The 56,966-nt window shown below is 73.3% G+C and carries 45 protein-coding genes and 3 pseudogenes (1 of these 48 running past the window's edge); 27 read left to right on the top strand and 21 right to left on the bottom strand.

The features are described 5' to 3' along the window. Positions 1 to 750, bottom strand: partial view of a type I methionyl aminopeptidase gene (map, locus tag ACZ4U1_RS24960; RefSeq protein ID WP_467906070.1) — the 5' portion only. The gene continues 27 nt to the left of window position 1, outside the view; only the first 750 of its 777 coding nucleotides appear in the window; it begins with the start codon at positions 748 to 750; its stop codon lies off the left edge, out of view. A gap of 74 nt (positions 751 to 824) precedes the next feature. Here map and ACZ4U1_RS24955 point away from each other — a divergent pair, with 74 nt between their 5' ends. The 9 genes from ACZ4U1_RS24955 to ACZ4U1_RS24915 all read left to right on the top strand — a co-directional run bounded on the left by ACZ4U1_RS24955 (position 825) and on the right by ACZ4U1_RS24915 (position 12,271). Next, positions 825 to 1,076, top strand: coding sequence for a helix-turn-helix domain-containing protein (locus ACZ4U1_RS24955; RefSeq protein ID WP_356155733.1), 252 nt, complete (start codon positions 825 to 827; stop codon positions 1,074 to 1,076). 150 nt (positions 1,077 to 1,226) lie between these two features. Then, complete coding sequence (locus ACZ4U1_RS24950; protein ID WP_467906068.1) at positions 1,227 to 3,260, top strand: hypothetical protein; 2,034 nt, start codon at positions 1,227 to 1,229, stop codon at positions 3,258 to 3,260. A 205-nt stretch (positions 3,261 to 3,465) separates the two neighbouring features. Then, positions 3,466 to 4,308, top strand: a complete 843-nt coding sequence (locus tag ACZ4U1_RS24945) for a nitrilase-related carbon-nitrogen hydrolase (RefSeq protein WP_467906066.1) — start codon at positions 3,466 to 3,468, stop codon at positions 4,306 to 4,308. A 29-nt stretch (positions 4,309 to 4,337) separates the two neighbouring features. Beyond that, a complete protein-coding gene (locus tag ACZ4U1_RS24940; protein ID WP_467906225.1) occupies positions 4,338 to 5,588 on the top strand; it encodes an aspartate aminotransferase family protein in 1,251 nt (416 codons plus the stop codon). Positions 5,589 to 5,605: 17 nt separating this feature from the next. Beyond that, entirely contained in the window at positions 5,606 to 7,171 is a 1,566-nt protein-coding gene (locus ACZ4U1_RS24935; protein ID WP_467906065.1) for a PucR family transcriptional regulator, read from the top strand. A 155-nt stretch (positions 7,172 to 7,326) separates the two neighbouring features. Beyond that, complete coding sequence (locus ACZ4U1_RS24930; RefSeq protein WP_467906063.1) at positions 7,327 to 8,169, top strand: nitrilase-related carbon-nitrogen hydrolase; 843 nt, start codon at positions 7,327 to 7,329, stop codon at positions 8,167 to 8,169. Positions 8,170 to 8,194: 25 nt separating this feature from the next. Then, positions 8,195 to 9,589, top strand: coding sequence for a dihydropyrimidinase (gene hydA / locus ACZ4U1_RS24925; RefSeq protein WP_467906062.1), 1,395 nt, complete (start codon positions 8,195 to 8,197; stop codon positions 9,587 to 9,589). A gap of 14 nt (positions 9,590 to 9,603) precedes the next feature. After that, positions 9,604 to 10,623: a TIGR03842 family LLM class F420-dependent oxidoreductase gene (locus ACZ4U1_RS24920; protein ID WP_467906061.1), complete on the top strand. Its 1,020-nt coding sequence runs from the start codon at positions 9,604 to 9,606 to the stop codon at positions 10,621 to 10,623. 121 nt (positions 10,624 to 10,744) lie between these two features. Then, positions 10,745 to 12,271 (top strand): NCS1 family nucleobase:cation symporter-1, encoded by a 1,527-nt coding sequence (locus ACZ4U1_RS24915; RefSeq protein WP_467906059.1) that lies wholly within the window; start codon positions 10,745 to 10,747, stop codon positions 12,269 to 12,271. 93 nt (positions 12,272 to 12,364) lie between these two features. Here ACZ4U1_RS24915 and ACZ4U1_RS24910 read toward each other — a convergent pair whose 3' ends face one another. Further along, positions 12,365 to 12,559, bottom strand: a complete 195-nt coding sequence (locus ACZ4U1_RS24910) for a hypothetical protein (protein WP_467906057.1) — start codon at positions 12,557 to 12,559, stop codon at positions 12,365 to 12,367. A gap of 412 nt (positions 12,560 to 12,971) precedes the next feature. Here ACZ4U1_RS24910 and ACZ4U1_RS24905 point away from each other — a divergent pair, with 412 nt between their 5' ends. From ACZ4U1_RS24905 to ACZ4U1_RS24895, 3 genes are read left to right on the top strand one after another with little or no spacing between them, the layout of a single operon-like run. Next, positions 12,972 to 16,649: a CHAT domain-containing protein gene (locus ACZ4U1_RS24905; RefSeq protein ID WP_467906056.1), complete on the top strand. Its 3,678-nt coding sequence runs from the start codon at positions 12,972 to 12,974 to the stop codon at positions 16,647 to 16,649. Further along, positions 16,646 to 17,320 carry a hypothetical protein gene (locus ACZ4U1_RS24900; protein ID WP_467906055.1) on the top strand — a complete coding sequence of 225 codons (675 nt, stop codon included), beginning with the start codon at positions 16,646 to 16,648 and terminating at the stop codon, positions 17,318 to 17,320. Before ACZ4U1_RS24905 ends, ACZ4U1_RS24900 begins: the two co-directional genes overlap by 4 nt. Beyond that, entirely contained in the window at positions 17,320 to 17,970 is a 651-nt protein-coding gene (locus ACZ4U1_RS24895) for an RES family NAD+ phosphorylase (protein ID WP_467906053.1), read from the top strand. The genes ACZ4U1_RS24900 and ACZ4U1_RS24895 overlap by 1 nt, the downstream gene beginning before the upstream one ends. Before the next feature lie 74 nt (positions 17,971 to 18,044). Here the strand turns inward: ACZ4U1_RS24895 and ACZ4U1_RS24890 are convergent, their stop codons facing one another. From ACZ4U1_RS24890 to ACZ4U1_RS24880, 3 genes are all read right to left on the bottom strand, one after another. Beyond that, on the bottom strand, positions 18,045 to 19,607 hold the full coding sequence (locus tag ACZ4U1_RS24890) for an MFS transporter (RefSeq protein WP_467906052.1): 1,563 nt from the start codon (positions 19,605 to 19,607) through the stop codon (positions 18,045 to 18,047). Between the two features lie 37 nt (positions 19,608 to 19,644). Then, positions 19,645 to 20,409 (bottom strand): hypothetical protein, encoded by a 765-nt coding sequence (locus ACZ4U1_RS24885; RefSeq protein WP_467906050.1) that lies wholly within the window; start codon positions 20,407 to 20,409, stop codon positions 19,645 to 19,647. Positions 20,410 to 20,504: 95 nt separating this feature from the next. Beyond that, on the bottom strand, positions 20,505 to 21,185 hold the full coding sequence (locus tag ACZ4U1_RS24880) for a hypothetical protein (RefSeq protein ID WP_467906048.1): 681 nt from the start codon (positions 21,183 to 21,185) through the stop codon (positions 20,505 to 20,507). A 237-nt stretch (positions 21,186 to 21,422) separates the two neighbouring features. Between ACZ4U1_RS24880 and ACZ4U1_RS24875 the strand changes: the two genes are divergently transcribed. After that, the gene (locus ACZ4U1_RS24875) at positions 21,423 to 22,100 is read left to right on the top strand and encodes a 4Fe-4S single cluster domain-containing protein (RefSeq protein ID WP_467906047.1); all 678 of its coding nucleotides are present in this window, start codon (positions 21,423 to 21,425) and stop codon (positions 22,098 to 22,100) included. Here the strand turns inward: ACZ4U1_RS24875 and ACZ4U1_RS24870 are convergent. Then, a complete protein-coding gene (locus ACZ4U1_RS24870) occupies positions 22,075 to 23,262 on the bottom strand; it encodes a macro domain-containing protein (protein WP_467906045.1) in 1,188 nt (395 codons plus the stop codon). The genes ACZ4U1_RS24875 and ACZ4U1_RS24870 overlap by 26 nt on opposite strands. 167 nt (positions 23,263 to 23,429) lie before the next feature. Here ACZ4U1_RS24870 and ACZ4U1_RS24865 point away from each other — a divergent pair, with 167 nt between their 5' ends. The 4 genes from ACZ4U1_RS24865 to ACZ4U1_RS24850 all read left to right on the top strand — a co-directional run bounded on the left by ACZ4U1_RS24865 (position 23,430) and on the right by ACZ4U1_RS24850 (position 30,635). Then, the gene (locus tag ACZ4U1_RS24865; RefSeq protein WP_467906044.1) at positions 23,430 to 26,054 is read left to right on the top strand and encodes a serine/threonine protein kinase; all 2,625 of its coding nucleotides are present in this window, start codon (positions 23,430 to 23,432) and stop codon (positions 26,052 to 26,054) included. Further along, complete coding sequence (locus tag ACZ4U1_RS24860) at positions 26,051 to 27,670, top strand: hypothetical protein (protein ID WP_467906042.1); 1,620 nt, start codon at positions 26,051 to 26,053, stop codon at positions 27,668 to 27,670. Before ACZ4U1_RS24865 ends, ACZ4U1_RS24860 begins: the two co-directional genes overlap by 4 nt. 147 nt (positions 27,671 to 27,817) lie before the next feature. Next, on the top strand, positions 27,818 to 29,881 hold the full coding sequence (locus ACZ4U1_RS24855) for an AAA family ATPase (protein ID WP_467906040.1): 2,064 nt from the start codon (positions 27,818 to 27,820) through the stop codon (positions 29,879 to 29,881). Next, positions 29,856 to 30,635, top strand: coding sequence for an FHA domain-containing protein (locus ACZ4U1_RS24850; protein WP_467906038.1), 780 nt, complete (start codon positions 29,856 to 29,858; stop codon positions 30,633 to 30,635). The genes ACZ4U1_RS24855 and ACZ4U1_RS24850 overlap by 26 nt, the downstream gene beginning before the upstream one ends. A gap of 60 nt (positions 30,636 to 30,695) precedes the next feature. On the opposite strand, the gene ACZ4U1_RS24845 is transcribed toward ACZ4U1_RS24850, so the two are convergent. Together ACZ4U1_RS24845 and ACZ4U1_RS24840 are read right to left on the bottom strand one after the other, a co-directional pair. Then, complete coding sequence (locus ACZ4U1_RS24845; RefSeq protein ID WP_467906037.1) at positions 30,696 to 31,370, bottom strand: hypothetical protein; 675 nt, start codon at positions 31,368 to 31,370, stop codon at positions 30,696 to 30,698. 183 nt (positions 31,371 to 31,553) lie between these two features. Beyond that, a complete protein-coding gene (locus ACZ4U1_RS24840) occupies positions 31,554 to 32,618 on the bottom strand; it encodes a lipoate--protein ligase family protein (RefSeq protein ID WP_467906035.1) in 1,065 nt (354 codons plus the stop codon). 202 nt (positions 32,619 to 32,820) lie between these two features. Here ACZ4U1_RS24840 and ACZ4U1_RS24835 point away from each other — a divergent pair, with 202 nt between their 5' ends. The 5 genes from ACZ4U1_RS24835 (at position 32,821) to ACZ4U1_RS24815 (ending at position 38,684) form a co-directional block, all read left to right on the top strand. After that, positions 32,821 to 34,641, top strand: coding sequence for a gamma-glutamyltransferase family protein (locus tag ACZ4U1_RS24835; RefSeq protein WP_467906034.1), 1,821 nt, complete (start codon positions 32,821 to 32,823; stop codon positions 34,639 to 34,641). A gap of 577 nt (positions 34,642 to 35,218) precedes the next feature. After that, a complete protein-coding gene (locus tag ACZ4U1_RS24830; RefSeq protein ID WP_467906032.1) occupies positions 35,219 to 36,064 on the top strand; it encodes an inositol monophosphatase family protein in 846 nt (281 codons plus the stop codon). Between the two features lie 88 nt (positions 36,065 to 36,152). Further along, entirely contained in the window at positions 36,153 to 37,571 is a 1,419-nt protein-coding gene (locus tag ACZ4U1_RS24825) for a phytoene desaturase family protein (protein WP_467906031.1), read from the top strand. Continuing rightward, complete coding sequence (locus ACZ4U1_RS24820; RefSeq protein WP_467906029.1) at positions 37,568 to 38,077, top strand: O-acetyl-ADP-ribose deacetylase; 510 nt, start codon at positions 37,568 to 37,570, stop codon at positions 38,075 to 38,077. The genes ACZ4U1_RS24825 and ACZ4U1_RS24820 overlap by 4 nt, the downstream gene beginning before the upstream one ends. A gap of 154 nt (positions 38,078 to 38,231) precedes the next feature. Further along, a complete protein-coding gene (locus tag ACZ4U1_RS24815) occupies positions 38,232 to 38,684 on the top strand; it encodes a DUF7144 family membrane protein (RefSeq protein WP_467906028.1) in 453 nt (150 codons plus the stop codon). A gap of 16 nt (positions 38,685 to 38,700) precedes the next feature. Here ACZ4U1_RS24815 and ACZ4U1_RS24810 read toward each other — a convergent pair. The 3 genes and pseudogenes from ACZ4U1_RS24810 to ACZ4U1_RS24800 form a co-directional block, all read right to left on the bottom strand. Continuing rightward, a pseudogene (locus ACZ4U1_RS24810) lies at positions 38,701 to 39,825 on the bottom strand (aminotransferase-like domain-containing protein); the annotation flags it as partial. A gap of 705 nt (positions 39,826 to 40,530) precedes the next feature. Continuing rightward, a pseudogene (locus ACZ4U1_RS24805) lies at positions 40,531 to 40,869 on the bottom strand (GntR family transcriptional regulator); the annotation flags it as partial. Between the two features lie 12 nt (positions 40,870 to 40,881). Beyond that, positions 40,882 to 41,601, bottom strand: a complete 720-nt coding sequence (locus ACZ4U1_RS24800; RefSeq protein WP_467906027.1) for a B3/B4 domain-containing protein — start codon at positions 41,599 to 41,601, stop codon at positions 40,882 to 40,884. Between the two features lie 156 nt (positions 41,602 to 41,757). Between ACZ4U1_RS24800 and ACZ4U1_RS24795 the strand changes: the two genes are divergently transcribed. The 3 genes from ACZ4U1_RS24795 (at position 41,758) to ACZ4U1_RS24785 (ending at position 44,673) form a co-directional block, all read left to right on the top strand. Next, the gene (locus ACZ4U1_RS24795; RefSeq protein WP_467906026.1) at positions 41,758 to 42,612 is read left to right on the top strand and encodes a methylenetetrahydrofolate reductase; all 855 of its coding nucleotides are present in this window, start codon (positions 41,758 to 41,760) and stop codon (positions 42,610 to 42,612) included. Between the two features lie 77 nt (positions 42,613 to 42,689). Continuing rightward, positions 42,690 to 44,168 carry an AlkA N-terminal domain-containing protein gene (locus ACZ4U1_RS24790; protein WP_467906025.1) on the top strand — a complete coding sequence of 493 codons (1,479 nt, stop codon included), beginning with the start codon at positions 42,690 to 42,692 and terminating at the stop codon, positions 44,166 to 44,168. Between the two features lie 22 nt (positions 44,169 to 44,190). Further along, positions 44,191 to 44,673, top strand: a complete 483-nt coding sequence (locus ACZ4U1_RS24785; protein ID WP_467906024.1) for a methylated-DNA--[protein]-cysteine S-methyltransferase — start codon at positions 44,191 to 44,193, stop codon at positions 44,671 to 44,673. A 55-nt stretch (positions 44,674 to 44,728) separates the two neighbouring features. Here the strand turns inward: ACZ4U1_RS24785 and ACZ4U1_RS24780 are convergent, their stop codons facing one another. Beyond that, positions 44,729 to 45,466: an SIR2 family NAD-dependent protein deacylase gene (locus ACZ4U1_RS24780; RefSeq protein ID WP_467906022.1), complete on the bottom strand. Its 738-nt coding sequence runs from the start codon at positions 45,464 to 45,466 to the stop codon at positions 44,729 to 44,731. Between the two features lie 134 nt (positions 45,467 to 45,600). Between ACZ4U1_RS24780 and ACZ4U1_RS24775 the strand changes: the two are divergent. Next, a pseudogene (locus ACZ4U1_RS24775) lies at positions 45,601 to 45,750 on the top strand (DUF2191 domain-containing protein); the annotation flags it as partial. Between the two features lie 7 nt (positions 45,751 to 45,757). Here ACZ4U1_RS24775 and ACZ4U1_RS24770 read toward each other — a convergent pair. Both ACZ4U1_RS24770 and ACZ4U1_RS24765 read right to left on the bottom strand, forming a co-directional pair. Beyond that, positions 45,758 to 46,252 (bottom strand): NUDIX domain-containing protein, encoded by a 495-nt coding sequence (locus tag ACZ4U1_RS24770; RefSeq protein ID WP_467906021.1) that lies wholly within the window; start codon positions 46,250 to 46,252, stop codon positions 45,758 to 45,760. 28 nt (positions 46,253 to 46,280) lie between these two features. Further along, a complete protein-coding gene (locus ACZ4U1_RS24765; protein WP_467906019.1) occupies positions 46,281 to 47,354 on the bottom strand; it encodes an ADP-ribosylglycohydrolase family protein in 1,074 nt (357 codons plus the stop codon). 165 nt (positions 47,355 to 47,519) lie between these two features. Here ACZ4U1_RS24765 and ACZ4U1_RS24760 point away from each other — a divergent pair, with 165 nt between their 5' ends. After that, positions 47,520 to 48,656 carry a glycerate kinase gene (locus ACZ4U1_RS24760; protein ID WP_467906018.1) on the top strand — a complete coding sequence of 379 codons (1,137 nt, stop codon included), beginning with the start codon at positions 47,520 to 47,522 and terminating at the stop codon, positions 48,654 to 48,656. A gap of 92 nt (positions 48,657 to 48,748) precedes the next feature. Here ACZ4U1_RS24760 and pssA read toward each other — a convergent pair whose 3' ends face one another. From pssA to ccrA, 7 genes are all read right to left on the bottom strand, one after another. Then, positions 48,749 to 49,567: a CDP-diacylglycerol--serine O-phosphatidyltransferase gene (gene pssA / locus ACZ4U1_RS24755; RefSeq protein WP_360331107.1), complete on the bottom strand. Its 819-nt coding sequence runs from the start codon at positions 49,565 to 49,567 to the stop codon at positions 48,749 to 48,751. A gap of 22 nt (positions 49,568 to 49,589) precedes the next feature. Then, positions 49,590 to 50,246, bottom strand: coding sequence for a phosphatidylserine decarboxylase (locus tag ACZ4U1_RS24750; protein WP_383026303.1), 657 nt, complete (start codon positions 50,244 to 50,246; stop codon positions 49,590 to 49,592). Between the two features lie 171 nt (positions 50,247 to 50,417). After that, the gene (locus ACZ4U1_RS24745; RefSeq protein WP_467906016.1) at positions 50,418 to 51,623 is read right to left on the bottom strand and encodes an acyl-CoA dehydrogenase family protein; all 1,206 of its coding nucleotides are present in this window, start codon (positions 51,621 to 51,623) and stop codon (positions 50,418 to 50,420) included. 3 nt (positions 51,624 to 51,626) lie between these two features. Beyond that, on the bottom strand, positions 51,627 to 52,139 hold the full coding sequence (locus ACZ4U1_RS24740) for a MaoC family dehydratase (RefSeq protein ID WP_019757884.1): 513 nt from the start codon (positions 52,137 to 52,139) through the stop codon (positions 51,627 to 51,629). Between the two features lie 13 nt (positions 52,140 to 52,152). Next, positions 52,153 to 53,115, bottom strand: a complete 963-nt coding sequence (locus ACZ4U1_RS24735) for an HpcH/HpaI aldolase/citrate lyase family protein (RefSeq protein WP_467906014.1) — start codon at positions 53,113 to 53,115, stop codon at positions 52,153 to 52,155. After that, on the bottom strand, positions 53,112 to 55,139 hold the full coding sequence (locus tag ACZ4U1_RS24730) for a protein meaA (protein WP_467906013.1): 2,028 nt from the start codon (positions 55,137 to 55,139) through the stop codon (positions 53,112 to 53,114). Before ACZ4U1_RS24730 ends, ACZ4U1_RS24735 begins: the two co-directional genes overlap by 4 nt. Before the next feature lie 17 nt (positions 55,140 to 55,156). Next, positions 55,157 to 56,494 carry a crotonyl-CoA carboxylase/reductase gene (ccrA, locus tag ACZ4U1_RS24725; RefSeq protein ID WP_467906223.1) on the bottom strand — a complete coding sequence of 446 codons (1,338 nt, stop codon included), beginning with the start codon at positions 56,492 to 56,494 and terminating at the stop codon, positions 55,157 to 55,159. Positions 56,495 to 56,966 lie beyond the last annotated feature (472 nt).

Here is a 56,966-nt window from a genome sequence, read left to right as displayed (position 1 = left end):
CCGGGGGCCCTCCTCCGTGATCGCCACGGTGTGCTCGACGTGGGCGGCGCGGGAGCCGTCATTGGTCCGCAGGGTCCAGCCGTCCGCCGCCGCGTGGTAGTCGTCCCTCCCGCTCGCGATCAGCATGGGCTCGATGGCGAGGACCATGCCGGGGCGGAGGGGGAGGCCGCGGCCGGGGCGGCCCTCGTTCGGGACCTCGGGCTCCTCGTGCATACGGCGGCCCACGCCATGGCCGCCGAAGCCCTGCGGGATGCCGTAGCCGGCCGTACGGCAGACCCGGCCGACGGCGTGGGCGATGTCGCCCATGCGGTTGCCGGCCACGGCCGCCTCGATGGCCGCCGCCAGCGCCCGCTCGGCGGTCTCGATCAGCCGGAGGTCCGCCGGGCGGGCGCGGCCCACCGTGAAGCTGATCGCCGAGTCGCCGACCCAGCCGTCCAGCTCCGCGCCGCAGTCGACGGAGAGCAGGTCGCCGTCGCGGAGCCGGTAGCCGGTCGGGACGCCGTGCACGATCGCGTCGTTCACCGACGCGCAGATCACCGCGGGGAAGGGGGTCGGGGCGAAGGAGGGGCGGTAGCCGAGGAACGGCGAGGACGCGCCCGCCTCGCGCAGCACCTCCCGGGCGACCTCGTCCAGCTCCAGCAGAGAGACGCCGACGCGGGCGGCGTTCCGTACGGCCGTCAGGGCCCGGCCGACGACCCGGCCGGCCTCGTGCATCGCGTCGATCGAGATGTCGGTCTTCAGTTCCACCATGCCAATTACTATACCGGTATTTAAATGGGGTCGCGCTCGGTGCGGCGGTGCGGGGCGGTATTAGAATGGGCCGCATGGTGCGCACCCCCCTCACCCCCGAAGAGCGCGAGCGCGGCGAGCGGCTCGGGCTGCTGCTGCGTGAGGCGCGCGGCGACCGGAGCATGGCCGAGGTCGCCGCCGAGGCCGGCGTCTCGGCCGAGACGCTCCGCAAGATCGAGACGGGGCGGGCGCCGACGCCGGCGTTCTTCACCGTGGCCGCACTGGCGGGCGTCCTCGGCCTGTCCATGGACGAGCTGGTCGCGCGCTGCGCCCTGGTGCCCGTCTGAGGCCCCCACGAGGCGAGGCGGGGCCGCGCATCGGTCAAGATCCCGTAATGAGCCGTCCGCGCACTGCCGGAAAACTCTGCGTAGCAAGCCCGTAACACGACTGGTGTTGCCTACCGGGCGGAGTGCTGGCAGTCGGGCGGGAGCTGGGCGATGGCTGTGGATCAACTCCCCGGTGGGGTACGGGAGTTCGCTGACTACCTGGACGCCCTCCTGGCGCGTCTCGATCCGCGCGGCGGCTGGAGCGGGGTGTTCTGGCAGCGGGACCCCGAGGGCATGCGCGCCTGCCTGGACGGGCGTGAGGTGCCGCCGTGGGACGTGGTGGAGGCGCTGCTGGAGGATCTGGGCGTGGCGTACGGCCCCGCCGCCCCGGCGGCCGAACGGGAGCGGGCCCGCGCGCTGCACGCGGCCGCGCTCACCGCGTACGACGCCCGGCCCGGCGCCCGGGACGCGCTGGCCGACCGGCTCGACGTCATGCTCCGCGAACAGCGCTACGCCGCGGAACGCCGGGCCGACCTGACCCGCCTCCTGTCCACCCCGCTCTCCCCGGAGGAATCCGAGTCCCTCCACCACGACCTCGCCTGGGCCCACGACGACCACCGACGCGCCACGGCCCGCTGCACCGAACTCCGCGCCCGCCTCCAGCAACTGGACCGAAGGGCTGCGCTCGGGGGCGGGGGTGCGTCTGCTGACGGTGGTGGGCTCGCCGACGGGGGTGTGTCTGCGGGGAGTGCGCGTGCGGGACGGCGTACGTCCGTGGGGGGCGGGCCTGTCGGCGGGGAGGGCGGGCCCGGCGGGCGGGGCGTGTCCGCGGAGACGGGTGCGTTCGCCGGCGGGGGTTCTTCCGCGGAGGGCGGGCCCGACGAGGGTGGCGCTTCCGCGGAGGGTGGTGTGCCTGTCGGGTGGGAGGCGTCTTCGGCGGGACGTGCGGGTGCCTGGCAGGCCGCCGAAGCCGGCGGCAGCGCGCCCGGTGCGCGGCCCGGGGAGGGCGCTCGGGGTGCCGTGGACGGCGGCCAGGCGGCGCGAGCGACCTCAGCGGCGCCCGTCAACCGGCCCGCGCAGGGTGCCGGTGCCGACAACCGTCCCGCGCAGCCTGCCGACACGCCCGCCGATCGGAACGCCCCGTCTGTGCCTGCGGCCGGGGCCCCGCTCGTCGGCCGGTTTGTTCAGGGTGTCGGCGGTCCCGGCCGTCAGCCCGTTCCGGCCGCGCCAGGCGACGCTGCTCCACTCGGCCCCTGGCCCGAGCCTCCCGGTGGCCCCGTCGACCGTCCCGGTCCGTCCGCTGCCGGTGCTCCTCCCCACGCCCCCTCTCCTCCGCCCGCAGACATCCCCGCCCACCGGTCCGGCCGGCCGACCGCCCCCGACTCCCGCGCCGGCAACGGGCCCCACGCGGCCGTACCCCCTCCCCACGCCCCGCGGCCCGCGACTGCGGACCCCGCCCGGGAAGCCCCTGGGAAACCCCGCAAGCGGCGCCGGGGCAGTGCCCGGTTCGCCGGGGTCGTGGACGGTGACGGGGGCGCCCCGGTCGTCGTGCCGCAGGCGGGTGGGGCCGGCGGGGCGGACGTCGGTCCCCCGCGGCGCACACCGCGGGGGGCCCGGTTCGCCGGGGTCGAGGTGGCGGGGGAGCCGGTGCCGGTGGAGAAGGGTGCCGTGGAGGAAGGGGCCGAACACGTCGTCGCCCGTACCGTCGCGCACTTGGCGCGGCTGCGGGCCGAGGGGCGGACCGGGGAGGCGCATGTGCTGCTGGTGGAGGCCGCGCGGTGGCCCGTGGGGCGGTTGCCCTTGCTCGCGGACGCCCTGCACCGGGCCGGGCTCGGCGCCGACTGGGCCACGCTGCTGTGGGAGGCCGCCGCGCTGCCCGCCGAGCAGCTGGTCGCCGCCGCCGACGCGCTCGCCGCGGCCGGCCGGGACGACGACGGGCGGCAGATGCTCCGGCAGGGCGTGGCGCGGCCCGCCGCGCAGATCGGCGCGGCCGTGCTGCGGCTGGACGGCGAGGGGAGGGAGAGGGAGGTGCGGGCCCTGCTGGACGCTTACGTGCGGGTCCGTACCCCCGAGGAGGCCGCCCGCTGTGTCGCCGCCGACCCCCGGCGCCTGGTCCCGCTGCTGCTCCGGGCCGCGCTCGGCGTCTCCGACGAGCGGCACTGGGACCTCGTGCACGCGCTGCGCGTCGCCGGGCACACCCCGTGACAGAAGGGTGAGAACAGTGCCCCGGTGTATACCCGTATGCCGCTGCGCGTGGCCGGTCACCTCACCCGCAGGAGTGTGAAACGAGATCGACTCAGCGGGTTGACGACGATGGTCTTGGCAAGACCCGCCCGGAGGCTTACTTTCGTCCCTCTACGGTCTGCTCTACGGGCGTAGAGGCTCTGACGTCGTGTCGAAGGAGCAGCTCATGACCAACGTCGTCCGCGCCGCTCTGGTCCAGGCCACCTGGACCGGCGACACCGGGTCCATGGTGGCGAAACACGAGGAGCACGCCCGCGAGGCGGCCCGCCGGGGCGCCCGGATCATCGGGTTCCAGGAAGTGTTCAACGCCCCCTACTTCTGCCAGGTCCAGGAGCCGGAGCACTACCGCTGGGCCGAGCCGGTCCCCGACGGCCCGACCGTGCGCCGGATGCGGGAGCTGGCCCGCGAGACCGGCATGGTGATCGTCGTACCGGTCTTCGAGACCGAGCAGTCCGGCTTCTACTACAACACCGCCGCCGTGATCGACGCCGACGGAAGCTACCTCGGCAAGTACCGCAAGCACCACATCCCGCAGGTCAAGGGCTTCTGGGAGAAGTACTACTTCAGGCCCGGCAACCTGGGCTGGCCCGTCTTCGACACCGCCGTCGGCAAGGTCGGCGTCTACATCTGCTACGACCGGCACTTCCCGGAGGGCTGGCGGCAACTCGGACTGAACGGCGCCCAGTTGGTCTACAACCCGTCCGCCACCCACCGGGGCCTGTCCGCTCATCTGTGGCAGCTGGAGCAGCCCGCCGCGGCCGTCGCCAACGAGTACTTCGTCGCCGCCATCAACCGGGTGGGACAGGAGGAGTACGGCGACAACGACTTCTACGGGACGTCCTACTTCGTGGATCCGCGGGGGCAGTTCGTGGGGGAGGTCGCCAGTGACAAGAGCGAGGAACTCCTCGTCCGTGACCTGGACTTCGACCTCATCGAGGAAGTGCGGCAGCAGTGGGCGTTCTACCGCGACCGCCGCCCCGACGCCTACGAAGGGCTGGTACGGCCGTGAACGACCTCTACTCCCGCCACCGCGGAGTCATGCCCGACTGGCTCGCCCTCTACTACGACGACCCGATCGAGATCAGCCACGGCGAGGGGCGGTACGTCTGGGACTCCGCCGGACGCCGGTACCTGGACTTCTTCGGCGGCATCCTGACCACACTGACCGCGCACGCGCTGCCCGAGGTGACCAAGGCCGTCAGCGAACAGGCCGGCCGGCTCATCCACTCCTCGACCCTCTACCTCAACCGGCCGATGGTCGAACTCGCCGAGCGCATCGCGCAGTTGAGCGGTATCCCGGACCCCCGGGTGTTCTTCACCACCTCCGGCACCGAGGCCAACGACACCGCCCTGCTGCTCGCCACCACCTACCGGCGCAGCAACACCGTCCTCGCCATGCGCAACAGCTACCACGGCCGCTCCTTCAGCGCGGTCGGCATCACCGGCAACCGCGCCTGGTCCCCGACCTCCCTGTCCCCGCTGCAGACCCTGTACGTCCACGGCGGCGTGCGCACCCGCGGACCGTTCGCCCACCTCGACGACCGCGCGTTCGTCGACGCCTGCGTCGCCGACCTGAAGGACGTCCTCGGCCACACCCGGCCGCCGGCCGCGCTGATCGCCGAACCCGTCCAGGGCGTCGGCGGGTTCACCTCCCCGCCCGACGGTCTCTACGCCGCCTTCCGCGAAGTCCTCCGGGACCACGGCATCCTGTGGATCGCCGACGAGGTGCAGACCGGCTGGGGCCGCACCGGCGACCACTTCTGGGGCTGGCAGGCCCACGCCCGCAGCGGCCCGCCGGACATCGTCACCTTCGCCAAGGGCATCGGCAACGGCATGTCCATCGGCGGGGTCGTCGCCCGCGCCGAGATCATGAACTGCCTGGACGCGAACAGCATCTCCACCTTCGGCGGCACCCAGGTCACCATGGCCGCCGGCCTCGCCAACCTCACCTACCTCCTGGAACACGACCTCCAGGGCAACGCCCGGCGCGTCGGCGGGCTGCTCATCGAGCGGCTGCGGGCGGTCGCCGCCCAGCTGCCCGGCGTGCGCGAAGTGCGCGGACGCGGGCTGATGATCGGCGTCGAACTGGTCCGGCCGGGCACGGACGAGGCCGACCCGCAGGCCCTCGCCGCCGTACTGGAGGCGGCGCGGGAGGGCGGGCTGCTCATCGGCAAGGGAGGCGGCCACGACACCAGCGCCCTGCGGATCACCCCGCCGCTGTCGCTGACCGTCGCCGAGGCCGAGGAGGGCGCGGCGATCCTGGAACACGCGCTGAGGAGCACGTACTAGAGAACAGGTGTACGGCCATGAGCATCACCCCGGAGTCCCGGCACGTTCCGGAACCCGCCCTGTCCGTGCGCCAGGTGCTGACCCTGGAGCGGGTGCTCGCCGGGGAGCCGGAGGTGGTGGCGGGCAGGGACCAGCTCGACCGGCCGGTGCGCTGGGTGCATGTCGCCGAGGCAGCCGACGTCGGGGTGATGCTCAGCGGCGGCGAGATGGTCCTCACCACCGGTGTGCTGCTCGCCGGCGACGAGGCCCGGCAGGCCGAGTACATCCAGTCCCTGCACCGCGCGGAGGCGGCCGCCGTCGTCCTCGGCCTCGGCCGGGCCTTCCCCGCGCCGCCCGAGGTGATGCGCCGGGCCGCCGAGCGGTGCGGGCTGCCCCTGGTGGTCCTGCACCGGCCGTTCCCCTTCGCCGAGCTGACGGAGGAGGTGCAGTCCCGGTTGGTACGGCGGAAGTACGCCGCGATCAGCCTGTCGGAGACCGTGCGTACCGCGCTCACCGGGCTGATCACGGCCGGTGCCCCGCTGCAACGGCTGCTCGACGAGATCGCCCGGCACAGCGGCTGCCCGGTCGTCGTCACCAACCTCGCCCACCGGGTCCTCGGCACGGCCGGGGAGCGTTCGGCGGTGGACGACGTGCTGCGCGACTGGGAGCGGATCGCCCGGCAGGCCGGCGGCAGCGCCGGTGACGGCTGGATCCGCGCCGAACTCGGCGGACGCGGCGAGCGGTGGGGCCGGCTGCTGCTGTGCGGCTACCGGGGCGACACGGCCACCGGGCGGCTGCTCGCCGACCGGGCCGCCGAGGCCCTGGTGCTGCACCGGATGCTCGGCGGCGCCGCCGCGCACAGCTGGGAGGAACAGTCCGCGCAGAGCCTGCTGACCGACCTCGTCTCCGGCGTCGTACCGGCCCGGCACCTGCTGCCCCGGGCCCGCGCGGCCGGACTGCCGGTGAACCGGCGGACCTTCGTCCCGCTCGTCGTCCAGGGCCGGGGACCGGACCAGCTGGACCGGGTGCTGCGCCTGCTGGGGCTGCCCGGCATCGCCGCCGAACTCGCCGACGGGGCCGCCGCCGTGCTGCTCAGCCTCGCCCGCGACCAGGACGCCGGGGCGCTCACCGCGCACTTCGCGACCCGGCTGCGGGCCGGGTCCGAGGCCGTGGTCGCCGCCGCCGACCCCCGTACCGCCTGGGAGGACGTGCCGGCCGGGCTGCGCGAGGCCCGGCATGTCGCCGACGCCGTCGCCGGCTCCGCGGCCGCCCTCGACCTGCCGGCCGTGGTCCGCCTCAAGGACGTCCATCTGCGCGGGCTGATCCGGCTGCTGCGCGACGACCCGCAGGTGCAGTCCTTCGCCGAACGCGAGCTGGACGGGCTGCTGTGCGACGCCGAACCGGAGCTGCTGAACGTTCTGCGGACCTATCTGGCCACGGGCCGCAACAAGTCCCGCACCGCCCAGCTCCACCACGTCTCCCGGCCGGCCCTCTACCGCCGCCTGGAGGCCATACAGGCCCGCCTCGGTGTCGACCTGGACGACTTCGAACAGGCGGCCTCCGTGCACATCGCGCTCCTCGCGCACGACGCGCAACAGGGATGAAACATGCGACGACCTGCGACAACGGCGGTGAAACATGGAACCGGGCACGCGTGACACGGTGGCACGCCGACCACCCGCGGACGTGACACGCTGCCAGTCCAATCGGCTCCCCGAGCTTCCTACGCTCAGCGCACACCGAGCTACCGGAGGTCCCGATGAGCCGAGTGATCCGTGCCGCCCTCTTCCAGACCGCCTGGACCGGCGACAAGGAATCCATGATCCAGGTGCACGAGCAGGCGGCCCGCGACGCCGCCGCCCAGGGCGCCCAAGTCCTCTGCTTCCAGGAGCTGTTCTACGGCCCCTACTTCTGCCAGGTCCAGGACAAGGCGTTCTACGAGTACGCCGAGGAGATCCCCAAGGGCCCGACCGTCCGGCGCTTCCAGGCACTCGCCCGCGAGCTGGGCATCGTCCTGGTCCTGCCGATGTACGAGGAGGAGCAGCCGGGCGTCCTCTACAACACCGCCGCCGTGATCGACGCGGACGGTTCCTACCTCGGCAAGTACCGCAAGACCCACATCCCGCAAGTCCAGGGATTCTGGGAGAAGTTCTACTTCCGCCCGGGCAACAGCGGCTGGCCCGTCTTCGACACCGCCGCCGGCCGGATCGGCGTCTACATCTGCTACGACCGCCACTTCCCGGAAGGCTGGCGGGCGCTCGGCCTCGCCGGTGCCGAGATCGTCTTCAACCCCTCGGCCACCTCACGCGGCCTGTCCCGCTACCTCTGGCAGCTGGAGCAGCCGGCGGCGGCCGTCGCCAACGAGTACTTCGTCGGCGCCATCAACCGGGTCGGCGTGGAGGACCTGGGCGACAACGACTTCTACGGCACGACCTACTTCGTGGACCCCGAGGCCCAGTTCGTCGGCGAGGTCGCGAGCGACAAGGAGACCGAACTCGTCGTCCGCGACCTCGACCTGGCCAAACTCCGCGAGGTCCGCGACCGCTGGCAGTTCTACCGCGACCGGGCGCCGGGGACCTACGGGCCGCTGACCGCGCCCTGACGGCAACGTTGACACAGGGAGCAGCATGAGCAGCCGTACCGTCATCCGCGGTGGTCTCGTCATCACCGCGTCCGACGAGATCCACGCCGACGTCCTCATCGAAGACGGCCGCGTCGCCGCCCTCGCCGCGCCCGGTTCCCAGAGCTGGAGCGCGGACCGCACGATCGACGCCACCGGCAGGTACGTCATCCCGGGCGGCGTCGACGCCCACACCCACATGGAGCTGCCGTTCGGCGGCACGCACGCCTCCGACACCTTCGAGACCGGCACCCGGGCCGCCGCCTGGGGCGGTACCACGACCATCGTCGACTTCGCGGTGCAGAGCGTCGGCCACACCCTGCGCGAGGGACTGGACACCTGGCACGCCAAGGCCGAGGGCAACTGCGCGATCGACTACGCCTTCCACATGATCGTCTCCGATGTGAACGAGGAGACGCTCAAGGAGATGGATCTCCTGATCGAGGAGGGCGTGACCTCGTTCAAACAGTTCATGGCCTACCCCGGTGTCTTCTACAGCGACGACGGGCAGATCCTGCGCGCCATGCAGCGCTCCGCCGAGAACGGCGGGCTGATCATGATGCACGCCGAGAACGGCATCGCCATCGACGTGCTGGTGCAGCAGGCGCTCGCCCGGGGCGAGACCGACCCGCGCCATCACGGCGAGGTCCGCAAGGCCCTGCTGGAGGCCGAGGCCACCCACCGGGCCATCCGTCTCGCCCAGGTCGCCGACGCCCCCCTGTACGTCGTGCACGTCTCGGCGATGGAGGCGGTCGCGGAGCTGGCACGGGCCCGCGACGAGGGACTGAACGTCTTCGGCGAGACCTGCCCGCAGTACCTCTTCCTGTCCACCGACAACCTCGCCGAACCCGGCTTCGAGGGCGCCAAGTACGTGTGCAGCACCCCGCTGCGGCCCCGCGAACACCAGGCCAGGCTGTGGCAGGGCCTGCGCACCAACGACCTCCAGGTGGTCTCCACCGACCACTGCCCCTTCTGCTTCACCGGCCAGAAGGAACTCGGCCGCGGCGACTTCTCGAAGATCCCCAACGGGCTGCCCGGCGTCGAGAACCGTATGGACCTGCTCCACCAGGCGGTCGTGGACGGGCACATCTCGCGCCGCCGCTGGATCGAGATCGCCTGCGCCGCCCCGGCCCGGATGTTCGGCATGTACCCGAAGAAGGGCACCATCACCCCGGGCGCCGACGCGGACATCGTCATCTACGACCCGCACGCCGAGCAGGTGATGTCCGCCGAGACCCACCACATGAACGTCGACTACTCGGCGTACGAGGGCAAGCGGGTCACCGGCCGCGTCGAGACGGTCCTCTCACGCGGCGAACTCGTCATCGACCAGCGGGAGTACACCGGCCGTGCCGGGCACGGCGTCTTCACCCCGCGCTCCACCTGTCAGTACCTCACCTAGGAGTGGTGGCGCCCATGGACTTCGGACTCGTCCTCCAGACCGATCCGCCCGCCTCGCGCGTCGTCAGCCTGATGAAGCGGGCCGAGCGCAACGGCTTCACATACGGCTGGACCTTCGACTCCGCCGTGCTGTGGCAGGAGCCGTTCGTGATCTACAGCCAGATCCTGGCCAACACGCAGAGGCTGAAGGTCGGCCCGATGGTGACCAACCCGGGAACCCGCACCTGGGAGGTCACCGCCTCCACCTTCGCCACCCTCAACGACATGTTCGGCAACCGCACCGTCTGCGGCATCGGCCGCGGCGACTCCGCGATGCGCGTCGCGGGCCGCAAACCCAACACCCTCGCCCGGATCAGCGAGGCCATGAAGGTCATCCGCGCCCTCGGCCGCGGCGAGGAGGCCGACCTCGGCGGCACGAAGATCCGCTTCCCGTGGATCGGGGAAGGCGCCGAACTCCCCGTCTGGATGGCCGCGTACGGCCCGAAGGCGCTGAAGATGACCGGCGAGGAGGCCGACGGGTTCATCCTCCAGCTCGCCGACCTGTACCTGACCGAGTACATGGTGAAGGCCGTCAAGGACGCCGCCGTGGCCGCCGGCCGTGACCCGTCCGAGGTGACGATCTGCGTCGCCGCCCCGGCCTACGTCACCGAGGACGACTCGCCCGAGGCCCTCGCGCACGCCCGCGACCAGTGCCGCTGGTTCGGCGGCATGGTCGGCAACCACGTCGCCGACCTGGTCGCCAAGTACGGCGAGCACTCCGACCGGGTCCCCGAGGAACTCACCGACTACATCAAGGCCCGGCAGGGCTACGACTACGCCCACCACGGGCGCAGCGGCAACCCGGACACCCAGTTCGTGCCCGACGAGATCGTGGACCGGTTCTGCGTCATCGGCCCGCCCGGGAAACACATCGAGAAGCTGAAGGCCCTGCGCGCCCTCGGCGTCGACCAGTTCGCGGTCTACGACATGCACGACGCCCAGGAGGCCACCATCGAGGCCTACGGCCAGCGGATCATCCCCGCCGTCAACTCCTGAGCCCTCTCCACGCCTCCGAGTCCCCCCACGCCCCTCTTGGTCTCCCCTCCCCGCCGTCCCGGGGAGGGGGCTGGTGCCCGCACGGCCTCTCCCGACCCCTCCCTCCCCGATTGGCCAGCCCATGACCGACACCGCTCCCCCGGCCGTACCGATATCCGCCCAGGTCACCCTCCCCGACGGGCGTGTGGAACTCGCCCCCGGCACACCGCCGCCCAGCGGCCCCTACGCCAACGAGGACCTCCTCCCGGTCCCCGCGGCGGGGCGCACCTGGACCACGTACAACTTCTCCGCCCTGTGGGTCGGCATGGCCCACAACACCGCGTCCTGGACCCTGGCCTCCGGGCTGATCGCGGTGGGCATGGACTGGAAGCAGGCGGTGTTCACCATCGCCCTCGCCAACCTGGTCGTGCTGGTGCCGATGCTGCTGACCGGGCACGCGGGACCCAAGTACGGCATCCCCTTCCCGGTCTTCGCCCGCGCCTCCTTCGGCGTGCGCGGCGCCAACCTGCCCGCCGTCGTACGGGCGTTGGTGGCGTGCGGCTGGTTCGGCATCCAGACCTGGATCGGCGGCGAGGCGATCTACTTCCTCGCCGGGAAACTGATCGGCGACGGCTGGACGGGCGCCTCGCACACCGGCGGCCACGCCTGGACCATGTGGCTGTCCTTCGCGATCTTCTGGGCGATCCAGGTCGCGATCATCTACCGCGGCATGGAGACCATCCGCCGCTTCGAGAACTGGGCGGCACCCTTCGTCCTCGTCGGCGCGTTCGTGATGCTGTGGTGGATGAGCAGCAAGGCCGGCGGTGTCGGTCCGCTCTTCGACCAGCCGTCGAAGCTGGGCTGGGGCGGCGACTTCTGGAAGCTGTTCTGGCCCTCCCTCATGGGCATGATCGGCTTCTGGTCCACGCTGTCGCTGAACATCCCCGACTTCACCCGCTACGGCAGCAGCCAGCGGGCGCAGACCTGGGGCCAGGCCCTCGGCCTGCCCACCACGATGACCCTCTTCGCGTTCCTGTCCGTGCTGGTGACCTCCGGCTCGCAGGCCGTGTACGGCGAACCCGTGTGGGACCCGGTGCAGTTGGCGGCGAAGACGGACAACGTGGCCGGGCTGCTGTACGCGCTGGTCACCGTGCTGGTGGCCACCCTGTCCGTGAACATCGCGGCCAACCTGGTCTCCCCGGCCTTCGACTTCTCCAACGTCGCACCCAGGAAGGTAAGTTTCCGCACCGGCGCCCTGATCACCGCCGTCCTCGCCGTGCTGATCCTCCCGTGGAAGCTGTACTCGGACCCGCAGGGCTACATCTTCACCTGGCTGGGCCTGGTCGGCGGGCTCCTCGGCACGGTCGCGGGCATCCTCGTCGCCGACTACTGGCTGCTGCGCCGCACCCGGCTGGACCTCGCCGACCTGTACCGGTCCGGCGGCCGGTACTGGTACGCGGGCGGCTGGAACTGGCGGGCGGTCGTCGCCTTCCTGGCGGGCGGTGTCCTGGCGGTCGGCGGCGCGAGCTTCAAGCCCCTGACCGACGGACGCCCGATCCCCGCCCTGGCCTCCCTCGCCGACTACGGCTGGGCGGTGGGTCTCGCCACCTCGCTGGTGCTGTACCTGGCACTGACCCGGCTCGCGCCACCGAGGCCGGCCTCACCCTGACAGCGACACCCCCGGGCACGTCCGGGGGCGTCCTTCTCGGGGCGTACCCGCTCAGCCCCACCACGGTGACGAGCAGCGCCCCGCAGGCGACCGTCAGCACCACCCCGCGGGCGAGGGCCGTACCGTGCGGCGGGTCTCCAAGCCGAGCAGCCCCGCGAACAGGGCCGCGAGCTCGTTACGCCAGGCGAGCGCCGCCTCCCGGGCCCGGGACAGCTCACCGGCGAGCAACTCCCGGTGTCCCCGCGCCGCCTGGCGGTCCGCCGGGGTGTCCGGCGGGCCCGGTCGCACCCGCCCGTTCGGAGTCCTGCCCGCTGCACGAGGACGTTCCAGTGGGCGCCGCACCCCGTCTCCTCCGGCGGCTGTCCGGGACGCCGTCTCTCGCACGCGCAGAGCACCGGCACGTGCGCCGGCCGGGGCCCGCGGCGCGGCGAGCGGAAGACCCGGTCCGTGTGCGTGCACGTCGTCTCCAGGTACGGCGCGAGGGCGCCGGGTGCCGTTCCGGAGTCCGTCACCGTGTCCCCTCCTCGCCGCCCGCCCCACCGGGACCTCCGGCATGCCGACCCGGCCCCGCCCGGGCCACGGCGGATCGGGCGGAAACCGGCCGCCGGCCGGGCGTTGTCCGGCAGGATGCCGGTGGGGTGCCGCGGACCCGGGAGCCGGATCACGGGAACGGGCACCATGGCGGGGGAGGGGATGACACATGACTGAAGCCGGGACCGCGCCCGTGGCCCAGCGTGCCGCCGCCGCGCTCGCCCGCACCGACGGATTCTCCGTACCGGTCGAACCGGAGCGCCACACGGGGACACGGGGACCGGCGCTCGACGCCCTGACCGACGAACTGGAGGCGGTTCTCGCGCAGTTGACGGCCGTCGAGGGTGAGGAGGCGACGGCCGCCGCGGTGGCGGCCCGGCTCGGCCGGTGCCGGGCCGCGCGGTTCGTGCTGGAGGGTGATCCGGCCGACCGGGAGCGGGCGCTGGCCCTGCTGGAAGAGGCCCGGTCGTCGGCCTCGCTCGGCGAGGAGGAGCGGGAGGCCGCGTACCGGGGTCTCGTGGCGCTGGTCGGGTCACGGATGGTGCGGCTCAACCGCGAGGTGGCGAACGGGCCTTCGGACCAGTGGACCGTCGACCGGCTCATGTCGCTGGCCGCGCTCGGCACCCCGCTCGCCGAGGGCGGCTCGGGCATGGTGGAGGACAGCGCCCTGCTCGTCCGGCTGCTGCTGGAACACGAGCAGGCGAGGATGACGCCCCGGTTCCGGGACAACCTGCGGATCTTCGGCGAGATGACGGACGCCCTGCTGGCCGGTGACACCGGCACGCTCGTCCGCGGGGGCCGGCGGTTCGTGGACGCCGGGGCCGACGGATCGCTGCCGCCGTCGCTGGGCACCCTGCTGTCGCTGATGCTCGGCCAGATGGAGCGGACCCTCGCCACGCAGCCACCGCGGCCGGAGGAGACCCGCGAAGCGCCGGACGGCGAAACCGACGACTCCGCGGAGGAGGTCCGGCGCACCCTGACCCAGTTCCTGGCCATGGCCGAGGTGATGTCACCCGGCACCGTGGCGCCGCGGAACATGTCCGGACTCCTCGCCGAGCTGTCGGGACAGGGGACGGCGACCCCGGGGGAGGACGGCCGGACGCCCCTGCCGTCCCGGATGGTCGCCGCCCTCGTCCACGTCGCCCTCGCCATCCGCACCGGCGACATGGAGGGCTTCCGCGAGGCGCTCCGGCTGATGCACGAGGCGGCGGCGGCCGGGGAACTCGACAGCCGCACCCACAGCGACTGGCTCCGTACCGTCGTGCCCGGACTGCTGCTCTCGGCCGCCCTCACCGGCGGCAGCCTGCAGGACGAGGACATGGCCCGGGAGATGCTGGAGACCCTGCGGTGGGACGACGACTCCACGAGTGTCACCGCCGTCAACATGCGCCTGGTCGGCGAGGCCGTCCGGCTCCTCGTGCGGGTGACAGCCGCCCTGGACCGGGACGACGCCGGGGCGCTCGAAGACCTCGTCGACGAACTGTGCGAACTGGAACTGGACGACACCCACGACGGCGCCGAGGAATGGACCGGCGCGCTCACCGGCTTCGTCCTCGGCATCGCCTATCTGGGGCTCGTCGTGCTCGCCCCGGCGGCCGGCGACCGGACCGCGGACCTGCGCGCGGCCGTGCACCACCTCCAGCGGGCCGTGGAGACGTCGGTGGACATGCCCGTCCTGCGGAGCGCGCTCGACATCATGTGGGCCCCGCTGATCGCCCTGACGGCGATCGCCGAGTCGGACCCGGGCCGCATCGCCGAGGGCGTGCGGCGTGCCCGGGCAGCCCTGGACAGCGCCGACTTCTCCTACGAGCTGCGGCCGAGGGCGCGCGGCGGCATCGCGATCGCCCTGGACACCCTGCACCAGTTCACCGGCGACGCCGGGGCGCTGGACGAGGCGATCGCCGAGCTGACCCAGGCGCTGACCGAACTGCCCGACGGCGGGCCGGGCGGCGCCGGTCTCACCTGGGACCTGGCCGCGTTGCGCGCCAAGCGCGCCACCCTCCGCCCGGACGCGCCCGGCGCCGACGACGAACTGCGCGCCGCCGTCCGACTCGCCCGCACCTCCCTGCGGTTCTCCGCCGAGGACGTCCTGCTCCAGCAGGGCGTCGGCCGCGGCCTGCGCATCGCGCGCGCCGCGGCCGACCGGGGCCGCAGGGCCGCCTTCTGGGCGCTGCGCGCCGGGGACACCGAGGAGGCCATCGCGTGCCTGGAGGCGGGCCGGTCCCTGGTGCTCGGCGCGGCGGCCGTCTCGGCGGGCGTCGCCGAACGGCTCGCGGCCCTGGACGAGCGGGAACTGGCCGAACGCTGGCGTGCTGCCGCCGCAGACCCCGCCCGGGAGCGGGGCGCCGACCGCTCCCTGCTGGAACTCTCCGCCGACGTGGGCACCGGCACCCCCGACGACCTGCGGGGCCGCACCCTGCTGGAGGCGCTCGGCACCCCCGACCTCCCCGGTGACCTGCGCCGCCGTTCGCTGGACGTGCTGCGGGGGCAGGGCGGGACCGACGTACAGCCCCAGCTCGCCACCGTGAGCGACCTGCGCGCCGGGCTGCGGGCCACCGGGGCGGACGCGCTGCTGTACCTGGTGCCCGGCGTGGACGACCCGGACGGGGCCGTCCTCGTCGTCACCGCCGACGGCCCCGCCACGGCACTGCCCCTGCCGGGCCTCGCTCCGGACGGCCGCGGGCCGGTCGCGCGGTACCTGGCGGCCGGCGCGGACGGGCAGCGCCTGGAGGCCGCCGACGACGGCACCGGCAACCCCCCGGAACGGCAACGCGCCGTACGCCGCCGGCAGCAGGCCCTGGACGACCTGTGCGCCTGGGCCGGGGGGATCCTCGGCCCCGCGCTGGACGCCCTCGGGGTGTGGCACCGCGCCCTCGCGGAGGCCGGCTTCACGGACCCGCCGGCCGAAGCCCCCGACGCCGTACGCCTCGTCATCGTGCCCTGCGGTGACCTCGGTGTGGTGCCCTGGCAGGCGGCCGTCCTGGAGCCGCCCGGCGGATACGGCGTACCGGGTGCCGTACGGGCCTGCGAGGTCGCCGTCCTCACGTACGCCGCCTCCGGCCGGGAGTTCCTGCGCGCCGCCGGCCGTCGGCGCATGGCCCCCGCCGACCGGCCGGCGCTGGTGTTCCACGGCGCGGACGACCTGGCCTGGGCCGAGGAGGAGATCGACACCCTGGCCGCCGTCCACTACCGGCAGGCCGTCGTCCACCGCCCCGACGAGGACCCCGCCACCCCCGGGACGGTCCTGGACCTGCTCGGCGGCCGGGCCGCCGCCCCCGCCTCCCTCGTCCACCTGGCCTGTCACGGGCTCGCCGGTCCCGACCCCACCCGGTCCGCCCTGCGGCTGGCGGCACCGGACGGGGACGGCGAGCCGTCCGGCACCGGCGGGGACCTCACGCTGAGCGCCCTGCTGGAGACCCCCGCCGAGGGCGACGCCTTCCGCGCGGCCGGGCCGCTGGTCGTCTGCGGCGGCTGCGAGACGGACCTCACCACCCGCGACCACGACGAGGCCCTGACCCTCACCTCGGTCCTGGTGCACCGGCTGGCCGCCGACGCCATCGGCTCCCGCTGGAAGGTCGACGACATGCGGTCCGAACTCCTCATGCTCGTCCTGCACGACGCGCTCGACCGCGGCCTCGCCCCGCCGGACGCGTTGCGCGCCGCCCAGCGCTGGATGCTGACCCCGCCGGATGCCCGGCCACCCGTCCGCGCGCTGAAGGGCATCTCGGCCGCCTGGCGGCTCGCCGAGGACTTCCGCGACCGGCCCGACACCTGGGCCGCCTTCGTCCACCACGGCAACCCTGCCCCGGCGGCTCCCGCCCGGCGGCAGGAAGGAGAGGGCGCATGACGTCGGAGGAACTGCTCAGGCTCCTGGAGAGCCACTGGACCACCGTGGTCACCGGGCTGGACGACGACGACCTCGGCCAGGTCTCCGGCGCCCTGCGGGAGATGCGCGAGGAGACCGCGGCCGGCGATCCGGTGGCCGTCGCCCGTGCCGTACGCCGGCTGAAGCGCACGCTCGCCGCGCTGCCGCCCGACCACCCGGTGACCGAAGCGCTCGGCGGCCACCGCTACGCCCCGGCGACCCGGGAACTGCCCAGCCTCGGCACCATCGACGCCGTGATCAGCGTCCTCGGCACCCCGCCGCCCGACCCCGCCGAACTGCTGCGGACGGCCCGCCGGCGGCTCCTCGCCGCACCCGCGCTGACCGAGGCCCAGCGCGCCGAGCTGACCGAGGCCGAGGACACAGCGCCTCCCGATCCCGGGCTGATCCGGCTCCGCGACCCGGACCGCGGCATTCGCTACCCCCGCTTCCAGTTCCGGCCCGGCACGGCCGAACCGCTGCCCGTCGTCCGCCGGATCAACACCCTGCTCCGCGCGGACCGCGACCCCTGGGGCGCCGCCGACTGGTGGCTGGGCGGCAACGCGTGGCTGGGCGGTGTCCCCGCGGACCTGCTCGGCGTCCTGCCCGACGAGGCACTGGAACGCGCCGCCGCCGAACTGGTGGGGGCGGTCTGATGAGCGGTCAGATCCCGCCCCGGGGCGTCCCCATGGAGCCGGTGTGCCACTCCCTTCCGGCGGGCACGGTGCTGTGGCGGTGCCACGAGGAGCGGTTCGGGGCCGGCGAGTTCAACCCGAACGTCGCCCACGAGTTCTTCAAGGGCAGCCGCTTCGACCCCACCGAGAAGGACCCCTACCCCTACCTCTACGCCGCCCTCGACCCGGTCACCGCCCTGTCCGAAGTCCTGCTCAGATCGGTCGAGTTCGGCGACGCCGGGGTGCGCCTGATCCCCTGGGCGCAGGCGTCCCGGTACGTCCTCTCCGCGGTCCGCACCACGGCGGACCTCTCCCTGGTGGACCTCACCACCGCCGAGGGGCTGGCCGCCGTCTGGCAGGACGACTGGCTGATCGACACCGAGGAGTACGCGGGCACCCGGTACTGGGTGCGGGTGATCCGCGAGCGCTGCGCCGACGTGCAGGGCCTGTGGTGGACGTCCAAACGCTGCCGCCCGCGCCCGGCGCTCCAGCTGTTCCAGGACCGCTGCCCGGGCACGCCCCTCGACCCGCGACCGCGGGAATGCCTGCGGCTGGCGTCGGCGGACGACGTGCGCAAGGTCAACCGGCTGCTGGCACCGCTGCGCGCGGTCGTCTCCGTACCGGAGGACTGAGGACCGGCGCATACGGCCGCCCCGGTCCCCTCACGGGGGCCGGGGCGGTTTCCGGTTCCGGGGTGCCGCGGGCCTCAGAGGTCGCGCGGCGCCGGCAGCAGCGGCTCGGCCCGGGACAGGCGCATCACCGACTCGCTGACGGCGGTGTCGTTCGCGCCCTCCCGCACCCCGTCGAGATACTTCGCGGCGGCGGCCTCGTACAGCCCGCGGGTGCAGGCGATCTGCCTGCTCGCGGCGGACCGGCGGGCCTGCCGTCGGTCCTCGGCCGTCGTCTGCGCGGCCCGCGCCCGCTCGGTGTCGGCGATGCTCCTCTCGCGCTCCCGCTGCAGATCGGCACGCCGCTCGACCGCCGTCCGGTACGCGTCGAGGAACGGGTGTTCCCGGAACAGACCGAGCAGGAAGCCGACCCCGCCCGAGAGCAGCAGCAGCGCGCAGAACAGCCAGGTCACCGTCTGGCTCGTCAGGTGCAGCCGGTCCACCAGGGTGGCGGTGTCGGCGGACGAGCCGCCGAGCCCGCGGAAGCCCGAGGCCTCCCCGCCGACTTTCGCCGGCGTGTCGTGCTGCATCACGAACCTGGCGCGCAGCGTGCCGAGCACCCAGGTCAGTCCGCCCCACACCCCGAGCAGCGACAGGGCCGGGAGCCAGCCGCTGCGCGGCGATCCGGTCGCCGCGCGCCATCGCAGCATGTGTCCCGCCAGGTGCGGCAGGATCAGCATGAGGACGGCCGAGGAGACGGCGAGCGTCCCGGACAGCGCGTCCCCGCCCGTGCTGCCGACCCCGTGGAAGGGCTGGTAGGCGACCCAGTAGACCGGTACCTCGACGGCCATGATGACGAGCAGCAGGACCAGGGTCAGCCAGCGGGGCAGACCGGGGCGGGTCGCCAGCCCCTCCCAGCCCTCGCCCGAGCCCATGTCGTCGGTCTTCCGCCGTGCGGCGCGGTACTCCTCCCGCAGCGCGGCGCGCGAGGTGTCGTCCGGGGCGGTGCCCGCCGTGGACACCGTCTGCCAGTCGTCGCCCGCGTCCGCGCTCTCCGCCTTGCCGTCCGGCTGCCCGGTTCCGTCGTCCGGCTGCCCGGTCCCGTGGTCCGGAAGGCCGGGGTCCGCCGCGGCCGGGGTGCGGCCGGCCGGCCGCCCGGGGGCGTCCCGGAACTGTTCGCGGAGCCAGCGTTCCTCCACCCCCTCGCGCAGCCGGTCCCGGAAGCGGATCCAGCGCGAGGAGCGGAGCGCGAGCAGGTTGAGCTGGCTCTTGGCCTCCTGGATGGCCTGGTCGGCCTCGCGCAGCCGCTCGTCCAGCAGCCGGGTCTCGGCCTGGCCCGCCGTCACGTCGGACTCCGCCTGGGCGTCCTGGAGCCGTGCCCTCTCCTCCGCCCGGTTCAGGTTCTCCTCGATCCGGTGGATCACGGCGTCCCGCAGCGAGGCCAGCTCGGCGAAGTAGGGCAGCCGGTCGCCGCCGTTGAGCACCCACGGGTCCAGCGTCTGCTTCCTGCCGTCCTTCCTGCCCCTCTTGCCGGCCTCGGCGAGCAGCCGCTTGTCGGTCCTGTTCTCGGGAACCGCGGGCCGGCCGGCGGGGAATCCACCGGTGACCGGGCCGGGCAGGGGCCCCGTGGTCTGCTGTGTGCTCCGCCCCGGGAACGGCACATGGCGGCCCGCCCTCCGGCGGCGCGGCCGGGGGGTGTCAGCGCTTGTACTGGTTGTCGACATGGGCCTTGGCCCTCCCTTCGAGTGCTTCCGTCCAGAAGGACTCGAAGTCGTCGGCCCTGCTGGGTTTCGCCGAGTACTGCATGCCGAGCCCCACGGGGAAGACCTCCATCCCCTTGATGCCGGGCAGCCCCCGCTTCCGTACGAGCGTGTCGATGACCTTCGCCCGCCTGGCCTTGGAGGTGAGGTCCTGGCGGGACAGGTGGAACTCCGGGTCGGCCTGGTCGAAGTCGCTCACCACGAGCACCTTCGGGGTCCCGCCGTCCTCGGGGACGGTCTCCCCGATGCGGGCCAGCGCCCCCCACACGTCCGAACCGTTCTGCCCGCGGGCGCACTTCAGCTCCGCGAGCGCGGCGACGGCGGCGTTGCGCTGGGCGTTCGCCCGCTGCACCTTCTGGTCGGTGTTCGCGTCGTGCGGCGGGTCGAGGTCCACCTGGCCCTGGCGGCAGGAGGAGCTGCGGGAGGAACGGGTGACGGGTGCGAAGTCCACGGTTCCGCACTTCTGGTCGGTGAGGAACTCGACGAGGCTGTCCTCGAGTTTGGCCTTCGAGTCGAATCCCTCTTTCACCGCGGCGGCCGAACCCGAACCGTCGACCACCACCCCGCAGGGCGTGGTGAGGGCTTCCTCCTGCTTGGTGCAGGACACGAGCGCGGAGAGCGCGCACATCAGCGGGACGACGAGGGCGAGCCGGCGGGCGGCGCGGGCGGGGGACCGGCGAGTGGTCCGGGCCGAGTGATGCACGATGACGGTCCTTGGCCTTCCTGGGAGCGGGAGACGGGGAGCGGGGTACCGGGGAGCGGAGTGCGCGGAGCGGACGGCGGGCGGCCGGGGGGCGCTCATCGCCCGCGGGCGCCGCTCGTGGCGTCGGTGCCGGGCACCGCCTGGTGGTCGAGGATGTGCAGGGCCTGGGCGACGGCCGACGGGTCGGCGTTGCGTCCGATGCCCTCCGGGGCGTACCAGCGGTCGCTGAGCAGGCTGTCGTCCAGGTTGGCCCAGGTGTGGTCCAGCTTGATCTCCCCGGGCAGCCAGCCCAGCGGCCGTGGCCCGCTGACCTGGCCGTCGTCCCGGGCGCGGGTCCAGGCGGCGTCCCAGTAGCAGGCGATCAACTGGTTCGCCTCGTCCGCGAGTTGCTGGGCCTGCTGTCGGCAGACGGCGGCGGCCGAGCGCCACTTTGCGACCCTCTGCCCGTACCGGGCGAGCGCGGCCGGCGCCGGATCCCTGCGCACGGTGTACTGGGTCACCACCCGCACCGACTCGGCCTGGATCCGGACGTACAGGTCGCGGTGCGCGGCCAGGGTGCGGGAGCGCAGCCGTGCGCTGCCGCGCCGCACCTGCGCGCGCAGCCCCAGGATGTACGGCGGCAGGCTGTCGTCGGCCGGTGTGTGTTCCGCCGTCTGCGTCAGGAAATTCCGCAGACCGGCCGCGTCCCGGCGACCGTGGAAACGGGCGCGTACCGACGAGAGGCGTCCGGCTTTCAGCCGTCGAACCCGGACATTTATTCGAGCTTTGTTGATCATTTCGAAGAGCCCCCATTCGTCGCGGGCGGTCCGGGTGGGAAGGCGCCGCGATGGGGAGAGAGTAGCGGAGCAAAACCCCTAGCGGGGCACGCGATTTGAGAGGAACCGATCATTCTTTGTGGGATTCCGGAAAACAACCGGATCCCGCCCGGCGGAGAGCCGGATCGCGGCCTTCCGGCAATTGCGGCCGGCCCTCGGCGCACTGGATACTCCAAGCCGGTGCGAGGAGGAGATGCCGTGGAATTACGCCTCGACGGGACGCACTACCCGTTGGAAACACTGGGCCCCGGAAAACGGCTCGGCGTCTGGTTCCAGGGCTGCTCGCTGGCCTGCCCCGGATGCATGTCCCGGCACACCTGGGACCCGGAGGCGGGGACTCCCGCCACGGTCTCCGAGGTGCTCGCGCTGTGGCGGCGGGCCCTCGCCGACGGGGCGGACGGCCTCACGGTCAGCGGCGGTGAGCCCCTGGAGCAGCCGGCGGCGCTCGCGGAACTCCTCGCCGGTGCGGCCCGCCTGCGGGACGGGGCCCGGCGCCGCGAGGGGAGTGCCGGGCCCCACCCCGCCGACCTGCTGGTGTACACGGGGTACGAACCCGGGGAACTGACGCCCGAGCGGCGGTCCGCTCTCGGCGGCGCGGACGCCGTGATCACCGGCCGGTTCCGGGTCGCGGAGCCCACCCGGCTGGCCTGGCGCGGCTCGGCCAACCAGCGGATCGTCCCGCTGACCCCGCTCGGCACCGCCCGCTACGCCCCGTACCTGACCCGGCAGGCACCGGGCCCACGGCTCCAGATCGGCCCCGCCGGCAGTGGGCGGCTGCGGTTCTACGGCGTCCCGCTGCGCGGCGAACTCACAGCACTGGAGCGGCGGTTGAGGCAGCGCGGGGTCGGTCTCACGGAGCGGAGCTGGCGCCCGTGAGCAGTCTGGCGTGGCTCTCCTCCGGCGTGACCATCAGCACCGACCAGGACGGGTCCCGGCGCAGCTCCGCCCGGATCGCCTCGAGCAGCCGGCGGGCCACCGTCTCGACGGGCAGGCCGCCCCGGCCGGCACCGAGCAGCGGAAAGCAGATCGAGGACATCGGCAGAGAGAGGAACTCGCTCTCGTGGCGGGCAAGTTCGAAGGACGTACGCACCACCTCGCCCAGCACGGCGGGCGACACGTGGTAGCGGTCGCCGCCGCCGACCGGGGTGGCGATCGCCGCGTGGTGGATGCGCCGCACCCCCTGGGCGGCCAGGGCGCCGGACGAGGTGGCGACCACCGTGCCCGGCCGCACGGGCCTGCCCGACCGCCCGTGCGTCCGCAGCCACACGCCCAGTTCCCGGGAGAGGACGTCGTCCACGACCTCGCCCGAGGCGTCCCGGAGGGCGGCGGCCCGGCGCAGCGCGCCGGACACCGTGGGGCGGAAGGTCTTGGACATCTCCAGATAGGTGTTCTCCGAGGAGACCAGGATGTCCACGTCCCGCACCTCCTCGATCGGGCAGACCCGGACGGTGATCCGGCCCGCCGGCGCCGCCGCGGCGGTGACCGGCCGGACGGCCGGGCGCCGGGCCGGGAACCCGCCGGCGACCGGAGCCGCGTGCACGGGCGGTGCCGCGTGCACGGGCGGCGCCGTGGCTGCCGGAGTCGTCAACTCCGGTACGGGATCGGTCGGTTGGCGCAGGGCCGTCTCCCGGGCGATGGCCAGGACCGCCGCCGCCAGTTCGGCGACGACATCGTGCTCCTGGCTCTTGCGGAACCGTTCGGTGGTCACGCCGTAGACGGCCGCCGCGGCCTTGCGCCGGTCGGTGCCGGGAACCCCGCGGCGCGCGGCGAAGATCCCGAACGAGTGGGCGGCGGCACGGGCCAGCGGGTCGCTGGAGTCGTCGTCCCGCACCGGGCGCCCGCCGGCCAGCCGCCGCACCGCAGCGCCCAGCAACTCCTCGATACCGGTCTGCTCGTCGTCCGGCCCGGTGCACAGGCCGGCCGCCGTGGCGGCCTCGCGCAGCGCGTCCCGGGTGCAGTGGCGCAACCCGGGCAGGCCGCGGCGCCTGACTTCCCTGAGTTCGGCGACGAGGCTTTCGTGCGTGGGCAGGGGGCACATGATGCGCATGGTAGCCCCGGCCGGGCATACGCTGAAGATCCGGGAAACTCCCCTTCACCCGACGGGAATCGGGATATCTTCATCGTCCTGCGGCCCGCGCCTCGGGCCCGCTCGCTCCGCATTGTGGCCCCCCGGTTCACTCAGCGCGTTCCCCGGAAGGCCGGTAGATGACGACCACGCCGCCCACCCGATTCGTCGACCCCGCCGACGGTGGTTTCACCAATGCGCGGATCATCGAGACCCGCCCGGTACGCGCCGACGTCCCGCCCGCACTCGCCGACCGTTTCCTGCTCGTCGCCGTGCTCTCCGAGGCGCGCCGGCCCGCCGAGGCGGTCGTCCTGCGCGTCCGTGACCTGACGGCACGTCACGGACCGGCGGAGATACCGCTGGTCCTCAAGTGGTACCACCGGCTGCACGCCCCGGACCCGGACGTCGAGCAGGAGCTGCGGGAGCTGGGCGCGCACCCGACCCCCCATCTGGAACGGCTCCTGGAGACCGGCGACGCCCACGGACACCCCTGGCAGCTGTACTGGTCGCACGGCGAGGAGACACTGGAGAAGTACCACGAGGACCACCCGGACGGCCTGCCCCCCGACGCCGTGCACGCGGTGGTGGGCCAGCTCTGCGACGCCGTCACCGCCCTGCACGAACGGGGCGTCGTCCACCGGGACATCACGCCCGACAACATCATGGTGCAGACGCGCCGCGGCGACACCGCCGACCTCGTCCTCGTGGACTTCGGCGCCGCCGTCCACCGGCCCGAGGAGGCGCTGGAGCCCCGGACCGACTGGCGCGGCAAGCCCCTCTATCTCGCACCGGAGGCCGGACTGCTCCGGCAGACCGTCTCCGAGGCCGGCGACTGGTGGTCGCTCGGCATGGTCACCGCCCAACTCGCCCTCGGCAGGCACCCCATCGAGTTCCGCCGGGACGAGGACGTGCTCGCGGAGATCGCCACGCACGATCCCGACGTCAGCGGCATCACGCACCGGCGGACCCGCCTGCTCTGCGAGGGCCTGCTCACCCGGGCGCCCGAGCAGCGCTGGCAGGCGGCACAGGTGCGGGACTGGCTGGACGGCAAGGACCCCGACGTCGCCCCGCGCACCGACGGGCGGATCTTCCCCGACGACCCCACGCGCCCCGCGGTGCAGCCCTTCCCGTTCATGGGCCAGGAGTTCACCGGCACCGAGCATCTCGCCGTCCACCTGGACCAGAACCACGTGTCGGCGGCGCGCTTGCTGGCCGACGACGAGGACCGGGCCCGACTGGTCGAGTGGCTGGGCCAGTTCGAGACCGTCGGCGGCCGCAGCCGCGGGGAACTGGACCGGCTCCGCCGACTGCGGCAGGACCTGGCACAGCCACCGCCCGTCGGGGTCGTCGTGGACCTGCTGAACTGGCTCGGCCCCGGCCTGGACGTCACCTGGCACGGAGCACCCCTGGACGCGCAGGGCATGCGCCGGCTCTGCCAGAGCGCCCGGGACGGACACGCCGACGCGGTGACACTGGTCCGGTACCTGGCGGACCACCCCGAGGTGCTCACCGGGCTCGCCCAGCGGCCCGGCGGCCACGGACTCGACCAGACCGCCGTCGCCTGGCGCGTCCTGCGCGACCGGTGGGAGCCCACCGTCCAGGAGCTGAGGCGCGACCGCAGGGACCGCGCCGACCTCAGACGCACCGTGGCCGTGGACGCCTGGCTGCTGCAACTGGCGCGCGAACCGGAACGCACCAGGGAACAGCTCACCCGCCTGCTGCTGCGGCTGCGCGCCGAACTCCCGGCGCGCGTCCCCTGGTTCGACGCGCTGCTGTCCGCCCAGGACGACGACGTACGCCTCGTCGTCGCCCTGCTGCTCACCGGCCGGGCGCGGAGGGACGCGCAGGCACTCAGCGACCGGCGGCTCGAAGAGGAGCACGCCCGGCTGCTGGCGGCCGACCAGGACGGACTCATCGCCGTACTGCGCCGGATGGACCGCCTGCCCACCCTGGGCTGGGCACTGCTCGGCGCCGTCGTCGTCACCGCCCCCTGGACCTTCGTCATCGGCCTCGCGGACGTGCTCGGCCGCGCCTCCCAGGAGGCGGTCGTCACCGCCTGGCTGGAGGCGCTGCCCGCCGCCGCGTTCGTCTTCGTGGTCGAGATGTGGACCGCCGTGTACATCGGCCCGCCCTTCTACCATCCCAGCCGGTCGCTGGCGGGCCTGCTGATCCGCAGCTCGGAGCGGCCCGGCAGGCTGGCCCGCACCCGGCTGGGGCGCTGGGCGGGGGCGGCGCTGCTCGTCCTCGCCGGCTTCGCCGGGTTCTACGCGGTCGCCGTGGCCCCGTGGCTGTGGCCGCTCGCCTCGGCCGCCGCCGTCGCCGTCTGGAGCGTCCGCCGCGGCTGGGCCTGGCGGCGGCTGCGCAGCGAGCGCCGGGCCCGGCGGGAGGCCCGCCGCCACGGCCGGCGGTGGCGGCCCGGACCCGACGGACAGCCCGGGGCCCGGCTCCCCCTCCGGGACCGGTGCCGCCGGCCGGCGCGGACGGTTCGCGGGTGGGCCGGGGAGCGGTGGCGCCGGGTACAGCAGGCGGCCGGGGGCTGGGGCGGTAGCCGGCTGCGGCAGGCGGCTCGCGGGCAGGCAGCTCGCGGGCGGGCCGGGAGCGGGTCACGGCGGCCGGGGCAGGCGGTCGGTGGCCGGTCCGGCGGCCGGTGGCGGCGGCTGCGGCAGGCGGCTCGCGCGCGGGCCGGGAGCGGGTGGCGGCGGGTACGGCGGGTGGTCCGCCGGCGGGCCGGGACGACGACCGACACGACAGGAGAGCAGACATGAGTTCGGGTCTCGCCTTGCCCGCGATCCAGACGATCGAGCCCGCGGTGTACTTCCCGCCGCCCCCGCCGCCCCTCGACCCGCAGGCGCTGCCGCACACCGGCATGCTGCACCTGCACGACGCGGCCGGCCAGGCCTCCGCGCACCTCACCGACGCGGCCGGGCACGCGGTCCACCAGGCCGCGGACGCCGCGCTCCAGGTGCTCGGCTCGCTCAGCGGCGTCCTGCTCGTGGGGCGGGCCGCCCTGCTCGGCACCCGTCTCCTCGCCGCGGCGGCGGTACGGGCCGCGGAGGAGCAGCGCTGTCTGGAGCGGCAGCAGCAGCTGGCCGCCACGGCCGCGGAGCAGTGGGAGGCCGCCGCGTTCGCCGCCGCCCGGCTCAACGCCCGCAGGACCGCCCTGCTGGCCCGCGTGGCACGGGCCGCCGCCGCGCACGGCGGTCCGCCCGGGTCCCCGCCGGCCCCCGACCTGCCCCCGCCGCTCACGCCCGTCGGGGAACGGCTCGGCGAACTCCGGCAGGAACTGGCCCGCGCCGAGGAGGCCCTGCGCCGCGCGGAGGAACGCCAGGCCGCGTGGGAACAGCAACGGCTCGCCGCCCTGCTCCGGCTCGACGAGGAGCGGGACGACGACTGGCAGAGCGCCCTGCGCGAGAGCCGGCAGCGCGCACTGCGACGGTTCTCCGCCGAGCGCACCGCCGACGCCGAGGCCCGCCAGATGCCCCGGCAGACCGCCCCCGGCCGTACCTCCGGCGCACTCGACCCCGAAGAGGTCCGCCGTACCGGCGCGGACATCCTCGGCGAGCTGGACCCGTACGCGGCCGCCGAGACCGCCGAACTCGCCGCGGGCGCCGTCCGGGACGCCGTACGCCGGGCCGCCGGCGACCCGCGCCGGGCCCGCATCCACCTCACCGAGGCCCGCAAGTTCGTCCGGGACGCCAACCGGCAGGCACAGCAGACCCGGGAGGCCCAGGAAGCCGCCGCCCTGCACTACGAGTTCCTCGGCTACGAGACCCCGGAGGGCGCCGAGGACCTCGCCCCGGCACCGGACGCCCTGGAGCTGCTCCGCCGGACCCTGGACGAGGGCACCCCGCTGACCCCGGCCGAACGGGACCTGGTCGAACGCCGGGTGGAGGAACGGCAGCGCGCCCTGGAGGCGATCTACATCCGGGAGCAGTGCGCGGGCGCCGTCGCCGAGCTGGCCAGGCGCTTCGGCGGCCAGGCCGGGGCGGGACGGCCCGAGGGCCAGGAGATCCGCCTCGACTGGACACCGGCCGGCTGGGAGCCCGGCCACTGGCTGCGGGCGACCCTGGTCGACGGCCGCCTCCGCGTGGCGACCATGTACCGGGGCGGCCCCGGGGAGCGGACGGCCGAGCAGCGCGCCCTGGACGACGCCCGCTGCGCCCAGACCCGGGAGCGGCTCGCCGAGTTCGAGGAGATCACCGGCGCGCTCGGCCTGGACCTCGAATTCAAGGTCGAACGCACCGAGGGGGCACTGTCGGGCGTGCTGGGGGAGGACGCCGTGGTGCTCGACGAGCCGGCCGTCACCCGTCGCGACGATCGCCGGGACGACCGCGCGGACACCGTCCGGCACCGGACGGTCGACGGCGGCGGACGCCGCTGAGTACGGCGAGCGGGCACCGCTGAGTAGGCGAGCGGGCACCGTTGAGTACGGCGAGCGGGCGCCGCCACGCCTGGTGAACGCCGCTGAGAGGACCGCACCATCCATGGCCGGCGCGCGGCCCCGAACAGCGCGCATCGGGGAGGAACGATGGACCTGTCCAAGGACGACCGGCTCCCGCCCTTCGTGGAGGAGCTGACCGGAACGCTGGGGGTGCACGCGCAGTACGTCCTGCACGGCAACATCCGTGATCTGCACCTCGTGCGCCGTCGCGGCCGGGACCGGTTCTACTCGCTGCACGACGTGCTGTGGAACCCGTTGCGGACGATGGGCTACGAGGCTCTGGTGCTGTGCGACCAGGTGACCGGCTTCCAGGTGGCGGACGTTGGCGAGAGCGGGGCCCGGGCCGCCGCCGCCGTGGACGAACTGCTGCACGGGCCACGGGAGTTCCCCGGGCAGACGGCGGCACAGCGCCAGGCCGTGCTGGAGCAGTTGCGGAACATCACCAACGGATGGGAGCGCCGGCGCGACGGCCGCCGGCTGTCACCGCTCAGGGTCGCCCTGGTGATCGACCACGCCTCCCGCCTCCTCACCGACCCGTCCCGGCTGACCCCCGAGGAACGGGACTTCTTCCTCGCCTGCCTCAAGCTCGCCGACGAGGCCGAGCCGTTGCCGCCCCGGAAGGGCCCCGGTGTCGTACCGAAGGGACCGGGCCTGTTCAACCCGGTGATCTGGCTCGCCGAGGGGGAGCGGGACGTGCCCGGCTGGCTGATCGCCGGCAGTGAGCGGATCCGCGCGGTCGCCGTGCCGGAGCCGGACGCGGACGAACGCGGCACGATGGCCCGTCTCCTCCACGAGCGGTACGAGCGCTACGCCGGCCACGGCAGCCGCGACGGCTCCGCCGCACCCGACGGTGTGAACGCCGGTAAGAACACAGGCGTGAACGCCGGCGTGAACACCGGCACGGGAACCGGTGTGGACGCCGAGGAGACGGCGCGCGCGGTCGGCGCCTTCGCCCGGGCGGCCTCCGGACTGAGCCTGCGGTCCATGGAGGAGAGCGTGCGGCTCGCCCGGTCCCGCGGTCTGCCGTTCGCCGCCATGCCGGACGCCGTACGGATCTACCGGCTGGGCGTGGAGAAGAACCCGTGGAGCCGTGACGAGATCCGGCAGCGCATCCTCCGCGGCGAGGACCCGCGCAACGAGCGGTCCATCCCCAACCGGGTGCTGGGCCAGGAGGCGGCCGTGGCGATGACCCTGGACATCCTCAAGCGCGCCGCGCTGGGGCTGTCCGGCGCACAGGCCACCAGCCCCGGACACCGGCCGCGCGGTGTGCTGTTCTTCGCCGGCCCCACCGGAACCGGCAAGACCGAACTGGCCAAGGCCGTGGCCTCCGTCCTCTTCGACAGCGACCAGGCCTATCTCCGCTTCGACATGAGCGAGTTCTCCGCCGCGCACTCCGCCGACCGGCTCGTCGGCGCACCCCCGGGCTACGTCGGTTACGAGGCGGGCGGCGAACTGACCTCCGCCGTACGGGAGAACCCGTTCCGCGTCATCCTCTTCGACGAGATCGAGAAGGCCGACAAGGGCATCCTGGACAAGTTCCTCCAGGTCCTGGAGGACGGCAGGCTCACCGACGGGCAGGGCGTCACCACCTACTTCAGCGAGTGCGTGCTCATCTTCACCTCCAACCTCGGCGTGCAGCGCACCGACCGGGAGACCGGGGAACGCGAGTGGATCGTGGAACCCGGCACGCCCTACAAGGAGTTGGAGGCCACGGTCCGGGACAACGTCAAGAAGCACTTCGAACAGGTCATCGGGCGCCCGGAGTTGATGAACCGGATCGGCGGCAACGTCGTCGTCTTCGACTTCATCTCCGACCACGTCGCCGAGCAGATCTTCGACCTCCAGGTCCGCAACATCCAGCGCCAGCTGGCCCAGGGGCACCAGCTCGTCCTCCGGATCGAGGACAAGGCCCGGCGCGAGCTGCTGGAGTACTGCACGCGGGACAAGTGGAACGGCGGCCGTGGCATCGGCATGGTGCTGGAGACCCATCTGATCAACCCACTGGCCCGGGAACTGTTCGCCGCGCCCGACCTCGGGCCGGGTACCACGGTGGTGGTGACGGACGTCCGGGAGGCCGACAGCGGCCGGGTGGACACGCGGGTGGTCCTGAAGAAGGGAGACGCCGGTGGCGGGGGTACGCGACTGGGATGACGACGACGACTGGGGTGGGGACGACTGGGGTGGCGACGACTCGGGTGCCGAGGACCACGCCGACGACGGAATGCCGGACGACGACGGGGCCGACGCCGACCGGGGTCACGAGGCCCCGGCAGGCGACCCCCCGGCAGGCGACCCCCTGGCAGGCCCCGCCGACGACGCCCGGGCCGGCGACGACGGGGACGAGGGCGACGACGGGGACGAGGGCGACGACTGGGGCAGGGTCGGCCGCTCCCGCCTCCTCCCGCGCCCCGCGTCCGCCCCGTCCGTCGGTGAGCGGTGCCGGGACTGCGCGGCGGTCGTCCCCGCCGGTACGGCCGTGTGCCCCGCGTGTCTGACCCCGGTCGGCGCACCCCGGCGGGAGACCGGTACGGGCCGGCGGCCGGAGCGACTGGCGGGCGGTGCGCTGCGGCTGGTGTTCCGGGCCGGCGGCCGGCACCTGGACGTGCCGCGCGGCACGGAACTCCGGCTGGGCCGCAGCAGCAGCTGGGCTCCCGAGGCGTCGGCGCTCCTGGCCGACGAGGAGACCGTGTCGGGCCGGCACGCGACCGTCCTGCACACCGCGGACGGGGCGGCCTGGGTGACCGAGGTCGCGCAGGGCGCCACCAACGGCACCCGCCTCAACGACCGCGTGCTGGTGCCGGACCGGGCCGAGCGGCTGCGCAACGGCGACCGGATCGAACTGGGTCCCCGGGTCGGCTTCGTGGTCCGCGGCGTCGAGGACGAGCCCGCCGGGCCGGACGGCTGAGCACTGCCGACCAGCTGAGCGCCGCCGTACGGGCTCAGGCCTGGGCACCGCCGTACGGACTCAGCCCTGGCCGCCGCCCAGCGCGGCCACCGCGGACTTCGCTGCCTTGATGGCCCCCTTGTTGATCTCGTCCGTGTCGGGGGCCTTCTTGGTCTCGAAGTCGCTGCCGTTGTAGGTGACGATGACGAGGGCGTTGGCGACGCGGACCATCACCACGCCCTCACGGGTCTGCTGTTTGTCCTCCGTGGTGAGGTTCACGACGGAGTAGGCGCTGTCCCCGAGCCCCGGCACGACCCCGCCGCCGCTCTTCTCGGCGACCCGCTGCTCGTACTCCTTCTTCGCCTCCTGCTCCGACTCGCCGATCTCGAACGACACGTCGAGCCAGCGGTAGTCGTAGCCCTGGAGGGCGTTCCAGGAACAGGTCCGGCGCAGCTCCGTGTCGGTGGACGGGATCTCCTTGCCGGCCGTCTTCGCGCCCGGCACCAGCGACTTGACGGTGGCCACGGGCACCGCGGCGCAGGGGGAGGGCGCGGTCGAGTACGTCTTCGCCGCCCCGGAGGACGACGGGGCCGCGGAGGAGGACTCGGACTCGGCAGGCGCCTCCTGGGCCGTCTGGTGCCCGGCGGCGGCCGGCGGTGCGGCCGGCCCGGACGACAGCGCCCAGCCGGCGCAGGCGAGCACCGCGACCGGCGACAGACGCGCGGTGAGAGCGAGCGGCAGAGGAAGGGAACGCACGACGCACTTCTCGTGGGGGAGGGGGTGCGGAGGGGTCCGCATGGTGGACGGGGACGACAGTGTCACATGACTGCCTGTGGGGCGGAAGTGCCAACGCGCTGCGTACCCGGCCGGTCACGACGGCCTGCGCCCGGTGTCCGGCTTTGCCCTTTATCTCCCGCACGGGTGCCCGCCGTTCGCCGTCTACGGCACCCTCGCCGTCCACTCCGGAGAGGTGAACTTGGTGCGCGCCAGCTCCTGCGCGCGGGTCACTTCCGCGTCGGTCACCTTGCCCTGTGCCAGGCCGTAGCGCGCGCGGAAGGACTCGATCATCCGGTCGATGACGGCCTCCCGGGGCAGTCCCGTCTGCCGCCGCAGCGGATCGACCCGCTTCTTCGCGCTCCTGGTCCCCTTGTCGGACAGCTTCTCCCGCCCGATGCGCAGCACCTCGACCATTTTGTCCGCGTCGATGTCGTACGACATGGTCACGTGGTGCAGCACCGCGCCCGGGCCGCCGTCCGGTCCGACGATCCGCTTCTGTGCCGCGCCCGCGATCTTGCCCTGGTCCGTGGCGATGTCGTTCAGCGGCTGATACCAGGCCCGGATGCCCATGTCACCGAGGGCGCCCAGCACCCAGTCGTCCAGGTAGGCGTAGCTGTCCTGGAAGGACAGGCCCTGGACGAGCGACTCGGGCACCGACAGCGAGTAGGTGATCGTGTTGCCCGGCTCCACGAACATCGCGCCGCCCCCGGAGATCCGCCGCACCACCTCGATGCCGTGCCGTGCGGCGCCCTCCGCGTCCACCTCGTTGCGCAGCGACTGGAAGCTGCCGATGATCACCGCCGGGGCGCCCCACTCCCACACCCTCAGCGTCGGGGGCCGCCGGCCGGCGGCCACCTCGGCGGTCAGCACTTCGTCCAGCGCCATGTGCAGGGCCGGGGGCTGCGCGGCTTCGTGGATCAGCTGCCAGTCGTAGTCCGTCCAGTCCGTGGCGTGCGCGAGCGCCCGGCGCACCGCGATGCCGACGCCGTCCGCGGTCAGGCCGTACATCACCGTCCCCTCGGGCAGCGCCGCGTCGATCCGCGCGGCCAGCCCCGCCGCGTCGGTGTCCGCGGGGGCACCCTCCAGCGCGAGGTTCACCGCGTCCAGCGCCTCGTCCGGCTCCAGGAAGAAGTCCCCCGCCACGCGCACCCGCCGCAGCACGCCGTCCTCGACGTCCACGTCCACGACGACGAGCTTGCCGCCGGGCACCTTGTACTCACCGTGCACTTCCCGAGCCTCCGTTCCTGCCGCACGAGATCAACGCCCGCGCCGGCCGGGGTGTTCCCGGACCTCCCGGGGAGGTCTCGCCGGACGACGAAACTCCGGAAGACGCTCGGAATCGTTTCTGGTCGCCACCTTTTCTCTCCTGCCGGATGGGGCCCATCCTCGGATCAAGGTCCACCGATGAACCCAACCACCGAGGTCGCAGATGCACTTCACGACGCGCCCCACCCTGCAAGGCACCTTCGGCATGGTGTCCTCCACCCACTGGCTCGCCTCCCAGTCGGCGATGGCGGTCCTGGAGGACGGCGGCAACGCCTTCGATGCGGCCGTGGCCGGCGCCTTCGTGCTGCACGTCGTGGAGCCGCACCTCAACGGACCGGCCGGCGAGGTGCCGATCCTGCTCGCCCCGGCGGGCGGCGAGGTGCGGGTGCTCTGCGGGCAGGGCGTGGCCCCGGCGGGCGCCACGCCGGCCCACTACCGCGGGCTCGGGCTGGACCTCGTACCGGGCACCGGACCGCTCGCCGCCGCCGTGCCCGGCGCCTTCGACGCCTGGCTGCTGCTCCTGCGCGACCACGGCACCAAGTCCCTGCACGACGTGCTGAAGTACGCCATCGGGTACGCCGAACACGGGCACGCGCCCGTGGAGAACGTCGGCCTGACCGTGGAGAGCGTACGGCGGCTGTTCGAGACCGAGTGGACCACCTCGGCCGAGGTGTACCTGCCGGGCGGCAGGGCACCCCGCCCCGGCACCCTGCTGCGCAACCCCGCCCTCGCCGCCACCTGGAAGCGGCTGCTGGCCGAGACCGCCCGCGCGCGGGGGCGGGAGGCCCGGATCGACGCGGCGCGCGAGGTGTGGCGCTCCGGCTTCATCGCCGAGGCCCTGGTACGGCAGTCCCGGCGGCCCACCATGGACACCAGCGGCGAGCGGCACACCGGCACGCTCACCGAGGCCGACCTCGCCGGCTGGTCGGCGACCTACGAGACCCCGGCGACGTACGACTGGAACGGCTGGACCGTGTGCAAGGCCGGCCCCTGGAGCCAGGGCCCCGTCCTGCTCCAGCAGCTCGCCCTGCTCCCGCCCGAGCTGCCCGCCTACGGCTCCGCCGACTACGTCCACCTGCTGATCGAGGGCTGCAAGCTCGCCATGGCCGACCGTGAGGCCTGGTACGGCGACGCCGCCGAGGTGCCCCTCGCGGACCTGCTGTCGGACGACTACAACGCCGTACGACGGTCCCTCGTCGGCGAGAAGGCCGACCACGAGCTGCGCCCCGGCAGCCCCGGCGGACGCGTCCCGCGGCTGCCCGCGCTCGCCCACGCGCGCGTGCCGGCCGCCGGCGCCCCCGGCTTCGACCCGATGGGCGCCGGCGAGCCGACCGTCGCCAGGCCGACCGGCGAGCCGAAGGTCGCCGCCGACGGCACGACCCGCGGCGACACCTGCCACCTGGACGTCGTCGACCGCTGGGGCAACATGATCGCGGCCACGCCCAGCGGCGGCTGGCTCCAGTCCAACCCCGTCGTCCCCGAGCTGGGCTTCCCGCTCGGCACCCGCCTGCAGATGACCTGGCTGGAGGAGGGCCTGCCGGGCTCGCTCACCCCCGGCCGCCGGCCCCGCACCACCCTCACCCCGTCCCTCGCGCTGCGCGACGGCGTGCCCGTCATGGCGTTCGGCACGCCCGGCGGCGACCAGCAGGACCAGTGGCAGCTGCACTTCTTCCTGGCCGCCGCCCTGCGCGCCCCCGTCCGCGGCGGCCTCGACCTCCAGGGCGCCATCGACGCCCCCAACTGGCACAACGACAGCTTCCCCAGCTCCTTCCACCCGCGCGGCCGCCGCCCCGGCAGCGTGACCCTGGAGTCCCGCACCGACCCCGCGGTGATCGAGGAACTGCGGCGGCGCGGCCACGACGTCACCGTCGGCCCCGCCTGGTCCGAGGGCCGGTTGTGCGTGGTGGCCCGCGACCCGGAGACCGGCGTCCTGTCGGCGGCCGCCAACCCGCGCGGGATGCAGGGCTACGCGGTGGGCCGCTGACAGCGGTGCCGTGCCCCGGCCGCCGGCCGTGCCGGCCCTGCGCCCGCCGGTCGACGGTCGTGCCGGCCTCGCGCTTGTCCGTGCGGTGGCGGGAGGGGCCATGCGCTTGTCCGTGCGGTGGCGGGACCGGCCCCACGGCTGCCCGGTCGACGGTCGTGCCGGCCTCGCGCCTGCCCGTGCGGTGGCGGGAGGGGCCCTGCGCTTGTCCGTGCGGTGGCGGGACCGGCCCCACGGCTGCCCGGTCGACGGTCGTGCCGGCCTCGCGCCTGCCCGTGCGGCGGCGGAGAGGCCCTGCGCCTGCCCGGTCGACGGTCGTGCAGGCTCCCCGCCTGCCCGTACGCCGGCGGGGGCGGCCCCGCGACGCCCGTACGTCGGTAGGATCGGCCCGCGCGGCACCCTTCGCCGGCAGCACCCCCCTGGCCCCCCTACCCCCGCTGTCGCGACCGCTCCTCGCCCGACGGCCCGACCGGGCCTCGCCCGGCGACGGCGCCGCCGCCCCCGCTCTTCACCCCGATTCCACCCCGCGTCCACCGGCCGGGGGCGGGGATTGTCAGTGGGGCGTGCTCTCATGGGGGGCATGATCGAAGAGACGGAAACCATCGAGGAGTTTCTCGCCCGCTGCTCGGCCGACGTGGAGGAGGCGGTCCGCAAGGCCGCCGAGGCCGAGATACTGCCCCGCTTCCGCCGCCTCGCCGCACACGAGGTGGACCAGAAGAGCGGCCCGCACGACCTGGTGACGGACGCCGACCGCCTCGCCGAGCTGCGGCTCACCGAGGACCTCGGCTCGCTGCTGCCCGGCTCGGTCGTCGTCGGCGAGGAAGCGGTGCACGCCGACCCGGCGGTCTACGAGGCACTCCAGGGCGACACCCCGGTCTGGATCGTCGACCCGGTGGACGGCACCCGCCAGTTCGTGCACGGCGACGACGGCTTCTGCACCCTGGTGGCACTCGTGCACCGGGGTGTCGTGATCGCCTCCTGGACCTACGCGGCGGCGCGCGACCAGCTCGCCACCGCCGTCCGCGGACAGGGCGCCTTCCTCGACGGGCAGCGGCTGTTCGCCGGCCCGCCCGCCCCCGGCCGGGACCTCGTCGTCGCCACCTCCCACCCGGACTACACCACCGACGAGCAGAAACACGCGCTGCTCCCCCTGTGGACCGACGGCCTCGCCCCGCGCCCCTGCGGCTCTGCGGGCCTGGAGTACCTCGCCGTCGCCCGGGGCGAGCTGGACGCCGTGGCGTTCTCCTGGGAGGCGGCCTGGGACCACGCGGCCGGTCTGCTCCTGGTCGAGGAGGCGGGCGGCGCGCACCTCACCCTGAGCGGCGAGCCGTTCCGCGTCACCGGAGGCAACGCCCTGCCGTTCACCGCCGCCCGGGACGAAGCCACCGCCCGGCGGGTCGCCGGCCTGCTGCGCACGGCGTCCTGACCCCCGGGTGCCACCCGGGCCGGGGGAGTGTCGGTCCCCCGGCATATCCTGATCTCGAATGGCCGTCGGCTGACGAAGGGGTCCGAAGGTGCCGTCGATGCTCGATGCGGTCGTGGTGGGTGCGGGACCGAACGGACTGACCGCAGCCGTGGAGCTGGCCCGCCGCGGCTTCTCCGTGGCCCTGTTCGAGGCGAAGCCCACCGTGGGCGGTGGCGCCCGCACCGAGGAGCTGACCCTGCCCGGCTTCCGGCACGACCCGTGCTCGGCCGCGCACCCCCTCGGTATCAACTCCCCGGCGTTCCGCGCGATGCCCCTCGACCGGTACGGCCTGGAATGGCTGCACGCCCCGCTCCCCATGGCCCATCCGTTCCTGGACGGCACCGCGGCCGTGCTGTCCCGCTCGGTGGCCGAGACCGCCGCCTCGTTCGGACCGCGCGACGCGGGCCCGTACCGCAGACTGGTCGAGCCGCTCCTCGCCCGCTGGGACACCCTCGTCCGGGACTTCATGTCCCTGCCGCTGACCGCGCTCCCGCGCGACCCCGTCACCCTGGCCCGCTTCGGCCTGGCCGGTCTCCCGCCGTCCACCTGGCTGATGCACCGCTTCAAGGAGGAGCGGTTCAAGGCCCTGTTCGCCGGCCTGGTCGCCCATGTGATGGCACCGTTGGGCGGCCTGGCCACCAGCGCCATCGGACTGGTCTTCGCCCTGTCCGCCCACGCCCGCGGCTGGCCGGTGCCCCGCGGCGGCTCCCAGGCCATCTCCGACGCTCTCGCCGCCTACCTGACCGACCTCGGCGGCGCCGTGCACACCGACTACGAGGTCAAGCGGCTGGACGACCTGCCGCCCGCACGCGCGTACGTCTTCGACACCTCGCCCGCCGCGCTCGCCCGCATCGCCGGCTTCGGCGACTACTACGCGAACTACCGCTACGGCCCCAGCGTCTTCAAGATCGACTACGCGCTGGACGGCCCGGTGCCGTGGACCGCGCCCGAGGCCCGCACTGCCGGCACCGTGCAGATCGGCGCGAGCAAGGCCGAGATCGGCACCGCCCTGCGCGCCGCCTCCCGGGAGGGCCGCGCCCCCGACAAGCCGTTCATGATCACCGTGCAGCCCAGCGTGGCCGACCCCGGTCGCGCCCCCGAGGGCAAGCACGTCTTCTGGGCCTACGGCCATGTCCCCAACGGCTGGTCGGGCGACCTCACCGAGGCCATAGAACGCCAGCTGGAGCGCTTCGCCCCCGGCTTCCGCGACCGCGTGCTCGCCCGTGCCACCGCGGGGCCCGCCGAGATGGCCGCCCGCAACGCCAACTACGTCGGCGGTGACATCGCCTGCGGCGCGGCCTCCGGACTCCAGCTGCTGCTGCGCCCCAAACTGTCCCTGTTCCCGTACCACACCCCCCACCCGGCCGTCTTCATCTGCTCCTCGGCCACCCCGCCCGGCCCCGGTGTGCACGGCATGTCGGGCCACAACGCGGCCAAGGCCGTCTGGCGCAGGCTGAGGCAGACATGACCACCATCACCCTGGTCCAGGGCGACATCACCCGGCAGCACGCCGACGCCATCGTCAACGCGGCCAACTCCTCCCTCCTCGGCGGCGGAGGCGTGGACGGCGCGATCCACCGGCGCGGCGGCCCCGCCATCCTGGAGGAGTGCCGCGCCCTGCGCGCCTCCCGCTACGGCAAGGGCCTGCCCACCGGCCAGGCGGTCGCCACCACGGCGGGCGAACTGGACGCCCGCTGGGTGATCCACACCGTGGGCCCCGTCTACCAGGACTCGGGCAGTGATCCCGCCCTGCTCGCCTCCTGCTACCGGGAGTCGCTCCGCGTGGCCGACGAGCTGGGTGCCCGGACGGTCGCCTTCCCGGCGATCTCCACCGGCGTGTACCGGTGGCCGATGGACGACGCGGCTCGTATCGCGGTGGAGACGGTGAGGAACGCGCCGACGGCCGTGGAGGAGGTCCGGTTCGTGCTGTTCGACGACCGTGCGTACGACGCGTTCGCCCGGCAGACCGGCTGACGCACGCCACGGTCCGCCCGGCCGCCACGCCTCACCCGAACGGCGTAGCACCCGATGCGCCCGGCCGCTGCCCGGCCGACGCTCGGAGTGCCCGTGTGCTCCTCGCGAGCGCGCGGGCCCCGGACGGAACGGGGGAGGCAGAAAGGACACGCTCATGAGCCAGGCAGCGCAGCCCACCGGACCGGCCTCCCCGGGGGGCTCGTGGCCGCCGCGGCAGCCCGGGTCCCGGGCCGGCGGCTGGGTGACCGGCGGCGTCACGTTCGCCGGAGTCCTGATGGTGTGCAGCGGCATCCTCGCCGTCCTCCAGGGGATCGCCGCGATAGCCGGGGACGACGTCTACTTCCGCGTCGGCTCCTACGTCTACAAGATGAACCTCACCGGCTGGGGCACGATCCACATCATCGTCGGCGCTCTGGTCCTGCTGACCGGCATCGGCCTGCTCATGGACATGGCCTGGGCACGCTTCGCCGGTCTGTTCCTCGTGGCGCTCAGCCTGATCGCACAGTTCCTCTTCCTGCCCTACCAGCCCGTCTGGTCGTTCATCATGATGGCGATCGACGTCTTCGTGATCTGGGCCCTGGCGTCCCGTCAGGAAGCGGCGAGCTGAGGCCTGGACGGCCGGTTCAGCCCAGCTCGCGCAGGGCCCGGCCGAGCAGCGCCACACCCTCCGCGACGACACCCGGCGGGGTGGCCGCGTAGCCGAGGACCAGGCCGGGCCGGCCGGGGGACTGCCGGTGCCAGGAGAGCGGCTGGCACTTCACCCCGTGCGCGAGCGCCGCCGCGGCGAACGCGGTGTCGGGCACGTCCGAGGCGTACGTCACCGTCAGATGCAGGCCCGCCGCGGCGCCGTGGACCCGCGCGCCCGGCAGGTGCTCGGCGAGGGCGGCGATCATCGCGTCCCGGCGCCTGCGGTGGCGCCCGCGCAAGGTCCTGAGGTGCCGCTCCAGTTCACCCGACTCCATCAGCCGGGCCAGCACCAGCTGCGGCAGCACCGCGTTGCCCAGGTCGTTGAAGCGCTTGGCGTCGACCAGCGCGGCGCGGTAGCGGGCCGGTGCCACCAGCCAGCCGATCCGCAGCGCGGGTGCGAGCAGCTTCGACACGCTGCCCAGGTAGCAGACCCGGTCGGCCAGCAGGGCGCGCAGCGCCGGGACCGGCGGCCGGTCGTAGCGGTGCTCGGCGTCGTAGTCGTCCTCCAGGATCAGCCCGCCGTCCCGCGCCCACCCCAGCAGCTCACGCCGGCGTTCGCCGCTGGTCACCACGCCCGTGGGGAACTGGTGGGCGGGCGTGAGCAGCACGGCCCGGGCGCCGGTCGCCCGCAGCGCGTCCACCCGTACGCCCTCCTCGTCGACCGGCACCGGCGGGGTGGCCAGACCCCCGTTCGCCAGGTGCTGGCGGGCCCCGAGCGAACCGGGATCCTCCACCGCGACCGCGTCCACGCCGTCCGCGCGCAGCACCGGGTGCAGCAGCGTCAGCGCCTGCGCGGTGCCGGCCACGATCAGCACCGCGTCCGGTTCCACCCGTACGCCCCGCATCCGCGCGAGCCACTCGGCGACGGCCCGCCGCAGCGGGGGCGCTCCGCGCGGGTCGCCGTACCCGAGCCGCTCGGCCGACAGCTCCGCGAGCACGGCCCGCTCGGCCCGCAGCCAGGCCGCCCGCGGAAAGGTGCTGAGATCGGGCCGCCCCGGAGTGAAGTCGACGGCGGCGGGTGCGGCCCGCAGGGCATCGAACACATCGGCCCCGGGCACCCCGCCGAACACCCCGCCGGGGACCAGGAACCCGACAGGCGCCAGACCACGGGAGCCACTGCACTCGCCGCCGCCCCGCCCGGGGTCCGGCCCCCCGTGCTCGCCGTGGCGTGGGCGGGTGTCCGGCCACCCCGGCCCGCCGCCCCATCCGGTGTCCGGCCCGCCTGGCTGGCCGTGGTGTCGGTGGGTGTGCGGCCCGCCCGGCTCGCCGCCGCTGAGCCCGGCGTACGGCTCAGCGGGTTCCCCGCTGCCTCGCTCGGGGTCCGGCCCGCCGGGCTCGCCGTCGTGTCGGTGGGTGTGCGGCCCGCCCGGCTCGCCGCCACCCCGCCCGGTGTCCGGCCCCCCGCGTTCGCCGCCGCCTCGCCTGGCATACGGCCCCCCGTGTTCGCCGCCGCCTCGCCCGGCGTACGACTCACGGCCCTCGCCATCACCCCGCCCGGCACACGGCCCACCACATCCGCCGGCACCTCCACGAGCAGCCGACCCCCCACAAGCAGCCGACCCTCCACGAGCAGCCGGCCCCCCACAAGCAGCCGGCCCTCCGTGACCAGCCGGCCCCCCGCGAGCACCGTCGGCAGCGACGGCACCGCACCCGTCAAGATCACCAGCACCGCCGGTATCGCCCAGGCCACCGGCGCAGTACGTCTCACCGGCACGCTGCGAGAACTCAGCGCCGGCCCGACCCGAGCCGACCCCGGCCCCTTCGCCCGGACCGCCGTCGGCAGGCCTCGGCGGGGACACGGTGAACGGGGTCGCGACCACGACCGTGCCTCCGCGGCGGCGGCCCGTCACCTGGCCGTCCTCGGCGAGGCGCCGGTACGCCTCGGTCACCACGCCCCGGGACACGCGCAGTTCCGCGGCGAGCACGCGGGTCGGCGGCAGCTTGCTGCCCACTGTCAGGCGGCCGTCGGCTATGGCCTGCCGCAGCCGCCCGGCCAGCCACTCGGCCTTCCCGCCGGCGGGCACGTCGGCGACCGCCAGTTGCAGGAAGTCCGAGCCACGCGCCGCCATCTCCGCCGTGTCCCGCCCCTCGTCCACCCGGCCCATGCTGTCACGGGGTCACTGCCCGAAGGCGAACTCCGGTGCTCCCGCGGTGAGGACCGCCGCAGCCGTGGTGGCCGGCCAATGGGCCGCCATCTCCTCCTCGACCGTCTTCAGCACCTCGGCCACCGCCTCCGCGCCCCCGTCGTGCATCGCCTCCGTCACCACCAGCACCCGGCCGGTGTGCGCGCCGACCGCCGAGTGCCCGCTCTGCCGGTGGGTCCAGCGGCGCGCGTGTGCCCGGCCCGCGGAGTCGACGAAGGTCACCTCGCCGGGCGCGGGATGCTCGACGCCACCGCCGAAAGCCGTGTACGTCTCGTCCCCGCGGGCCGGGCGCACCTCCAGCAGCGGCCCGGCGATCCGGTCGACGTCGAGAACCGCCACCGGAACCGCGTACGCCACCGAGACCGCGTTGCACAGGTCCACCAGCGGATGGATGCCCGGCAGGGCTCCCTCCTTCCGCAGCCGGCGCAGCAGAGACTCCGAGGCGGAGCGGTACTGCGTCGGCCGCAGCCCCATCCGGGTGAAGGTCCGCCGCCAGGCCAGCACCTCGGGGAACTCCCCCGCACTGGCCCGCGCCAGCCGGGCCACGGCCCGGTCGGTGTGTACGGAGGCGCGCTGCCGGGTGTCCGCAGGGGCGTCGACGCCGGCGGCGTACAGCGCGCCGGCGGACAGTTCGGGGAACGCGGCCCAGACCTCCTCCGCGTGCCGGAATCGCACGCACGTCGAGACGCTCAACAGGACCTCCTCGGTGATCGGGACCAGGGATCACCACCCTGCCCAGCCCTTGGCCCGGCGGCCAGGGCCAAACAAGGCCCGGATGACAGGTCCATAAGTCCGCGTGACATCATCGGCCGGGTCCGGGACCGTCGTACGAGGAGCACGAGAAACACGATGAACCCCGCTCTGCTGGACGACTTCTCCCTGGAGATGACCGGCAAGGACGTGCCCGGCCTCGAGGAGGCCCGCGACAGCATCCCGCCGGGCACCCGGATCAACGTCACCTTCCTGGCCGGCGAGGACACCGGTACCCGGCTGCGGGCCGCCCGCGCGGTCAAGCGGCTCGGTTTCGTCCCCGTACCGCACATCTCCGCGCGCCGTCTGCCCTCCCGGCCCGCCCTGGAGGAGTTCCTCGCCGGGCTGGCGGCCGACGGCACCGCCGAGAACGTGTTCCTCGTCGGCGGCGACCCGGCCCGGCCCGAGGGCCCCTACGAGGACGCCCTCGCCGTCCTGCGCACCGGCCTGCTCCGCCGCCACGGCGTCCGGCACGTCGGCATCACCGGCTACCCCGAGGGCCACCCCGGGATAGCCGACCCGACGCTGTGGGCCGCGCTCACCGACAAGGCGGCGGCCATCGGGGCGGAGCGGTTCACCGGGGACGTCATCACCCAGTTCGGCTTCGACGTCGACCCGGTCCTCACCTGGCTGGAGGCCCTCCGCGCGCGGGGCGTGCACCTGCCCGTCCGCATCGGCGTCCCCGGACCGGCCGGCGTGCGCCGGCTGCTCGGCTACGCCACCCGGTTCGGCGTCGGCACCAGCGCCTCCGTGGCCCGCAAGTACGGGTTCTCGCTGACCAACCTCATGGGGACGACCGGCCCGGACCGGTTCCTGCGCACGCTCGCCGAGCGGTACGACCCCGACCGGCACGGCACGGTGAAGGTGCACTTCTACACCTTCGGCGGACTGCGGGCCACCGCCGAGTGGATCACCCGGTTCCGCCAGGAGGTGCCCGCCGCCGGCCGGGCCTGACCGGCTCCCTGGCCAGACCCACGTACGTGTCGGATTTCCGCCAGCGCCCGGGGTGCGCGGTGGCCGATGCTGGACCCATGCAGACAGGGACGCACCTCGACCGGGAGCACTGCGTGCGCGCCGTGCAGTCCAAGGACGCGCGGTTCGACGGATGGTTCTTCACGGCCGTACTGACCACCCGGATCTACTGCCGGCCGAGCTGCCCGGTCGTGCCGCCCAAGCCGGAGAACATGACGTTCTACCCGAGCGCCGCCGCCTGCCAGCAGGCCGGGTTCCGGGCCTGCAAGCGCTGCCGCCCCGACACCAGTCCGGGCTCCCCGGAGTGGAACCGGCGCGCCGACCTGGTGGCCCGGGCCATGCGGCTGATCGCCGACGGGGTCGTGGACCGCGAGGGCGTGCCCGGACTCGCCGCCCGGCTCGGCTACAGCACCCGGCAGGTGGAGCGGCAGCTCCTCGCCGAGCTGGGCGCCGGCCCCCTCGCGCTCGCCCGCGCCCAGCGCGCCCAGACCGCGCGGCTGCTCATCGAGACCACCGCGCTGCCTATGGCGGAGATCGCGTTCGCGGCCGGCTTCTCCTCCATCCGCACCTTCAACGACACCGTCCGCGAGGTCTTCGCCCTGCCCCCGGGCGAGCTGCGCGCCCGCGCGCCCAGGAGCGGTGCCGGAACCCCCGGCGTGCTCACCCTGCGGCTGCCGTTCCGTGCCCCGCTCACCCCGTCCAACCTCTTCGGCCACCTCGCCGCCACCGCCGTACCCGGCGTCGAGGAGTGGCGGGACGGCGCCTACCGGCGCACGCTCCGCCTGCCGTACGGACACGGCATCGTCGCCCTCTCACCCACACCCGACCACATCGCCTGCCGCCTCGCCCTCAGCGACCTGCGCGATCTGACCGTGGCCATCAACCGCTGCCGGCGCCTGCTCGACCTGGACGCCGACCCGGTGGCGGTCGACGACCACCTGCGCACGGACCCGTTCCTCGCGCCCCTGGTCGACAAGGAGCCGGGCCGCCGGGTGCCGCGCACGGTCGACGAGGACGAGTTCGCCGTCCGCGCCGTCCTCGGCCAGCAGGTGTCCACGGCCGCCGCCCGCACCCACGCGGCCCGCCTGGTCACCGCCCACGGCAAGCCGCTGGACGACCCCGAGGGCGGACTCACCCACCTCTTCCCGTCCCCCGAGGCACTGGCCGCGGTGGACCCCGAAACCCTGGCCATGCCCCGCACCCGGCGCACCACCTTCACCACACTCGTCCGTCGACTCGCCGACGGAACGCTCCACTTGGGGGTGGAGTCCGACTGGGCGGAAGCCCGCGCCCGGCTCCTGGAGCTGCCCGGCTTCGGGCCCTGGACGGTCGACGTCATCGCCATGCGCGCCCTCGGCGACCCCGACGCCTTCCTCGCCACCGACCTCGGAATCCGGCGCGCCGCAGGCGAGCTGGGCCTGCCCGCCACCCCGGCCGCGCTCACCGCCCGCGCCGAGGCCTGGCGGCCCTGGCGGGCCTACGCGGTCCAGTACCTGTGGGCGACCGACAGCCACCCGATCAACTTCCTGCCCGTATAAGGACCTCGCAAGGACTCTCGCGATGAAGCAGCACACTGTCATCGACAGCCCCTACGGCCCGCTCACGCTCGTCGCCGACGACGGCGTCCTGTGCGGCCTCTACATGACCGACCAGCGCCACCGCCCGCCGGAGGAGACCTTCGGCGCACCCGACGACACGCCCTTCGCGGAGGCCGCAGAGCAGCTCGCGGCCTACTTCGCGGGCGAGCTGAAGGAGTTCACCCTGGAATTCCGCCTGCACGGAACCCCGTTCCAGCGCAGCGTCTGGGAGCAGCTGACCCGGATCCCCTACGGCGAGACCCGCTCCTACGGCCAACTCGCCGACGCGCTCGGCAACCCCAAGGCGTCCCGCGCGGTCGGCCTCGCCAACGGCAGGAACCCGCTCGGCATCATCGTCCCCTGCCACCGCGTCATCGGCGCGGGCGGCGACCTCACCGGCTACGGCGGCGGCCTGGACCGCAAACGCCGCCTGCTGGACTTCGAACGGGGAACGGCCCTGTTCTGACCGTTCCCCTTCCCCTGTTCCCCCCGTGCCCTGGTCCCCGGCCCCGCCGGCGCCGCTACCCGTCCGACTCCGCGGCCAGACGGCGCAGCAGCGCGGGCAGGGCGGTGCCGATCGGTTCGCGGATGATCTCGTCGGCCCGGTCGTCGTACGGCGTGGGTTCCGCGTTGACGATGATCAGCCGGGCGCCGTGGTCCGCGGCCACCCCGGCGAGGCCGGCGGCGGGCTGCACCTGGAGGCTGCTGCCGACGGCGATGAACACCTGGCAGGCCTTGGTGATGGCCACGGCCTCGCCGAGGACCACCGGGTCCAGCCGCTCGCCGAACATCACCGTCGCCGACTTCAGGATGCCGCCGCACTCCAGGCACGGCGGGTCCTCCTCGCCGGCCTCGACCCGGGCGAGGGCGTCCTCCATGGGGCCGCGCGCGTGGCACCGCGTGCAGACGACACTGCGGGCGGTGCCGTGCAGTTCGAGCACCTTGCGGGCGGACAGCCCGGCGAGCTGGTGCAGCCCGTCCACGTTCTGGGTGATGACCCGGACCGGGACGCCGGCCCGCTCCAGCTCGGCGACGGCCCGGTGCGCCGCGTTCGGCTCGGCCTTGAGCGTGCGGTTCTTGCGGCGCATCTGCCAGGAGCGCCGCCGGATCTCCGGGTCCGCCATGTAGTACTCGTACGTCACCAGCTTCTCGGCCTCCGGATCACGCCGCCACAGCCCGTTGGGCCCGCGGTAGTCGGGGATCCCGGAGTCGGTGGAGATACCGGCTCCGCTGAGCAGTGCGACGAGAGGCTTGGACATGGCACCGAGCGTAGGGCGGGCACCGGGGCCGCCGCGAGCGGATAAACGCGGGTCCGGGAGCGGTGCGCCCGTGCTGGCTTCCCGGCACGGCCAAGGTGACTGTGTCGTTCGACGCCCAGCTCGTCGTGGAAGTCATGGTGCTCGCGGGGGGCGGCAACCCGCAGGACGCCGTGGAACTGGTCGTCCGGGACTACATCGAGCGCGGGCACCGCACGGAGGCACGGGCCGCCGTCCGGGACGAGGCGCTGCGCGAGGTGGACGCCAGGCCGCGCGACCCCGAGGGCCGACCGGTCACGCCACGCGCCGGCCGTTCTCCAGCTCCGCCGTGCCCGAGCCGGCCGCGAGGACGTCCAGGGCGGCCAGCACCCGGTGGCCCAGCGCGCCGGGCAGGTGCGCGGTGAGGTCCTCACGGGCGACCAGGCGCCAGGACAGCAGTTCCTCCTCCTGGAGGCGGATCGCCTTCAGGTCGGTCTCGGTCAGGACACCGCCGTCGTACAGGTACGCCACCAGCGGCGGCCGGCCCGCGCCGTGCACCCAGTCCACGGCCAGCAGCCGGCCGAGTTCCCGGTCGAGGCCGATCTCCTCGAGCGTCTCCCGGCGGGCGCCCTGGCGCGGGGTCTCCCCGTCGTCGGACTCGATGGTCCCGCCGGGAAGCGCCCATCCCTCCCGGTAGTTGGGCTCGACGAGCAGCACCCGTCCCTCCTCGTCCCGGAAGAGCGCGGCGGCGCCGGCGAGGACACGGGGCAGGCTCGCGATGTACGCGGCGAAGTCTTGCGTCGTGGTCATTGGGGAAGGGTAACCAGCCGGCCGGCCGCTACGGCCCGCTCGTCGCCAGGCGCAGGGTGCGTTCGGCCAGCGCACTGATCCGTACGCCGTCGAACCCGAACACCGCGCTGCGCACCGTGTCCTGAAGCGGATCCCGCCACCGCGCCGGGATGGCCTCCGCTCCGGTGAGGACGCCGACCACCGAGCCGGCCGTCGCCCCGTTGGAGTCGGTGTCCAGGCCACCGCGCACGGTCAGGGCGATGGTCCGGGTGAAGTCACCGTCGCCGTACAGCAGCCCGGCGGCGAGGACGGCGGCGTTCGGGACGGTGTGGATCCAGCCGAGCCCGGCGGTCTCCGCGGACACCGTGGCCAGGGTCTCCTCCCACGGCAGCCGCGTCTCGTGCAGGGAGGTGACCCGCCGCACGGTCCGGGCCAGCCGGCTGCTCGCCGGTACGACCGTGAGCGCGGTGTCGAGGGCCTCCCGGACGGTCGGGGCGGTGAACGCCGCCGAGATCAGCGCGGCGGCCCACATGGCGCCGTAGACGCCGTTGCCGGTGTGCGACAGCACCGCGTCCCGGCGGGCCAGACCGGCGGCCCGGACCGGATCGCCGGGGCAGGTCCAGCCGTAGACGTCGGCGCGGATCAGCGCGCCGATCCACTCCTGGTACGGGTTGTCGTACGTCGCCGTCAGCGGCGGCTTCAGCCCGTTGGCGAGGTTGCGGTACGTCGCCCGTTCCGCCGTGAACGTCTGCAGGTACGGCAGCCTGAGCAGCCACAGGTCGCCGACCTGCTCGGTGCTGAAGCCGAAGCCGTGGGTCTCCAGCAGGTGCAGGCCGAGGATCGCGTAGTCCACGTCGTCGTCCCGGCAGCTGCCGTGGATCCGCCCGCGCACGCACTGGCGCCACTCGGGGCGCAGGACGGCGGCCTCGTCCGCGTCGGCCGGCTCGGGCAGGTAGTCGGTCAGCGGCAGGGCCGCGGCCCGGCGCAGATAGCGGTCGATGCGCTCACGGGTCCACACCTCGCCCTGTTCGACCGGCTTGCCGAGCATGTTGCCCGCGATCCGGCCGAGCCAGCCGCCGTGGATGCGGTCGGCGAGGTCCGGTCCGGTGCGCTGCGTGCCCATGGCAGGGGTGTACCCACTTTGCCCAGCCGGCTCTCAGCGGCTTCCCAGGGTTCGGGCGGGGCATGACGGCAGGGGTGTCCTGCGGTTATGGTCACAGCGGCGCGACTGGCCCCGACGTGCGCGGGGCCCGGAGAGCAAGGGGAAGACAAGGTGGCGGACGCTGCAGTGAACGAGACCCGTCGGGTGCTCATCGCCGCGGACAAGTTCAAGGGCTCGCTGACGGCCGTGCAGGTCGCCGAGCGGGTGACGGCCGGGCTGCGCCGGGTCGTACCGGACCTCGCGGTCGAGGCGCTGCCCGTGGCCGACGGCGGCGACGGGACCGTGGACGCGGCGGTCGCGGCGGGCTTCGAGCGCCGGGAGGTACGGGTCGCCGGGCCGCTCGGCGAGGAGGTCACGGCCGCGTTCGCGCTGCGCGACGGCACCGCGGTGGTGGAGATGGCGGAGGCGAGCGGCCTGCAGCGCCTGCCGGCGGGGGTCTTCGCCCCGCTGACCGCCTCCACGTACGGCTCCGGGGAGCTGCTGCGGGCCGCGCTGGACGCGGGCGCGCGGACGATCGTGTTCGGCGTCGGAGGCAGCGCCACCACGGACGGCGGCGCGGGCATGCTGTCCGCGCTGGGCGCGCGGTTCCTGACCGAGGAGGGGGAGCCGGTGTCCCCGGGCGGCGGCGGCCTCGCCGACCTGGCCCGGGCGGACCTGTCCGGCCTCGACCCGCGGCTGTCCTCGGTGGAACTGGTGCTCGCCAGCGATGTCGACAACCCGCTGACCGGCCCGAAGGGCGCGCCGGCGGTGTACGGCCCGCAGAAGGGCGCCTCGCCGGACGACGTGGAGACCCTGGACGCGGCGCTGGGCCACTTCGCGAAGGTCCTGGAGGCGGAGGCGGGCCCGCGGGCGGCGGAGTACGCGGCGTCCCCGGGCGCGGGCGCGGCCGGCGGCATCGGCTACGGCGCCCTGCTCCTGGGCGCCCGCTTCCGTCCCGGCATCGAGGTCATGCTGGACGTCCTGGGCTTCGCCCCCGCCCTGGAGCGGGCCTCGCTGGTGATCACCGGTGAGGGCTCCCTGGACGAGCAGACCCTGCACGGGAAGGCACCGGCGGGAGTGGCCGCGGCGGCGCGTGCCGCGGGCAAGCAGGTCGTGGCGGTCTGCGGCCGGCTCGCCCTCCCCACGGAGGCACTGCTCCGGGCCGGCATCGCCCAGGCCTACCCCCTGACATCCGTCGAGCCGGACGTGGCCAGGTGCATCGCGGACGCCGGACCGATCCTGGAACGGGTCGCCGCCCGGATCGCCGAGGACCACCTGAGCTGAGCCCCTCCCGAGGGCGCCGCCCCCCGGGGCGGTCACACAAGCAGAGGGCCCCCTACCCGTCCCGGGTAGGGGGCCCCTCGTCGTATGCCGGGCTACGGCAGCTGCGCGGCCCGAGCCTCGCGGCGGTTGTCGCGGAAGTTGTTCACCCGGCGAGCCGTGGCGAACAGGGGGATCACCGCGCCCATCACCAGCTGGAGCGCACAGCCCGTCTGGAGGAGCAGCTGACCGCTGGGCGCGTCGAAGGCCCACGCCGCCAGCAGACCCATCGACAGCACGATCCAGGAGAGCATCGCGCCGGCCAGGCGACCCCGCGGCTTCGGGTACTCCACCCGGCTCACCATCAGCCACGCCGTCCCCAGGATGGCCAGCAGCGTCGCCACGAACGGCAGCTCCAGCAGCACGATCGAGACGACGGTCAGCGCGCCGAACGGCGAGGGCATGCCCTGGAACATGCCGTCCTTCATGGTCACACAGCTGAACCGGGCCAGTCTGAGGACCACGGCCAGCAGCACCACGATCGCGCCCACCGCCGCCACCCGCTGGTGCGCGTCGTCGGCGACCATGCCGTAGACGAGCACGAAGTACGCGGGGGCGAGCCCGAAGCTGATCAGGTCGGACAGGTTGTCCAGCTCCGCGCCCATGGGGGAGGAGCGCAGCTTCCGGGCCACCAGGCCGTCGAACAGGTCGAAGACCGCCGCGCACAGCATCAGGATGACCGCCGTGGCCGCGCTGTGGCGGGTCATGCCGGTCGCCGGGCTGCCGGTGAGGTCCGGGATCAGGATGCCGGTGGTGGTGAAGTACACCGCCATGAAGCCGCACGTGGCGTTGCCCAGGGTGAGCGTGTCCGCTATCGAGAGGCGGAGCGAGAGGGGCATCTCCTCCTCTTCGTCCACCTCGTCGGCCTCGGGCACCCAGCCCGCCTGGGTCTCCGGATCAATCACGGTCAATGCGAGTCACCCCAGCCACGGTCTTCTGTCCGACCTCGACCGCGACCTCCACGCCCTCGGGCAGGTAGAGGTCGACACGCGAGCCGAAGCGGATCAGACCGATGCGGTCGCCCTGCTCGACCTTCGTGCCCTCGGGGATGTACGGCACGATGCGGCGGGCCACCGCGCCGGCGATCTGGATCATCTCGATGTCGCCGAGTTCGGTGTCGAAATGCCAGACTACGCGCTCGTTGTTCTCGCTCTCCTTGTTGAAAGCCGGAACAAAGCCGCCGGGGATGTGCTCGACCGACGTCACGGTGCCCGCGAGGGGCGCGCGGTTGACGTGGACGTTGAGCGGGCTCATGAAGATCGCGACGCGGGTCCGCCCGTCCTTCCACGGCATGATGCTCTGCACCACACCGTCGGCGGGGGAGATGACCCGGCCCGGGGCGATCTCGCGCTCGGGGTCGCGGAAGAACCACAGCATGCCCGCCGCGAGCGCGGTGGCGGGCACGGCGACGGCCTTGGCGACGCCCGAGCGGCGAGCGCGGGCCAGGCTGAGGGCTGCGGTGGCGACGGTCGGGAGAAGCCACGGCGATGCTCCGCGCGCGAGGCGTGCGCCTACCAGGCTGTCGCGGTGTGCAGAGGTTTGGCTGTGGGGCATGGATGACCTTCGTAGCGGATGATGCCGCGCTCTGATCGGGGGACGGCGGCTTTCCCGGGATCGTACCGGGCGCGGGCCACAACTCGGCAAGCCAGGAAGCCGAGTCGGCGGCCGAAGAGTGTCTACGGGGTGTGATCTTCTTCTCGAAGAAAACACCCCGTATCCGGACAATCAGCCCTGGAATCGATACTCTTCGAGCAACCTGCGCCCGATGATCATTTTCTGGATCTCGGCGGTACCTTCACCGATGAGCAGCATCGGAGCCTCGCGGTAGAGTCGCTCGATCTCGTACTCCTTGGAGAAGCCGTAGCCGCCGTGGATCCGGAAGGCGTCCTCCACGACCTCCTTGCAGTACTCGGAGGCGAGGTACTTCGCCATGCCGGCCTCCAGGTCGTTTCGCTCCCCGGAGTCCTTTTTACGTGCGGCGTTCACCATCATCGCATGCGCGGCCTCGACCTTGGTGGCCATCTCCGCCAGCTTGAACTGGATGGCCTGGTGCTGGGCGATCGGCTTGCCGAAGGTGTGCCGCTGCTGGGCGTACTGCACGCCCAGCTCGAAGGCGCGCTGGGCGACACCGCAGCCGCGGGCCGCCACATTGACCCGGCCGACCTCCACGCCGTCCATCATTTGGTAAAAACCTCGGCCGGTGACCCCGCCGAGCACCCGGTCGGCCGGAACGCGCAGGCCGTCCATGATCAACTCGGTGGTGTCGACGCCCTTGTAGCCCATCTTCTCGATCTTGCCGGGGATGGTGAGGCCCGGGCGGACCTCGCCGAAGCCCGGCTCCTTCTCGATCAGGAAGGTCGTCATCGACTTGTGCGGCGCGGTGCCCTCGGGGTGTCCTTCGTCACTCCGGACCAGCACGGCCACGAGCGAGGACGTGCCGCCGTTCGTCAGCCACATCTTCTGGCCGTTCAGGACGTACTCGTCGCCGTCCTTGACCGCCTTCGACGTGATCGCCGACACATCGGAGCCCAGAGCCGGCTCCGACATCGAGAAGGCGCCCCGGATGTCACCGGCCGCCATCCTGGGCAGGAAGTGGTCCTTCTGCTCCTGCGTGCCGTGCTGCTTGAGCATGTACGCGACGATGAAGTGCGTGTTGATGATGCCGGACACCGACATCCAGCCACGGGCGATCTCCTCCACGCACAGCGCGTAGGTGAGGAGCGACTCGCCCAGGCCCCCGTACTCCTCGGGAATCATCAGACCGAACAGGCCCAGCTCCTTCAGGCCGTCCACGATCTGCTGCGGGTACTCGTCGCGGTGCTCCAGCTCGGTCGCGACCGGAATGATCTCCTTGTCGACGAAGTCCCGGACGGTGGAGAGGATCTCCTGCTGGACGTCGGTCAGACCGGCGGTCTGGGCGAGACGGGCCATGGCTTACTTCTCCTGCTGCTTCAGCTCGGGGCGGCCCGGCTGCTCGCCGCCGCGCTCCTTGATGTACGTCTCGGTGGGCACCATCACCTTGCGGCGGAAGACGCACACCAGGGTGCCGTCCTGCTTGTAGCCCTTGGTCTCGACGTAGACGATCCCGCGGTCGTTCTTCGACTTCGACGGCCACTTGTCGAGGACGGTCGTCTCGCCGTAGATCGTGTCGCCGTGGAAGGTCGGCGCGACGTGCTTGAGCGACTCGATCTCCAGGTTGGCGATCGCCTTGCCGGAGATGTCCGGGACGCTCATGCCGAGCAGCAGCGAGTAGATGTAGTTCCCGACGACGACGTTCTTGCCGAAGTCCGTCGTCTTCTCCGCATAGTTCGTGTCCATGTGGAGCGGGTGGTGGTTCATGGTGAGGAGACAGAACAGGTGGTCGTCGTACTCCGTGACCGTCTTGCCCGGCCAGTGCTTGTACGTCGCCCCGACCTCGAACTCCTCGTAGGTGCGTCCGAACTGCATCGCTCAGGGCTCCTTAGTTGCCGGGGATCTCGAACGTGCTGGTGCGCTGCATGCCGGCGGCGCGGCCCTTGCCCGCGATGACCAGGGCCATCTTGCGGCTGGCCTCGTCGATCATCTCGTCGCCGAGCATCGCGGAGCCCTTCTTGCCGCCCGCCTCGGACGTGTAGTAGTCGTACGCGTCCAGGATCAGCTCGGCGTGGTCGTAGTCCTCCTGGGAGGGCGAGAAGATCTCGTTGGACGCCTCGACCTGGCCCGGGTGCAGCACCCACTTGCCGTCGAAGCCGAGCGCCGCGGCGCGCTGCGCGACCGCGCGGTAGCCCTCGACGTTGCGGATCTGCAGGTAGGGGCCGTCGATCGCCTGGAGGTTGTTGGCGCGGGCGGCCATCAGGATCTTCATCAGGATGTAGTGGTAGGCGTCCGCCGGGTAGCCGGGCGGCTGCTCGCCCACGACAAGGGACTTCATGTTGATGGAGGCCATGAAGTCGGCCGGGCCGAAGATGATCGTCTCCAGGCGCGGGGAGGCCTGCGCGATGGCGTTGACGTTGTTCAGGCCCTGCGCGTTCTCGATCTGCGCCTCGATGCCGATCTTGCCGACCTCGAAGCCCATGGTCTTCTCGATCTGCGTCAGCAGCAGGTCCAGCGCGACGACCTGCTCGGCGTTCTGCACCTTCGGCAGCATGATGCAGTCGAGGTTCTGGCCGGCGCCCTCGACCACCGTGACGACGTCCCGGTACGTCCACTCGGTCGTCCAGTCGTTGACGCGCACCACCCGGGTCTTGCCCGTCCAGTCGCCCTCGTTGAGGAACTTGACGATGGTGTGCCGCGCCTCCGGCTTGGCGAGCGGCGCGCACGCGTCCTCCAGGTCGAGGAAGACCTGGTCCGCGGGGAGGCCCTGTGCCTTCTCCAGGAAGCGCGGGTTGCTGCCCGGTACGGCCAGGCAGGAGCGCCGGGGGCGAAGGCGGTTGACGGTCGTCATGCGGGGACCTCCAGGGGGTCGAGCTTGTTCGCTTTCCGGATCTCGTCGACGATGCGTCCGATGATCCCGGTGATGTCGAAGTCCTTCGGGGTGAAGACGGCGGCCACTCCGGCTTCCTTCAGCTGCTCGGCGTCACCGCCTGGGATGATGCCACCAGCGATCACCGGTATATCTGTGGCACCGGCCACACGGAGCCGCTGGAGCACGTCCGGGACCAGCTGGGCGTGCGAGCCGGAGAGGATCGACAGGCCCACGGCGTGGACGTCCTCGGCCAGGGCCGCGTCCACGATCTGCTCCGGGGTGAGCCGGATGCCCTGGTAGACCACCTCGAAGCCGGCGTCCCGCGCCCGCACCGCTATCTGCTCGGCGCCGTTGGAGTGCCCGTCCAGGCCCGGCTTGCCGACCAGGAACCGCAGCTTGCCGACACCCAGCTCGCGGGCGGTGGCGTCCACCTTGGCGCGGACCTCGGCGAGCGCCGAGCCGGCCTCGGCGGCCACGGCCACCGGCGCGGAGGAGACCCCGGTGGGCGCCCGGTACTCGCCGAACACCTCGCGCAGCGCGCCCGCCCACTCGCCGGTGGTGACCCCGGCGCGGGCGCACTCCAGCGTGGCCTCCATGAGGTTGTCGGTGCCCTTGGCGGCCTCCTTCAGCCGCTCCAGCGCCTTGCAGGGGCGCGGGTGGTTGAACGGCGGCTGGTAGCGGGTGTCCCGCCAGGCCTGGAGCGACTCGATCACCCGGTTCTCGACCGCCGGGTCCACCGTCTGGATCGCGGTGTCCAGGTCGGCCGTGAGCGGGTTCGGCTCGGTGCCCTCGAAGATGTTGACGCCGACGATCTTCTCCTGCCCGGACTCGATCCGGGCCCGGCGCTCGGCGTGCGAGGCGACCAGCTGCGACTTCAGGTAGCCGGACTCCACGGCGGCCATCGCGCCGCCCATCTCCTCGATGCGGTCCATCTCCGCGAGGACGTCGGTGACCAGCTGCTCCACCTTCGCCTCGACGACCTTCGAGCCCTCGAAGATGTCCTCGTACTCCAGCAGGTCGCTCTCGTAGGCGAGCACCTGCTGGATGCGCAGGCTCCACTGCTGGTCCCAGGGCCGGGGCAGGCCCAGCGCCTCGTTCCAGGCGGGCAGCTGCACGGCACGCGCGCGTGCGTCCTTCGACAGGGTCACGGCCAGCATCTCCAGCACGATCCGCTGGACGTTGTTCTCCGGCTGCGCCTCCGTCAGGCCGAGGGAGTTGACCTGGACGCCGTAGCGGAAGCGGCGCTGCTTGGGGTTCTCGATGCCGTACCGCTCGCGCGTGACCTTGTCCCAGATGCGGCCGAACGCCCGCATCTTGCACATCTCCTCGATGAAGCGGACGCCCGCGTTCACGAAGAAGGAGATGCGGGCGACCACGTCACCCATGCGCTCCTGCGGCACCTGACCGCTGTCGCGGACGGCGTCGAGGACGGCGATCGCGGTGGACATCGCGTACGCGATCTCCTGCACCGGCGTGGCCCCGGCCTCCTGCAGGTGGTAGCTGCAGATGTTGATCGGGTTCCACTTCGGGATGTGGGAGACCGTGTACGCGATCATGTCCGTCGTCAGGCGGAGCGACGGGCCCGGCGGGAAGACGTGCGTCCCGCGGGACAGGTACTCCTTGACGATGTCGTTCTGGGTCGTGCCCTGGAGCTTGGTGATGTCCGCGCCCTGCTCCTCCGCGACGACCTGGTAGAGCGCCAGCAGCCACATGGCCGTGGCGTTGATCGTCATCGAGGTGTTCATCTGCTCCAGGGGGATGTCCTGGAACAGCCGGCGCATGTCACCGAGGTGCGCGACGGGCACGCCCACCCGGCCGACCTCGCCGCGGGCGAGGATGTGGTCGGGGTCGTAGCCGGTCTGCGTCGGCAGGTCGAACGCCACCGACAGACCTGTCTGGCCCTTGGCGAGATTGCGCCGGTACAGCTCGTTGGACGCCTCGGCCGTGGAGTGACCGGCGTACGTGCGCATCAGCCACGGCCGGTCCTTCTGACGCTCAGTCATCTATGACCTCGGGTGTCTCAGACGTTGCGGAAGCGGTTGATGGCGTCGATGTGCTTGGCGCGCATCTCCTCGTCGCGCACGCCGAGGCCTTCCTCGGGCGCGAGGCACAGGACGCCGACCTTGCCCTGGTGCAGGTTGCGGTGGACGTCGTACGCCGCCTGGCCGGTCTCCTCCAGGGAGTACGTCTTCGACAGCGTCGGGTGGATCTTGCCCTTGGCGATCAGGCGGTTGGCCTCGTACGCCTCGCGGTAGTTGGCGAAGTGCGAGCCGATGATCCGCTTCAGGGACATCCACAGGTACCGGTTGTCGTACTCGTGCATGTAGCCCGAGGTCGAGGCGCAGGTGGTGATGGTGCCGCCCTTGCGGGTGACGTAGACGGAGGCGCCGAAGGTCTCGCGGCCGGGGTGCTCGAAGACGATGTCGATGTCCTCGCCGCCGGTGAGTTCGCGGATGCGCTTGCCGAAGCGCTTCCACTCCTTGGGGTCCTGGGTGTGCTCGTCCTTCCAGAACTTGTAGCCCTCGGCGTTGCGGTCGATGATCGCCTCGGCGCCCATCGAGCGGCAGATCTCCGCCTTCTGGGGCGAGGACACGACACAGATCGGGTTGGCGCCGCCCGCGAGCGCGAACTGCGTGGCGTACGAGCCGAGTCCGCCGCTCGCGCCCCAGATCAGGACGTTGTCGCCCTGCTTCATGGCGGCGCCGTTGCGGGAGACCAGCTGGCGGTAGGCGGTGGAGTTCACCAGGCCCGGGGCCGCGGCCTCCTCCCAGGTGAGGTGCTTCGGCTTCGGCATCAGCTGGTTCGTCTTGACCAGCGCGATCTCCGCGAGGCCGCCGAAGTTGGTCTCGAAGCCCCAGATGCGCTGCTCGGGGTCGAGCATGGTGTCGTCGTGGCCGTCGGGCGACTCCAGCTCGACGCTCAGGCAGTGCGCGACGACCTCGTCACCGGGCCGCCAGGCGTTGACGCCGGGGCCGGTGCGCAGGACGACGCCCGCGAGGTCGGAGCCGATGATGTGGTACGGCAGGTCGTGGCGCTTGGTCAGCGGCGACAGCCTGCCGTAGCGCTCCAGGAAGGCGAACGTCGACACCGGCTCGAAGATCGAGGTCCACACCGAGTTGTAGTTCACCGAGGAGGCCATGACAGCCACCAGGGCCTCGCCCGGGCCGAGTTCCGGCACGGGCACCTCGTCGAGGTGGATCGACTTGCGCGGGTCCTTGTCGCGGGTCTCCAGGCCCGCGAACATCTCCGTCTCGTCCTTGTGCACGGTGATGGCGCGGTACGCCTCGGGGAGCGGCAGGGCGGCGAAGTCTGCGGACGTGGCGTCCTTCGACTGGATCGCGTCCAGGATGTCCTTCACGGTCACGGTGTTGCCTCCGGCGGTGAGCGCCCTGAGGGGGGGCGCTGGGGGATCGTCGGTGCTGCTGAGTGCTGCTGAGGGTTTTTCGAGGGTGTGCCGTCGGTTCGGCTCGGTGGTGCTTCGGCAGCGCTTTGTGGCGCGGGAGGTTGCCTGTGACGCAGGCGTCCGGGCGCGCAGGCCGTGGGCTTGCGGGGACAGCCGGCGAACGAAAGGTCTCTGCTCGCCGGCCGCCCGGACACCCTCAACGTATGACACCGCGTGTCAGGTGGCAAGGCACTGAGTGCCAGAACTTGCTCTCAGATGAAATCTTTACGTAACAAATGAGCGATGATCGATCAACGATCGGCAAACAGAAACGGGCAGTGGGGGGGGGACGGGGGGGCGCACCGCCCTTCTTTTCCCTTTTGTCCCTTTCCGCCCCGCCCCTTCGTCTCCTCCCTCCCTTGCTCATCCCCCCCCCCCACATACTGTG

The organism is Streptomyces sp. NPDC028928 (assembly GCF_055564915.1).
Note: the sequence above shows the minus strand (reverse complement) of the source record. Positions and strands in the feature narration are given on the sequence as shown.

Bases quoted from the DNA above. Each gene is read 5' to 3' on its own strand.
- ACZ4U1_RS24790 (WP_467906025.1), top strand. From the start codon at position 42,690: ATGCAGACAGGGACGCACCTCGACCGGGAGCACTGCGTGCGCGCCGTG.
- ACZ4U1_RS24730 (WP_467906013.1), bottom strand. From the start codon at position 55,139: ATGACTGAGCGTCAGAAGGACCGGCCGTGGCTGATGCGCACGTACGCC.
- ACZ4U1_RS24950 (WP_467906068.1), top strand. From the start codon at position 1,227: ATGGCTGTGGATCAACTCCCCGGTGGGGTACGGGAGTTCGCTGACTAC.
- ACZ4U1_RS24740 (WP_019757884.1), bottom strand. From the start codon at position 52,139: ATGCAGTTCGGACGCACCTACGAGGAGTTCGAGGTCGGGGCGACGTAC.
- ACZ4U1_RS24735 (WP_467906014.1), bottom strand. From the start codon at position 53,115: ATGACGACCGTCAACCGCCTTCGCCCCCGGCGCTCCTGCCTGGCCGTA.
- ACZ4U1_RS24945 (WP_467906066.1), top strand. From the start codon at position 3,466: ATGACCAACGTCGTCCGCGCCGCTCTGGTCCAGGCCACCTGGACCGGC.
- ACZ4U1_RS24860 (WP_467906042.1), top strand. From the start codon at position 26,051: ATGAGTTCGGGTCTCGCCTTGCCCGCGATCCAGACGATCGAGCCCGCG.
- ACZ4U1_RS24745 (WP_467906016.1), bottom strand. From the start codon at position 51,623: ATGGCCCGTCTCGCCCAGACCGCCGGTCTGACCGACGTCCAGCAGGAG.
- ACZ4U1_RS24765 (WP_467906019.1), bottom strand. From the start codon at position 47,354: ATGGGCACGCAGCGCACCGGACCGGACCTCGCCGACCGCATCCACGGC.
- ACZ4U1_RS24880 (WP_467906048.1), bottom strand. From the start codon at position 21,185: ATGATCAACAAAGCTCGAATAAATGTCCGGGTTCGACGGCTGAAAGCC.
- ACZ4U1_RS24820 (WP_467906029.1), top strand. From the start codon at position 37,568: ATGACCACCATCACCCTGGTCCAGGGCGACATCACCCGGCAGCACGCC.
- ACZ4U1_RS24815 (WP_467906028.1), top strand. From the start codon at position 38,232: ATGAGCCAGGCAGCGCAGCCCACCGGACCGGCCTCCCCGGGGGGCTCG.
- ACZ4U1_RS24865 (WP_467906044.1), top strand. From the start codon at position 23,430: ATGACGACCACGCCGCCCACCCGATTCGTCGACCCCGCCGACGGTGGT.
- ACZ4U1_RS24935 (WP_467906065.1), top strand. From the start codon at position 5,606: ATGAGCATCACCCCGGAGTCCCGGCACGTTCCGGAACCCGCCCTGTCC.
- ACZ4U1_RS24750 (WP_383026303.1), bottom strand. From the start codon at position 50,246: ATGCCCCACAGCCAAACCTCTGCACACCGCGACAGCCTGGTAGGCGCA.
- ACZ4U1_RS24770 (WP_467906021.1), bottom strand. From the start codon at position 46,252: ATGACCACGACGCAAGACTTCGCCGCGTACATCGCGAGCCTGCCCCGT.
- ACZ4U1_RS24785 (WP_467906024.1), top strand. From the start codon at position 44,191: ATGAAGCAGCACACTGTCATCGACAGCCCCTACGGCCCGCTCACGCTC.
- ACZ4U1_RS24915 (WP_467906059.1), top strand. From the start codon at position 10,745: ATGACCGACACCGCTCCCCCGGCCGTACCGATATCCGCCCAGGTCACC.
- ACZ4U1_RS24905 (WP_467906056.1), top strand. From the start codon at position 12,972: ATGACTGAAGCCGGGACCGCGCCCGTGGCCCAGCGTGCCGCCGCCGCG.
- ACZ4U1_RS24795 (WP_467906026.1), top strand. From the start codon at position 41,758: ATGAACCCCGCTCTGCTGGACGACTTCTCCCTGGAGATGACCGGCAAG.
- ACZ4U1_RS24940 (WP_467906225.1), top strand. From the start codon at position 4,338: ATGCCCGACTGGCTCGCCCTCTACTACGACGACCCGATCGAGATCAGC.
- ACZ4U1_RS24930 (WP_467906063.1), top strand. From the start codon at position 7,327: ATGAGCCGAGTGATCCGTGCCGCCCTCTTCCAGACCGCCTGGACCGGC.
- ACZ4U1_RS24895 (WP_467906053.1), top strand. From the start codon at position 17,320: ATGAGCGGTCAGATCCCGCCCCGGGGCGTCCCCATGGAGCCGGTGTGC.
- ACZ4U1_RS24835 (WP_467906034.1), top strand. From the start codon at position 32,821: ATGCACTTCACGACGCGCCCCACCCTGCAAGGCACCTTCGGCATGGTG.
- ACZ4U1_RS24955 (WP_356155733.1), top strand. From the start codon at position 825: ATGGTGCGCACCCCCCTCACCCCCGAAGAGCGCGAGCGCGGCGAGCGG.
- ACZ4U1_RS24900 (WP_467906055.1), top strand. From the start codon at position 16,646: ATGACGTCGGAGGAACTGCTCAGGCTCCTGGAGAGCCACTGGACCACC.
- ACZ4U1_RS24855 (WP_467906040.1), top strand. From the start codon at position 27,818: ATGGACCTGTCCAAGGACGACCGGCTCCCGCCCTTCGTGGAGGAGCTG.
- ACZ4U1_RS24870 (WP_467906045.1), bottom strand. From the start codon at position 23,262: ATGTGCCCCCTGCCCACGCACGAAAGCCTCGTCGCCGAACTCAGGGAA.
- ACZ4U1_RS24830 (WP_467906032.1), top strand. From the start codon at position 35,219: ATGATCGAAGAGACGGAAACCATCGAGGAGTTTCTCGCCCGCTGCTCG.
- ACZ4U1_RS24920 (WP_467906061.1), top strand. From the start codon at position 9,604: ATGGACTTCGGACTCGTCCTCCAGACCGATCCGCCCGCCTCGCGCGTC.
- ACZ4U1_RS24780 (WP_467906022.1), bottom strand. From the start codon at position 45,466: ATGTCCAAGCCTCTCGTCGCACTGCTCAGCGGAGCCGGTATCTCCACC.
- hydA (WP_467906062.1), top strand. From the start codon at position 8,195: ATGAGCAGCCGTACCGTCATCCGCGGTGGTCTCGTCATCACCGCGTCC.